Annotated in this window: 55 protein-coding genes (2 of these 55 cut by a window edge); 29 read left to right on the top strand and 26 right to left on the bottom strand. The window is 59.1% G+C overall.

Annotated elements, in window-relative coordinates; genetic code table 11:
* On the top strand, positions 1-711 hold the 3' portion of the coding sequence (locus ACR3FB_RS07240) for an efflux transporter outer membrane subunit (RefSeq protein ID WP_480524430.1). The gene continues 852 nt to the left of window position 1, outside the view; only the last 711 of its 1,563 coding nucleotides appear in the window; the start codon falls outside the window, past its left edge; its stop codon occupies positions 709-711.
* Positions 712-714: 3 nt separating this feature from the next.
* Here ACR3FB_RS07240 and mprF read toward each other — a convergent pair whose 3' ends face one another.
* Entirely contained in the window at positions 715-3,318 is a 2,604-nt protein-coding gene (mprF, locus tag ACR3FB_RS07235; RefSeq protein WP_480565418.1) for a bifunctional lysylphosphatidylglycerol flippase/synthetase MprF, read from the bottom strand.
* 87 nt (positions 3,319-3,405) lie between these two features.
* On the bottom strand, positions 3,406-3,834 hold the full coding sequence (locus ACR3FB_RS07230; protein WP_170469819.1) for an Lrp/AsnC family transcriptional regulator: 429 nt from the start codon (positions 3,832-3,834) through the stop codon (positions 3,406-3,408).
* 87 nt (positions 3,835-3,921) lie between these two features.
* On the opposite strand from ACR3FB_RS07230, the gene rocF reads away from it, so the two are divergent.
* Both rocF and ACR3FB_RS07220 read left to right on the top strand, forming a co-directional pair.
* Positions 3,922-4,842: an arginase gene (gene rocF / locus ACR3FB_RS07225; RefSeq protein ID WP_480565416.1), complete on the top strand. Its 921-nt coding sequence runs from the start codon at positions 3,922-3,924 to the stop codon at positions 4,840-4,842.
* On the top strand, positions 4,842-5,885 hold the full coding sequence (locus ACR3FB_RS07220) for an ornithine cyclodeaminase (RefSeq protein ID WP_480565414.1): 1,044 nt from the start codon (positions 4,842-4,844) through the stop codon (positions 5,883-5,885). The genes rocF and ACR3FB_RS07220 overlap by 1 nt, the downstream gene beginning before the upstream one ends.
* A gap of 262 nt (positions 5,886-6,147) precedes the next feature.
* Here ACR3FB_RS07220 and ACR3FB_RS07215 read toward each other — a convergent pair whose 3' ends face one another.
* From ACR3FB_RS07215 to dctP, 3 genes are read right to left on the bottom strand one after another with little or no spacing between them, the layout of a single operon-like run.
* Entirely contained in the window at positions 6,148-7,551 is a 1,404-nt protein-coding gene (locus tag ACR3FB_RS07215; protein ID WP_480565412.1) for a TRAP transporter large permease, read from the bottom strand.
* Positions 7,552-7,554: 3 nt separating this feature from the next.
* Entirely contained in the window at positions 7,555-8,184 is a 630-nt protein-coding gene (locus tag ACR3FB_RS07210) for a TRAP transporter small permease subunit (RefSeq protein ID WP_170376651.1), read from the bottom strand.
* 58 nt (positions 8,185-8,242) lie between these two features.
* Positions 8,243-9,259 (bottom strand): TRAP transporter substrate-binding protein DctP, encoded by a 1,017-nt coding sequence (dctP, locus tag ACR3FB_RS07205; protein ID WP_480539717.1) that lies wholly within the window; start codon positions 9,257-9,259, stop codon positions 8,243-8,245.
* A gap of 415 nt (positions 9,260-9,674) precedes the next feature.
* On the opposite strand from dctP, the gene acs reads away from it, so the two are divergent.
* From acs to ACR3FB_RS07165, 8 genes are all read left to right on the top strand, one after another.
* Entirely contained in the window at positions 9,675-11,639 is a 1,965-nt protein-coding gene (gene acs, locus ACR3FB_RS07200; protein WP_480565411.1) for an acetate--CoA ligase, read from the top strand.
* A gap of 7 nt (positions 11,640-11,646) precedes the next feature.
* Positions 11,647-12,330: an adenylate kinase gene (locus tag ACR3FB_RS07195; protein ID WP_480565927.1), complete on the top strand. Its 684-nt coding sequence runs from the start codon at positions 11,647-11,649 to the stop codon at positions 12,328-12,330.
* Positions 12,331-12,511: 181 nt separating this feature from the next.
* A complete protein-coding gene (locus ACR3FB_RS07190; RefSeq protein ID WP_170376639.1) occupies positions 12,512-12,796 on the top strand; it encodes a DUF4212 domain-containing protein in 285 nt (94 codons plus the stop codon).
* A 15-nt stretch (positions 12,797-12,811) separates the two neighbouring features.
* Positions 12,812-14,596, top strand: a complete 1,785-nt coding sequence (locus ACR3FB_RS07185; RefSeq protein WP_170551306.1) for a sodium:solute symporter family protein — start codon at positions 12,812-12,814, stop codon at positions 14,594-14,596.
* 102 nt (positions 14,597-14,698) lie between these two features.
* The gene (locus ACR3FB_RS07180) at positions 14,699-16,522 is read left to right on the top strand and encodes a DUF294 nucleotidyltransferase-like domain-containing protein (protein WP_480565409.1); all 1,824 of its coding nucleotides are present in this window, start codon (positions 14,699-14,701) and stop codon (positions 16,520-16,522) included.
* 84 nt (positions 16,523-16,606) lie between these two features.
* A complete protein-coding gene (locus ACR3FB_RS07175) occupies positions 16,607-17,125 on the top strand; it encodes a hypothetical protein (RefSeq protein WP_170677713.1) in 519 nt (172 codons plus the stop codon).
* A gap of 2 nt (positions 17,126-17,127) precedes the next feature.
* Positions 17,128-18,540, top strand: a complete 1,413-nt coding sequence (locus ACR3FB_RS07170) for a 3'-5' exonuclease (protein WP_480565407.1) — start codon at positions 17,128-17,130, stop codon at positions 18,538-18,540.
* Between the two features lie 89 nt (positions 18,541-18,629).
* The gene (locus ACR3FB_RS07165; protein WP_170376612.1) at positions 18,630-19,130 is read left to right on the top strand and encodes a flavin reductase family protein; all 501 of its coding nucleotides are present in this window, start codon (positions 18,630-18,632) and stop codon (positions 19,128-19,130) included.
* Positions 19,131-19,136: 6 nt separating this feature from the next.
* Here the strand turns inward: ACR3FB_RS07165 and ACR3FB_RS07160 are convergent, their stop codons facing one another.
* Genes ACR3FB_RS07160 through ACR3FB_RS07150 form a run of 3 tightly spaced genes read right to left on the bottom strand, consistent with a single transcriptional unit; the run spans position 19,137 to position 21,369 of the window.
* Positions 19,137-19,616 carry a DUF6505 family protein gene (locus tag ACR3FB_RS07160; RefSeq protein WP_170376609.1) on the bottom strand — a complete coding sequence of 160 codons (480 nt, stop codon included), beginning with the start codon at positions 19,614-19,616 and terminating at the stop codon, positions 19,137-19,139.
* A complete protein-coding gene (locus ACR3FB_RS07155; RefSeq protein ID WP_480524449.1) occupies positions 19,616-20,311 on the bottom strand; it encodes a biotin/lipoate--protein ligase family protein in 696 nt (231 codons plus the stop codon). The genes ACR3FB_RS07160 and ACR3FB_RS07155 overlap by 1 nt, the downstream gene beginning before the upstream one ends.
* A complete protein-coding gene (locus ACR3FB_RS07150) occupies positions 20,308-21,369 on the bottom strand; it encodes an Mrp/NBP35 family ATP-binding protein (protein ID WP_480565405.1) in 1,062 nt (353 codons plus the stop codon). The genes ACR3FB_RS07155 and ACR3FB_RS07150 overlap by 4 nt, the downstream gene beginning before the upstream one ends.
* Positions 21,370-21,477: 108 nt before the next feature.
* On the opposite strand from ACR3FB_RS07150, the gene ACR3FB_RS07145 reads away from it, so the two are divergent.
* Positions 21,478-22,206: a c-type cytochrome gene (locus ACR3FB_RS07145; protein ID WP_480565403.1), complete on the top strand. Its 729-nt coding sequence runs from the start codon at positions 21,478-21,480 to the stop codon at positions 22,204-22,206.
* Here ACR3FB_RS07145 and ACR3FB_RS07140 read toward each other — a convergent pair.
* Positions 22,200-24,155, bottom strand: coding sequence for a 4Fe-4S binding protein (locus ACR3FB_RS07140; protein ID WP_480565401.1), 1,956 nt, complete (start codon positions 24,153-24,155; stop codon positions 22,200-22,202). The genes ACR3FB_RS07145 and ACR3FB_RS07140 overlap by 7 nt on opposite strands.
* A 261-nt stretch (positions 24,156-24,416) precedes the next feature.
* Here ACR3FB_RS07140 and ACR3FB_RS07135 point away from each other — a divergent pair, with 261 nt between their 5' ends.
* The 10 genes from ACR3FB_RS07135 to ACR3FB_RS07090 all read left to right on the top strand — a co-directional run bounded on the left by ACR3FB_RS07135 (position 24,417) and on the right by ACR3FB_RS07090 (position 33,594).
* Complete coding sequence (locus ACR3FB_RS07135) at positions 24,417-24,971, top strand: DUF3305 domain-containing protein (protein ID WP_480565399.1); 555 nt, start codon at positions 24,417-24,419, stop codon at positions 24,969-24,971.
* Positions 24,968-25,540 carry a DUF3306 domain-containing protein gene (locus ACR3FB_RS07130; protein WP_480565397.1) on the top strand — a complete coding sequence of 191 codons (573 nt, stop codon included), beginning with the start codon at positions 24,968-24,970 and terminating at the stop codon, positions 25,538-25,540. The genes ACR3FB_RS07135 and ACR3FB_RS07130 overlap by 4 nt, the downstream gene beginning before the upstream one ends.
* Before the next feature lie 3 nt (positions 25,541-25,543).
* Positions 25,544-26,155: a TorD/DmsD family molecular chaperone gene (locus ACR3FB_RS07125; RefSeq protein ID WP_480565395.1), complete on the top strand. Its 612-nt coding sequence runs from the start codon at positions 25,544-25,546 to the stop codon at positions 26,153-26,155.
* Between the two features lie 58 nt (positions 26,156-26,213).
* Entirely contained in the window at positions 26,214-26,402 is a 189-nt protein-coding gene (locus ACR3FB_RS07120; RefSeq protein ID WP_170376587.1) for a ubiquinol-cytochrome c reductase iron-sulfur subunit N-terminal domain-containing protein, read from the top strand.
* 133 nt (positions 26,403-26,535) lie between these two features.
* Positions 26,536-29,430 carry a formate dehydrogenase subunit alpha gene (locus ACR3FB_RS07115; RefSeq protein WP_170376584.1) on the top strand — a complete coding sequence of 965 codons (2,895 nt, stop codon included), beginning with the start codon at positions 26,536-26,538 and terminating at the stop codon, positions 29,428-29,430.
* A 16-nt stretch (positions 29,431-29,446) separates the two neighbouring features.
* The gene (gene fdh3B, locus ACR3FB_RS07110; RefSeq protein ID WP_170376582.1) at positions 29,447-30,043 is read left to right on the top strand and encodes a formate dehydrogenase FDH3 subunit beta; all 597 of its coding nucleotides are present in this window, start codon (positions 29,447-29,449) and stop codon (positions 30,041-30,043) included.
* Between the two features lie 70 nt (positions 30,044-30,113).
* Positions 30,114-31,319, top strand: coding sequence for a formate dehydrogenase subunit gamma (locus ACR3FB_RS07105; protein WP_480565393.1), 1,206 nt, complete (start codon positions 30,114-30,116; stop codon positions 31,317-31,319).
* Positions 31,320-32,582, top strand: a complete 1,263-nt coding sequence (locus ACR3FB_RS07100; protein ID WP_480565391.1) for a c-type cytochrome — start codon at positions 31,320-31,322, stop codon at positions 32,580-32,582.
* Positions 32,583-32,595: 13 nt separating this feature from the next.
* Positions 32,596-32,721: a hypothetical protein gene (locus ACR3FB_RS07095; protein ID WP_256439764.1), complete on the top strand. Its 126-nt coding sequence runs from the start codon at positions 32,596-32,598 to the stop codon at positions 32,719-32,721.
* Positions 32,722-33,594: a substrate-binding domain-containing protein gene (locus ACR3FB_RS07090; RefSeq protein ID WP_480565389.1), complete on the top strand. Its 873-nt coding sequence runs from the start codon at positions 32,722-32,724 to the stop codon at positions 33,592-33,594.
* A 39-nt stretch (positions 33,595-33,633) separates the two neighbouring features.
* Here the strand turns inward: ACR3FB_RS07090 and ACR3FB_RS07085 are convergent, their stop codons facing one another.
* From ACR3FB_RS07085 to ACR3FB_RS07040, 10 genes are all read right to left on the bottom strand, one after another.
* Positions 33,634-34,449: an ABC transporter substrate-binding protein gene (locus ACR3FB_RS07085; RefSeq protein ID WP_480565387.1), complete on the bottom strand. Its 816-nt coding sequence runs from the start codon at positions 34,447-34,449 to the stop codon at positions 33,634-33,636.
* 20 nt (positions 34,450-34,469) lie between these two features.
* The gene (locus ACR3FB_RS07080) at positions 34,470-35,204 is read right to left on the bottom strand and encodes an ATP-binding cassette domain-containing protein (protein WP_480565385.1); all 735 of its coding nucleotides are present in this window, start codon (positions 35,202-35,204) and stop codon (positions 34,470-34,472) included.
* On the bottom strand, positions 35,197-35,910 hold the full coding sequence (locus tag ACR3FB_RS07075; RefSeq protein WP_480565384.1) for an ABC transporter permease: 714 nt from the start codon (positions 35,908-35,910) through the stop codon (positions 35,197-35,199). Before ACR3FB_RS07075 ends, ACR3FB_RS07080 begins: the two co-directional genes overlap by 8 nt.
* 159 nt (positions 35,911-36,069) lie before the next feature.
* Positions 36,070-37,059 (bottom strand): ABC transporter substrate-binding protein, encoded by a 990-nt coding sequence (locus ACR3FB_RS07070; RefSeq protein WP_170376562.1) that lies wholly within the window; start codon positions 37,057-37,059, stop codon positions 36,070-36,072.
* A 56-nt stretch (positions 37,060-37,115) separates the two neighbouring features.
* Positions 37,116-37,961 (bottom strand): ABC transporter permease, encoded by an 846-nt coding sequence (locus ACR3FB_RS07065; RefSeq protein ID WP_170660395.1) that lies wholly within the window; start codon positions 37,959-37,961, stop codon positions 37,116-37,118.
* Positions 37,958-38,890 carry an ABC transporter permease gene (locus tag ACR3FB_RS07060; protein ID WP_480565382.1) on the bottom strand — a complete coding sequence of 311 codons (933 nt, stop codon included), beginning with the start codon at positions 38,888-38,890 and terminating at the stop codon, positions 37,958-37,960. The genes ACR3FB_RS07065 and ACR3FB_RS07060 overlap by 4 nt, the downstream gene beginning before the upstream one ends.
* Entirely contained in the window at positions 38,887-39,330 is a 444-nt protein-coding gene (locus ACR3FB_RS07055) for an N-acetyltransferase family protein (RefSeq protein ID WP_480565380.1), read from the bottom strand. The genes ACR3FB_RS07060 and ACR3FB_RS07055 overlap by 4 nt, the downstream gene beginning before the upstream one ends.
* On the bottom strand, positions 39,320-40,117 hold the full coding sequence (locus ACR3FB_RS07050) for an ABC transporter ATP-binding protein (protein ID WP_170376555.1): 798 nt from the start codon (positions 40,115-40,117) through the stop codon (positions 39,320-39,322). The genes ACR3FB_RS07055 and ACR3FB_RS07050 overlap by 11 nt, the downstream gene beginning before the upstream one ends.
* A gap of 54 nt (positions 40,118-40,171) precedes the next feature.
* A complete protein-coding gene (hydA, locus tag ACR3FB_RS07045; RefSeq protein WP_480565378.1) occupies positions 40,172-41,626 on the bottom strand; it encodes a dihydropyrimidinase in 1,455 nt (484 codons plus the stop codon).
* Positions 41,627-41,717: 91 nt separating this feature from the next.
* On the bottom strand, positions 41,718-42,968 hold the full coding sequence (locus tag ACR3FB_RS07040; protein ID WP_170551380.1) for a Zn-dependent hydrolase: 1,251 nt from the start codon (positions 42,966-42,968) through the stop codon (positions 41,718-41,720).
* A gap of 171 nt (positions 42,969-43,139) precedes the next feature.
* On the opposite strand from ACR3FB_RS07040, the gene ACR3FB_RS07035 reads away from it, so the two are divergent.
* The gene (locus ACR3FB_RS07035; RefSeq protein ID WP_170551383.1) at positions 43,140-43,754 is read left to right on the top strand and encodes a TetR family transcriptional regulator C-terminal domain-containing protein; all 615 of its coding nucleotides are present in this window, start codon (positions 43,140-43,142) and stop codon (positions 43,752-43,754) included.
* A gap of 3 nt (positions 43,755-43,757) precedes the next feature.
* Here the strand turns inward: ACR3FB_RS07035 and ACR3FB_RS07030 are convergent, their stop codons facing one another.
* The 5 genes from ACR3FB_RS07030 to ACR3FB_RS07010 all read right to left on the bottom strand — a co-directional run bounded on the left by ACR3FB_RS07030 (position 43,758) and on the right by ACR3FB_RS07010 (position 48,641).
* Complete coding sequence (locus tag ACR3FB_RS07030) at positions 43,758-44,237, bottom strand: hypothetical protein (protein ID WP_170376543.1); 480 nt, start codon at positions 44,235-44,237, stop codon at positions 43,758-43,760.
* A gap of 73 nt (positions 44,238-44,310) precedes the next feature.
* Complete coding sequence (preA, locus tag ACR3FB_RS07025) at positions 44,311-45,615, bottom strand: NAD-dependent dihydropyrimidine dehydrogenase subunit PreA (RefSeq protein ID WP_170551389.1); 1,305 nt, start codon at positions 45,613-45,615, stop codon at positions 44,311-44,313.
* Positions 45,616-45,633: 18 nt separating this feature from the next.
* Entirely contained in the window at positions 45,634-46,470 is an 837-nt protein-coding gene (locus ACR3FB_RS07020) for a class I SAM-dependent methyltransferase (protein ID WP_480565375.1), read from the bottom strand.
* Between the two features lie 46 nt (positions 46,471-46,516).
* Positions 46,517-47,851, bottom strand: coding sequence for an NAD(P)-dependent oxidoreductase (locus ACR3FB_RS07015; protein WP_480565374.1), 1,335 nt, complete (start codon positions 47,849-47,851; stop codon positions 46,517-46,519).
* A gap of 157 nt (positions 47,852-48,008) precedes the next feature.
* Positions 48,009-48,641, bottom strand: coding sequence for a cupin domain-containing protein (locus ACR3FB_RS07010; protein WP_480565371.1), 633 nt, complete (start codon positions 48,639-48,641; stop codon positions 48,009-48,011).
* A gap of 127 nt (positions 48,642-48,768) precedes the next feature.
* Between ACR3FB_RS07010 and ACR3FB_RS07005 the strand changes: the two genes are divergently transcribed.
* The 3 genes from ACR3FB_RS07005 to ACR3FB_RS06995 all read left to right on the top strand — a co-directional run bounded on the left by ACR3FB_RS07005 (position 48,769) and on the right by ACR3FB_RS06995 (position 51,862).
* Positions 48,769-49,758: a hypothetical protein gene (locus ACR3FB_RS07005; RefSeq protein ID WP_480565368.1), complete on the top strand. Its 990-nt coding sequence runs from the start codon at positions 48,769-48,771 to the stop codon at positions 49,756-49,758.
* Between the two features lie 96 nt (positions 49,759-49,854).
* The gene (locus ACR3FB_RS07000; RefSeq protein ID WP_480565365.1) at positions 49,855-51,147 is read left to right on the top strand and encodes an O-acetylhomoserine aminocarboxypropyltransferase/cysteine synthase family protein; all 1,293 of its coding nucleotides are present in this window, start codon (positions 49,855-49,857) and stop codon (positions 51,145-51,147) included.
* A 4-nt stretch (positions 51,148-51,151) separates the two neighbouring features.
* Entirely contained in the window at positions 51,152-51,862 is a 711-nt protein-coding gene (locus ACR3FB_RS06995) for a GNAT family N-acetyltransferase (protein ID WP_480565362.1), read from the top strand.
* A gap of 2 nt (positions 51,863-51,864) precedes the next feature.
* On the opposite strand, the gene ACR3FB_RS06990 is transcribed toward ACR3FB_RS06995, so the two are convergent.
* A complete protein-coding gene (locus ACR3FB_RS06990) occupies positions 51,865-52,560 on the bottom strand; it encodes an SIMPL domain-containing protein (RefSeq protein ID WP_480565359.1) in 696 nt (231 codons plus the stop codon).
* A gap of 164 nt (positions 52,561-52,724) precedes the next feature.
* Here ACR3FB_RS06990 and ACR3FB_RS06985 point away from each other — a divergent pair, with 164 nt between their 5' ends.
* Together ACR3FB_RS06985 and ACR3FB_RS06980 are read left to right on the top strand one after the other, a co-directional pair.
* On the top strand, positions 52,725-54,596 hold the full coding sequence (locus ACR3FB_RS06985; protein ID WP_480565356.1) for a hypothetical protein: 1,872 nt from the start codon (positions 52,725-52,727) through the stop codon (positions 54,594-54,596).
* Positions 54,589-55,227, top strand: a complete 639-nt coding sequence (locus ACR3FB_RS06980) for a class I SAM-dependent methyltransferase (RefSeq protein ID WP_425083304.1) — start codon at positions 54,589-54,591, stop codon at positions 55,225-55,227. Before ACR3FB_RS06985 ends, ACR3FB_RS06980 begins: the two co-directional genes overlap by 8 nt.
* Before the next feature lie 85 nt (positions 55,228-55,312).
* Here ACR3FB_RS06980 and hppD read toward each other — a convergent pair whose 3' ends face one another.
* Positions 55,313-56,410: a 4-hydroxyphenylpyruvate dioxygenase gene (gene hppD, locus ACR3FB_RS06975; RefSeq protein ID WP_480565352.1), complete on the bottom strand. Its 1,098-nt coding sequence runs from the start codon at positions 56,408-56,410 to the stop codon at positions 55,313-55,315.
* Positions 56,411-56,557: 147 nt separating this feature from the next.
* Between hppD and ACR3FB_RS06970 the strand changes: the two genes are divergently transcribed.
* Positions 56,558-56,563: the start of an Lrp/AsnC family transcriptional regulator gene (locus tag ACR3FB_RS06970; protein WP_480565929.1), read on the top strand. 450 nt of this gene lie beyond the right edge of the window; 6 of the gene's 456 nt are visible here — the first part of the coding sequence; its start codon is at positions 56,558-56,560; its stop codon lies off the right edge, out of view.

The raw sequence follows: 56,563 nt of genomic DNA, 5'->3' as shown, positions 1-56,563 counted from the left end.
CGCATCCCCTCGGCCCGGTCCAACGTCGCGGTTGGTGTCCCGGCTGAGCTGCTGCGTCGTCGACCGGACGTGAGAGCCGCCGAGCTGGCCGCAGCTACGCAATCGGCCGAGGTCGGCATTGCCATGGCAGATCTCTACCCGCAGTTCATTCTGTCCGGATCGGTCGGGTTGCAGGCCTCAGGCGGGCGAAACCTGTTCAGTTCGAACAGCACTACAGGCCTTGCCAGCGCGGGCGTCGTTTGGAACGTACTGAACTATGGCCGCATCAAGAACAACGTCCGGGCGCAGGATGCTGCCTATCAGGCGCTGATCGCCAATTATCAGAACACCGTTCTGACTGCTTATTCCGAGGTGGAAAGCGCCATGGTTGCCTATGCACAAGCGCGCAAGCAGGTCGGGTTCTATCAGCAGAGCGTCGATGCCTCGCGTAAGGCGGCAGAGATCGCCGTCAATCAGTACACCGACGGGATCGCCGACTACTCCCGCATTTTGAACACGCAGACAGCCCTGCTGCGGTCTCAGGCCAATCTGATCGAGGCGCGCCAACAGGTCTCCAGCAATCTGGTCGCTGTTTACAAAGGCCTTGGAGGCGGCTGGCAGATTCGCGAGAACAGAGAGTTCCTGCCCGACACCGTTCTGGCCGAGATGGCCTACCGCACCGATTGGGGCGACCTGCTGCAGGAAACACCAACCCGCGCTAGCTTGAACTAGGCGCTATTTGGTCAGCCCCCGCAGGCCGCCCGAGATCAGGATGTTCACCTCATACAGGATGCGCGGCGCGGCAAGCCCTCCTGGGCTGGCGAGATAGTTCGGGCTCCATTCCGGATCGAACTTCTGTTTAAACGCGCGCAGCCCTTCGAAGTGATAGAATTGCTCACCATGTTCGTAGACGAACCCTCCGATCCGGTTCCAAAGAGAGGCGAGCTGACGGTTCTCGATCCCTGAGAACGGCGCTGCGCCAAGTGAGAACCAGTGGAACCCTTGTTCGGCCCCCCAGGACATCATCTCGGCAAACAAGGCATCCATGACGAAGCTGGGGCTGTCCGGCTCGTACCGCATCAGATCCAGCGAAAGCTCGGATTTATGGCCACCTTGAAACAGGTTGGCGAAAGCCATGATCTGACCGGTTTCTCCGTTCCGCAACACGGCGTGGTCGAAGTAGGACAGGTAGTCATCGTCAAACCCACCTAAGGCGAACCCTTTCTCGGCCCCGGCTTTTTGCTCCAGCCAGTGATCGGAAATCGCCCTTAGTTCCGGCAGAAAGGGCGCAAGGTCTTCCTTTGGAATGATCTCGAACACGTACCCTTCCCGCTCGGCCCGGTTCTTGGCCTGACGGAAGCGTTTGCGGGATTTGCCGTCCAGCGAGAAGTCTTTCAACGGTACCCGCGCGACTTCTCCGATCTTCAGGATCGACAGGCCGAGGTCCAGAAACGTCGGCAGGTACTTGGTCGAGACGCTGTAGAAGGCGCAAAGCTTACCCTCTCGATCGGCCATTTCGCGCAGTTGCCAGACCAGTTGCTTGCCAGCCGCTTCATCGCCCACAGGCTCACCTTTTGAGATGATGGCATTGCCGGTGTCGGCATAGGCGATGAACGCAGACTCATCAGGCGCGATCAGGAATTGCTTGTCGCCGGTCAGGGAAATCTGGGCCTCGGTATCTTCGCTCTCCATGACCAAACGTTCGACGCATTCTGGGATTTCCGTCCGCACAGGCGCAGGAATCTCGCGCCCGAACAAGGACGTGACGGCCACAATTCCAAGGATCACCGCCACCACGAGGCTGGAGCGCAGGAAACGGGAGGCATCGCCGTTCCACGCGAACTCCCACCACAAGGCATTCTGGTATTGCACGTGGGAATAGGCAAAGAGGCCGATCCAGAAAATGACAGCGAGCAGCGCCATAACGCTGACCAGCCAAGGGATGTTCAACCGGAAGATCGACGCGCCGCTGACGCGGTAGAACGCACCACGGAACAGCGCCAAAACGGCGATCGTGGCCAACATGCCCAACGCCTCATGCGTATCCAAACCCTTGGCCAGAGACGCCGCAAAGCCCGCGACCATCAGCAACATCGCGACCACCCACGCGCGATAGAGCTTGCGGAACAACCCGCGCGACACGAGCAGCAGCAGCACACCGACGGCACTGCCTGCCAGATGCGAGGCCTCGACAAAGGACAACGGCAATACCTCGCGCAACGCGCCAAGGCTTTTACTGTCGGTTGGCAACGCACCCGAGACCAGCAGGATGATGCCAGCAACCGCAGTCACCCCAGCCGCCACCATCGGCACGATAGGACGAATGGCCCGGTACATCCATGTCCCCGCCCCGATGATCCTGTGGCGCTGCGTCAGCGCCGAGGCAACGGCGATGGACAGGCTGGCTATGGCGAAAGGAAGGAACGTGTATACGACACGGTAAAGCAGCAGCGCCGCAATGACATCCGATCGACCCGAGGCGCCCAGCCCTGCGATCAGCGTCGCTTCAAACACCCCGATACCACCAGGCGCATGGCTGACGATCCCAACGGCAATCGCGGCGATGAAGATGGTGAAGAAATACGGATACCCAACCCCAAGGTCGTCCGGCATCAGTACGTAAAGGACCATGGAGGCCCCGACCAGATCGCCAATCGCCGCCAGCGTCAGGCATGAGGCCAGCTTGCCACCCGGCAGTTGGAAGCCGATCCCCAGAACCTCTAACCGACGCCCACCGGTGGAGAGCCAGACAAAAACCGCGATCAACGCGCCTAGCAGACCCAACCCGATGGCGGTCTCAACCGTCGCGCTGATCGGCAGCGCGTTAGAAATACCGTCGGGGTGAAAGGTCAAAAGCAAGCCGAGGACCAAAACCAGCCCCGTCCAGAACGCCACCCAGGACGTGGCGATGACCCCGGCAACGCGGCTTAGATCAAGGCCCAGAGACGCATATATCCGATATCGGATGGCCGTTCCGGTGATGTAGGAAAAGCCCAAACAGTTGGACACCGCATAGCCACTGGCTCCGGCCATTCCTGCAACCGGCAGAGGGACCTCTCCGTCTGCCACGCTTTGAACTGCGAAGACATCGTATAGAGACAGCGAAAAGAAACTGACCGCCGTCCAACACAGAGCATAAAACATCACGCGCCAAGACGTTTCCGAGATATCCGCCTGAACGTCTGCCCATTTCACATGAGAAGACAACTCATGCAGAACCGTCAATGCAATCAGGGTGACAAAGATCGGGATGGCGATGCGGACCCACGGCTTCTCAAGGAATGCGGTGATCTTTTCGGCCAATTGCACGGCCCGTGGTTCGTGCTGCTGAGTGGTCATCTTCGATAAATCCCGCCTGTATCCCCGCCGACTGTCGCACAATTTCCGTGGCCGACAAAGCGTAACGGGCCGTTTCACGCAGCGTTTTCAGAACCTTCCCTTGCGCGTGGACAGAAGAAGGTTCGTCTCAGACCGGGTGATCCCTTCCATACGGCGGATCTGGAACAAGACCTCATCGAGTTCGGCCAGCGTGTCCGTACCTATTTCAGCGATCAGGTCCCAGCTTCCATTTGTCGAATGCACGGCGCGCACCTGTCGTAGCGCTCCGATCCGGGCCATTGTGCGTTCTGTCCCGCGCCCCTCGATCTCAAGCATCATCAGGCCCCGAACCGGGCTTTGCGCCACATCGCGCTTGGTCTGAACGGTAAAGCCCACGATCTCGCCCGATTGTTTGAGGCGCTGCAGCCGGCTGCGCACGGTGGTACGTGTGACGCCAAGCGTCTCGGCCAGCTCAGACAGCGACGCCCTTGCGTCCCGATGTAGCGCGCTGAGCAGCCTGTTATCCAAATCGTCCATGAATCGCTTCCTTTTCGGATACTCATCTTTCTTATTGAGCAATTTGTTCTCTTCACGCAAGACAGACTGTCACGTTACATGAAGCATATGGATACGAAGAACATAGTTTTGGTTGGCGCCCCCATGGACGCGGGCAAGCGTCGGCAGGGTTGCCGAATGGGGCCGGATGCCTACCGTGTGGCCGGGCTGGATCGCGCGCTTGCGGATCTTGGTCATACGGTGATCGACTACGGAGATGCCGCCCCGGATACGGTCGAGACCCCGGACCACTCCCACCTTTTCGCCCTGCCCGAGTGCATCGGGTGGACGCAGGCTTTGGCCCGAGTCGCTGCCGAAGTCTCGCCCCGAGGTGTGCCAATCTTCATGGGCGGCGATCATGCCTTGTCGATGGGAACCGTGACCGGAATGGCGGATCATGCACAGCGCGTCGACCGGCCTCTGTTCGTTCTGTGGCTGGACGCCCATAGCGATTTTCACACCCCCGGCAGTACAGACAGCGGCAACCTGCATGGAACACCTGTCGCCTACTTCACTGGCCAGTCCGGCTTCGAAGATTTTCCACCCTTGCCTGCCGTGGTTCCAACCAATCGCGTTGGAATGATCGGGTTGCGTTCGGTCGATCCCGCTGAACGCGCCTCGCTTGAGAAGAACCACGCCATGCTGGCCGATATGCGCAGCATTGACGAACATGGGATCAAAGCCCCGCTCATGGCCTTTCTGAACCGCGTGAGGGCTGAGAACGGCATCCTTCACGTGTCGCTGGATGTCGACTTCCTCGACCCCGCGATCGCGCCGGCTGTCGGAACCACTGTGCCCGGAGGCGCCACAGAACGCGAAGCCCATCTTGTCATGGAGCTTCTGCACGAAAGCGGGCTGGTCTGTTCCCTCGATCTGGTCGAGTTGAACCCCTTTCTGGATGAACGCGGACGCACCGCAAAACTCATGGTCGACCTGGCTGCATCCCTGATGGGACGCCGTATCTTTGACCGCCCCACTCGGAGTTTCTGATGACTGTACCTTCTGACAAAGCCCTGGTGCCCTTTGTTTCCGTCGACAACATGATGCGGCTGGTTCACCATGTCGGCGTCGAAAAGATGATCATAAGGATCGCCGAGCAGATTGAAGCCGATTTCAAACGCTGGGAAAGCTTTGACAAGACCCCGCGAATTCCTGCGCATTCACCGCATGGGGTGATCGAACTCATGCCAACATCGGATGGTGAGGCCTACGGGTTCAAATACGTCAATGGCCATCCAAAGAACACGTCCGAAGGGCTGCAAACAGTAACGGCCTTTGGACTGCTCGCGGATGTCTACACGGGCTACCCGACACTTCTGACCGAGATGACCATCCTGACCGCCCTGCGGACGGCGGCGACATCGGCTTTGGTCGGTCGATATCTGGCCCCCAAGGGTGCCACCACCATGGCCATGATCGGCAATGGCGCGCAGTCTGAATTCCAATGCCTGGCCTTCAAAGCCATGTGCGGCATCGACACCGTGCGGCTTTATGATACGGACCCGAACGCCACCGCCAAATGCGCTGCCAACCTGCAAGGCAAAGGCCTGAACGTAGTGCCTTGCAAAACCGCGGAAGATGCGATTGAGGGCGCGCAGATCATCACCACCTGCACCGCGGACAAGAAATATGCCACGATCCTGACCGACAACATGGTCGGCCCCGGCGTCCACATCAACGCGATTGGCGGCGACTGCCCCGGCAAGACTGAACTGCATCGCGACATCCTTCTGCGCTCTGAGATATTCGTGGAATACCCCGAGCAAACCCGGATCGAAGGCGAAATTCAGGCTTTGGAAGATGACCATCCTGTCACGGAACTTTGGCAGGTCATGACCGGTCAAGCACGCGGTCGGACAGACGACAAGCAGATCACGCTTTTCGACAGTGTTGGGTTCGCCATCGAGGACTTCTCGGCTCTGCGTGTCATCAAGAGTGCGGTCGCGGAGACCGAATTCTTCGAACCGCTGGATATGTTGGCCGACCCTGACGATCCCCGCGATCTGTTTGGGATGCTCATGCGCGCGGGCTAACTTCCTTCCGATCCCGCACCGAGCCAATGTCGAATTGGGGGCTCTGCCCCCGCCGCCCGTTCCGGGCGACTCCCCCGGGATATTTTTAGCCAAATGAAGAAACGGATCGTTAACCTAGGCTCGGTACTCTTGTTTTTGCGGTACAGGCGGGGACGCCGATGACCGCGCAAGGTGAAGCTCTCCAACGTTGATATTGGAGAGCGGATCCCTACTTCATCTGGCTAAAAACATCCCGGAGCGCGAGGCAGAGCCTCGCAAACTCCTAGCCTGCCAAAGACGGCAAGTAGAGAACGATGCCCGGAAATGCCACAAGCAGCGCAATAGTGGCCGCGTCCGCCAGGAAGAACGGGGTGACCCCCTTAAAGACATCCTGAACGCTCAGGTCTGGCCGAACCCCTGCAACTACAAAGCAGTTCAGACCAATGGGTGGCGTGATCAGACAGAATTCGGCCATTTTCACCACCAATATCCCAAACCAGATCGCACACATCGGGCCAGACATGCCAAAAGCGCTGTCTGCGGCGCTGACGGTTTCCCCTCCGTTCAGGGCCATAACAGCGGGATAGACGACGGGTAATGTCAGCAGCAACATCCCGATGGCATCCATGAACATCCCCAACACGGCATAGGCCAGAAGGATGCAGATCAGGATCAGCATCGGCGACATCTCAAGCGAAGTGATCCAATCCGAGAATGCACCCGGAAGGTCTGCAAAGCCCAGGAACCGCACGTAGATCAGCACGCCCCAGATGATCGAGAAAATCATGGCCGTTAGCTTCGCTGTCTCTAAAAGAGCCGATTTGAATTCGGGCCAGCGCATGCCATGAACCAGTGCGAAACAGAAGACGATGAACGCGCCTATGGCCCCGCCTTCAGTTGGGGTGCCCCAAGCCTGTTCGCCGAATGGGTTGTAGACGAAACAGATGATGATCAGGATAACGGCAACGATCGGGATCGCCCCAGGAAGCGCTTGTAACCGTTGTTTCCAAGTGAAACCGGTAACCGGAGGGCCAACGGATTTGAACACAACCGCGATTCCAACAATGAGCAATCCGTAAATCACAGCAGAAAACGCTCCGGGAATGAAACCGGCCAGTAGCAGCTTGCCGACGTCCTGTTCAACGATGATGGCATAGATCACAAGGATGGCTGACGGCGGGATCAGCGAGGCCAGCGTCCCCCCAGCAGCGACGACGCCTGCGGCGAAGCGCTTGTTGTAGCCAACGCTCAGCATTTCGGGAATTGCGATGCGGGCAAACACGGCCGACGTGGCAACTGAGGCGCCAGAGACGGCAGCAAACCCTGCCGTGGCGAATATGGTGGAGACCGCGAGGCCTCCAGGCACCCAGGCGATCCAGCGTTTGGCCGCTTCGAACAGCGCGCGCGTCAGGCCCGCATAGTAGGCAAGGTAGCCGATCAGGATGAAGGTTGGGATCAGGCTGAGCGTATGGGCGGCAACCTTAGAATGCGGCACCTGGCCCGCCGTTTTGACGGCGATGGTGAGAGCCTTGCCAAAACTGTCGGGATCGTAACCGAACTTGGCCCAGAAAATCCAAACCAAGCCGAACAACCCGGCCAGACCTGCCGCAAAAGCCACTCGCATGCCTGTGACCACAAGGACCAGCAGGCCAGCCGTTACCCAAAGGCCGATGTCTATCGTGTCCATCTGTTAGTCCTGCCCTTCGAACTGCTCTGCCTCTGCGGCAGCCTGTGCGGCGGCGTCTTGGATCAAGGGCACCGCCACAGGTGCCTCAAGCCCCAGGACGAACGCGCGGCCATAGCCCCAGATCTGCAACACCAGCCGGAGCGACAAGACAGAGAACGCCACCGGGGCCAGCAGTTTCGCGGGCCAAAGCGGAATACCGATGTCGATTGAGCTGTCGCGGCTCCACATCGGCGCGCCGAAGTCAAAGGACCGGTCGAAATGGGACCAGCTGCCCCAGACCAATGCCAGCATCAGGACAAGGATCAGGATTACCGAGATTAGCTCGAACAACCACAGCGCCCGTCCGTGCAGACGCGAGATCACAATGTCCATCCGGATATGGCCGCCATCGCGCTGCACGTAAGAGATGCCGAGAAAGGCGATCAGTGGCATCGCCTGTTCGATCCAGTCAACATAGCCCGGCAACGGCGCGTTTATCGCGTTGCGGCCGCTGACCGAGACGACGGCCAGGACCATCAGTCCAAAGACGGCTATTCCGCTGATCAAGGCGAGAGCCCGCTCTAACTTCAGCAAGTGCTGATCGATCTGGCTGAGGCGACTGCCATCCTCCAGCACCGTGGCCTGTCCCGCCATTCCGGTGATCCCCTTTGTCAAGAAAGGCCGGGCACTAGGACGCGCCCAGCGAATGCGATCAGTTGCCGCCGCGCTGTTGCGTCAGCGTGGTCTGAACCAGATCGTAGAGGTCCTGCGCTGGCAGGCCCTGCGCGCTCATATCTGCAATCCACTGTTCGCGGATCGGATCGGCGGCCTTGGCGCGGAACTCTTCAATGACCGCGTCGTCGATCATTACCTTCTGCACACCCTTTTCTTCCAGGACGCTGTCCCATTGCTCCAGAAGTCCGGCATAGTTGGCCAGATAATGCTCAATGGCCTCATCAATTGAGCTATCAAGCGCTTCGCGGTGCTCAGGCGACAGCGCTTCATACGCGTCGATATTCGCAACCACCGGGCAATTCACGGTGCCGGGGTTAAGGTTTGCAGTCCACCAATCCGCTTCATTGATCGTGCCAAAGGACAGGTGCGCGTGCTGCGCGAAGGCGACCGTATCGACCACACCGGATTCCATGGCGTTAAACGCCTCAGTCGCAGGGACAGAGGTTGGGACACCGCCCACGGCCTCAAACGCCTTGCCCAGACCACCTGTCGCGCGGACACGCATGCCTTCGAACGCGGCCAGATTGTCGCGTGGATCGCCGGTGCCGACCAGATTGTACTGCGGCATGGGCGAGGTCATCAGAATGCGCGCATTCCATTGCGCCATCTCATCAGCCACCGCTGGGTGATCATAGACCGCATGGCTGACGGCAACTTCCTCTTCCAGATTGTTCACGCCCAGAAACGGCAGCTCCAGCACCGTAATCGCACGGTTCTTGTCGCGGTGGTAGCCGGCACAGAACTGTGCAATCTCGAATGCGCCAATCTCGATGCCATCCAGGTTCTCGCGCGGCTTCGACAGGCCGCCATAGCTGACATTGATCGTGAACTCTCCACCGGTTTTTTCCGAGACCAGCTCGGCCAGTTTTTCGACATGTTCGGTAAAGGCGCGGCGCTTGCCCCAGACCGAGGCGTTCCATTCGGTGGCTGCGGCCTCGGACACGAACGCAACGCCAAGGGCGGCGACGGCGGCACCGCTCAGCATCTTTTTCATAATATCTTCTCCCTTTGATGCGCCCCCTCCCGAGGCGCTTGGAAAGATGCTAGCGCCAACATGTATATGTGCCAACCCCTGCTTCCTGATAGGTGATTTTCAGACTGATCTTTTAAGTTTTCATGCTTAACGACATACGCGCGAAAAAACCGGTCTTCGCGTTTAACGGTCGAGCTAGCAACGTTACAAACTTAACATTGTTATTAAGGGATTTTTCACATTTTTTCGAGTTTTGTTGACTCTTTCACCCCCTTTGGAAAAATTTCTTTACAAACAAATCCAAAGAATACGGCAATTTATTTCATTATTTTCTGAACCCGGCCATACTTCGATCAGGGAGGAACGGGATCGACTATGCCCAAATAACAGGCAAGATATGTCCCAACGTTACTAGCCTAGAGGGAGGAGCCTCAACATGACCACCGCTGCCCAGGCAGATGCCAAGACCTATCCGCCAACTGCAGAAACCGTCGCGCACGCGCATGTCGACGCTGCGAAATACGACGAGATGTATTCTGCATCAGTAAATGACCCAGACGCGTTCTGGGGCGAACACGGCAAGCGGATCGACTGGATCAAGCCCTTTACGCAGGTCAAGGATGTCAATTACGACTTCGGCTCGGTCAAGATCAACTGGTATGCCGATGGTACTCTGAACGTCTCGGCCAACTGCCTGGATCGCCATCTGAAAACGCGCGGCGATCAGACCGCAATCATCTGGGAACCGGATGATCCAAATGATGCTGCCCAGCACATCACCTATGCCGAGTTGCACCGCCGCACCTGTCGCATGGCCAATATTCTGGAATCCATGGGCGTGCGCAAAGGTGATCGCGTCATTATCTATCTGCCGATGATCCCCGAGGCCGCCTATGCCATGCTGGCCTGTGCGCGCATCGGTGCGATTCACTCGATCGTTTTTGCAGGCTTCTCGCCAGACGCTTTGGCGGCCCGTGTCAACGGTTGCGACGCCAAAGTCGTCATCACAGCAGATGAAGCCCCGCGCGGCGGCCGCAAAACGCCGCTGAAATCGAACGCTGACGCGGCATTGCTGCACTGCAAGGACAGCGTAAAATGCCTGGTCGTCAAACGAACGGGTGGTCAGACCACTTGGATCGATGGGCGTGACTACGACTACAACGAAATGGCGCTTGAGGCCGATGACTATTGCGCCCCAGCCGAGATGAGCGCGGAAGACCCGCTGTTCATTCTGTACACATCGGGTTCGACCGGCCAGCCCAAAGGTGTAGTTCACACTACCGGCGGCTATCTGGTCTATGCCGCGATGACCCATGAGATCACCTTCGACTATCATGAAGGCGATGTGTACTGGTGTACGGCAGACGTGGGTTGGGTCACTGGCCACAGCTATATCGTCTATGGTCCGCTGGCCAATGGTGCCACAACCCTTATGTTCGAAGGTGTGCCGACCTACCCGGATGCAGGCCGCTTCTGGGAAGTTTGCGCCAAGCACAAGGTGAACCAGTTCTACACGGCCCCAACCGCGATCCGCGCCCTTATGGGACAAGGAAGTGAGTGGGTCGAAAAGCACGATCTCACCGACCTCAAAGTTCTGGGCACCGTGGGTGAGCCAATCAATCCCGAAGCCTGGAACTGGTACAACGAGGTTGTCGGTAAGGGCAAATGCCCGATCGTCGATACGTGGTGGCAGACTGAAACCGGTGGTCACCTGATGACCCCCCTGCCCGGCGCGCATGCGATGAAGCCCGGCTCGGCGATGAAGCCGTTCTTTGGCATCGAACCAGTGGTTTTGGACCCGCAATCCGGCGTCGAGATAGAAGGGAACGGTGTCGAAGGTGTACTGTGCATCAAGGACAGCTGGCCGGGTCAAATGCGCACCGTCTGGGGCGATCATGAGCGGTTCGAGAAGACCTATTTCTCGGACTACAAAGGCTACTACTTCACCGGTGACGGCTGCCGCCGCGACGAAGGGGGTGACTACTGGATCACCGGCCGCGTCGATGACGTGATCAACGTCTCGGGTCACCGTATGGGTACTGCCGAGGTCGAAAGCGCGCTGGTGGCACATGCCGCAGTGGCCGAGGCCGCCGTGGTGGGCTATCCCCATGAAATCAAGGGACAAGGCATCTATTGCTATGTGACTCTGATGAACGACCGTGAGCCTTCGGATGAGCTGCTCAAAGAGCTGCGCACCTGGGTCCGGACCGAGATTGGCCCGATCGCCAGCCCGGACGTCATTCAGTGGGCCCCCGGCCTGCCCAAGACACGCTCGGGCAAGATCATGCGCCGTATCCTGCGCAAGATCGCCGAAAACGACTTTGGCTCGCTGGGCGATACGTCCACACTGGCCGATCCGTCGGTTGTTGATGATCTGATCGCAAACCGGGCGAATAAGTGAGGGCATGATGGACGCTGCGACCATGACAACGCCTGCGGTTCTCATCCTTCTCGGCCCTCCGGGCGCCGGGAAGGGCACTCAGGCGCGCATGCTGGAAGACAAGTTCGGGCTGGTGCAGCTCAGCACCGGTGACCTTCTGCGTGCGGCCGTTGCCGCAGGCACCGATGCCGGAAAGGCCGCGAAAGCGGTGATGGAGGCAGGCGAGCTGGTCAGCGACCAGATCGTCATCGACATCCTGCGTGACCGCATGGCGGAAGCCGACTGTGCCAAAGGGGTCATCCTTGATGGCTTCCCCCGCACCACCGTTCAGGCCGAGGCGTTGGATGGCCTTCTGGCTGAAAAAGACCAGAAGATAAGCGCCGCGATCAGCCTTGAGGTTGAGGATGCGGAAATGGTGATCCGGATCTCGGGCCGCTACACCTGCGCCGGTTGCGGTGAAGGCTACCATGACACGTTCAAGAAACCGTCGGTCGACGGCACTTGCGACAATTGCGGCGGGGCTGAGTTCAAGCGCCGGGCCGATGACAACGCGGAAACCGTTGCCTCACGCCTCAGCGCCTATCACGCACAAACAGCCCCACTGATCACCTATTACGACGGTCAGAGCGTTCTGAAGCGGACGAACGCCATGGGCAAGATTGAAGACATCGCGCGCGACCTGGAGGACATCGTCGCCAGCGCGGTGAATTAAGGGCGGGAGACAGGCCGTAAGACCTTGATCCTTAAACAGAATACTTCGATGCACCGCCTTGGCGGAACAGAGGAGTTTTGTCAGATGCCACGGGGTATCTGTCACATTCGAGAAGCGGTCCGGCGCGCTGGAGGAACGAAGCAAAGGACCGCCCAACGAGGAAGCGAAGGAGGAACCCGCAATGGCGGATCAATCTACCAACTCCGCGCAGACTGCCGAAGCCGATAAGGGCTATTGGCAGGCCAACCTGCGCCTCATCTACATCAGCCTCGCGATCTGGGCGCTGGTGTCGTTTGGATTCGGCATCCTGCTGCGTCCGCTGCTGTCCGGCATTTCTGTTGGCGGTACCGATCTGGGCTTTTGGTTCGCTCAGCAGGGATCAATCTTGGTCTTTCTGGTGCTGATCTTCAACTACGCCTGGCGCATGAACAAGCTAGACGCCGAACACGGCGTAGACGAAGAGTAAGGGAGAGCGGGGACAATGGATCAGTTTACCATCAACCTGCTGTTTGTTGGCGCATCCTTCGCGCTATACATCGGCATCGCGATCTGGGCCCGTGCGGGTTCCACATCTGAATTCTACGCTGCCGGTCGCGGCGTTCACCCGGTCACCAACGGTATGGCGACAGCGGCGGACTGGATGTCTGCGGCCTCGTTCATCTCGATGGCGGGCCTCATCGCCTTTACCGGCTATGACAACTCGACCTTCCTGATGGGTTGGACCGGTGGCTACGTGCTGCTGGCTCTGCTGCTTGCTCCTTACCTGCGTAAGTTCGGCAAATACACCGTCTCGGAATTCATCGGCGACCGTTTCTACAGCCAGACTGCACGCGTCGTTGCCGTGATCTGTCTGATCGTTGCATCGGTGACCTACGTTATCGGTCAGATGACCGGCGTTGGTGTGGCCTTTGGCCGCTTCCTTGAGGTTTCGAACACTTCCGGTCTGCTGATCGGTGCCTGTGTCGTGTTTGCATACGCGGTGTTTGGCGGGATGAAGGGTGTGACCTACACCCAGGTTGCTCAGTACTGCGTGCTGATCACAGCCTACACCATCCCGGCGATCTTCATCTCGCTGCAGCTGACCGGCACTCCGATCCCTGCACTGGGTCTGTTCGGCGACACCGCAAGCGGTGAGCCTCTGCTGACCAAGCTGGACGCCATCGTGACCGAGCTGGGCTTCAACGAATACACGGCTCACCACTCGAACACGCTGAACATGGTTCTGTTCACGCTGTCGCTGATGATCGGTACTGCGGGTCTGCCGCACGTCATCATGCGCTTCTTCACCGTTCCCAAAGTGTCTGACGCACGTTGGTCGGCTGGTTGGACACTGGTCTTCATCGCGCTGCTGTACCTGACCGCCCCCGCGGTTGGCGCAATGGCCCGTCTGAACATCACCGACATGATGTGGCCCAACGGTGGCATCGAAGGTGGCGCTGTCTCAGTCGAGGAAATTGACAACGATCCGCGCTATGACTGGATGCAGACGTGGCAGAAAACCGGTCTTCTGGATTGGGAAGACAAGAACGGCGACGGCAAGATCCAGTACTACAACGACAAGTCCGAAGCGATGACTGCTATCGCGGAAGAAAAAGGCTGGGTCGGAAACGAGCTGACCAAGTTCAACCGTGACATCCTGGTTCTGGCCAACCCCGAAATCGCCAACCTGCCGGGTTGGGTGATCGGTCTGGTCGCTGCAGGTGGTCTTGCGGCTGCTCTGTCGACCGCTGCGGGCCTGTTGCTGGCGATCTCGTCGGCGGTGTCCCACGACCTTGTCAAAGGTGCGATCAATCCGCAGATCTCGGAAAAAGGTGAACTGCTGGCCGCGCGTATCGCAATGGCCGTAGCCATCCTGGTTGCAACCTATCTGGGTCTGAACCCACCGGGCTTTGCGGCACAAACTGTGGCCTTGGCCTTCGGTCTGGCGGCTGCCTCGATCTTCCCGGCGCTGATGATGGGGATCTTCTCGACCCGCATCAACAACACCGGCGCGGTTGCTGGTATGCTGGCTGGTCTGGTTGTCACTCTGGTCTATATCTTCCTGCACAAGGGCTGGTTGTTCATTCCAGGCACCAACTCGTTCACCGATGCTGATCCGCTTCTGGGTCCGATCAAGTCGACCTCGTTCGGCGCCATCGGTGCAATGATCAACTTCGCAGTTGCGTATGTTGTTGCCGGCATGACCAAAGAGACTCCGCAGGAGATCAAAGATCTGGTCGAAAGCGTACGCATTCCCCGTGGTGCGGGCGCAGCTCAGAACAAATGAGCTTGATGCGGCCTGAGGTTCTTGCCATTGGCCGCGTCTTTCGATCCACTACTCCCGTCCGGCACACCACCGGGCGGGATTTTTGTTCCACGGAGTATTTAGATGCCCCTGTCCCATGACCAGATCACCCGGTTTCTGGAATCCGTACATCCCTATGACGCCCTGCCCGCCGACGTGCTGGATGAGGTCGCCAAGCAGATCGAGGTCTGGGAGGTAGATGAGGATTACCCTGTTTACGATCTGGGCCACAAACTGCCCGGCGTATTCGTGATCTATGAAGGACAGGTTGAAATCACGGATGAGAACGACGAGGTCGTTTCGCATCTGGGATTGCGCAATTCCTTTGGAGAACGCGGACTGCTTAAAGACGGCAAAGCCGCGACCAAGGCACGCGCCCATACCCCATCTGTGCTGATCGTACTTCCACCTGAACTGGTACGAGAGTTGATCGACAACCATGATGTGGTCTCGAAATTCTTCGATCGCTCTCGCGGAGGCCGCAGCGGTCCGCAGAGTTTGGCGACCAGTGCCATTGACGTCCTGATGGCACACAATCCGGCCACCTGCCCTCCGGCCACGACTGTGCGCGACGCCGCGCGCCTGATGCGCGAAAAAGGGATTTCATCGCTATGCGTAACAGAGGCCGACGATCTGGTAGGCATCGCCACCTTGCGTGACATCTCAGGCAAGTTTGTTGCCGATGCGATGCCCACGGATACTCCAATCTCACAGATTATGACGCCGAACCCAACCACCCTATCGCCATCTGACATCGGGTCCGATGTGCTGCACGTCATGATGGAGCGCGGGATCGGCCACATCCCGATTTGCGAGGGCGGACGTCTAGTCGGGGTCGTCACTCAGACAGACCTGACCCATTATCAGGCCGTGAACTCGGCAGAGCTTGTTCGCCGAATTGCCCATGCCGACACTGCCGAGGAAATGGCCAAGTTCACGGCAGAAATCCCACAGCTGCTGGTGCAGCTGGTTGCGGGTGGCAACCGGCATGAAATCGTAACACGGCTGATCACGGATATCGCCGACACTGCCACGCGTCGGCTGCTGAGTCTTGCTGAAGCCAAACTGGGGCCGCCGCCGGTGCCATACCTGTGGCTGGCCTGCGGATCGCAAGGACGACAGGAGCAGACAGGTGTGTCCGATCAGGACAACTGCCTGATACTGGACGATGCGGTGACCGAAGATGACATGGCCTATTTCACGCAACTGGCCAAACATGTCTCGGACGGGCTGGATACCTGCGGCTATTTCTACTGCCCCGGTGACATGATGGCGACCAATCCGCGCTGGTGTCAGCCGCTGCATGTCTGGCGCGACTATTTCAAGGGGTGGATCGCAAAACCAAATCCCGAAGCGCAGATGTTGGCCTCGGTTATGTTTGACCTGCGTCCTATCGGCGGCTCGTTCGAGCTGTTTGCCGATCTTCAGGCCGACACGCTGAACGCAGCCAATGCGAATTCGATTTTCGTCGCGCATATGATCTCGAATTCGCTGAAACACACCCCGCCTTTGGGGCTGTTGCGTGGGTTTGCCACCATCCGCTCGGCCGAGCATCGCAATACGCTGGATCTGAAACATAACGGCGTGGTTCCGGTTGTTGATCTGGCGCGGATTTACAGCCTGCAGGGCAAACTGCCCGAGGCCAATACCCGCGCCCGCCTGAAAGCCGCCGAGGCCGCAGGAGTCCTAAGCCCGTCAGGTGCGCGTGATTTGCTGGATGCCTATGATCTGATTGCGGAAACCCGGCTGGAACATCAGGTCGCACTGGTCAAATCCGGGGAAAAACCCGACAATTACCTGCCACCTACAAACCTGTCGGACTTTGAGCGCAGCCACCTGAGGGACGCGTTTGTGGTTGTGAAAACCATGCAATCCGCTGTTGGTCATGGCAAGGGAATGCTGGGTTAGAAACGAGAGAACAGGATCGCCCTCGGCGACCGTATTTGAATTGAAAAGACTGGGCAAGGAACGCCCGAAGGGTGGAGAAGACCAATGTTTCTGGAATTGATCGGTACGATATTTGCGGGCTTTGCCTTTGCCGGGATCGTGCTGGTGCTAAACAAGCTGACCGGCGGACGGTTGCCCCGGTGGGCCACGCCGGTTGCAGCAGGGCTGGGTATGATCGGGATGACGATCGCCAGCGAATACTCGTGGTACGACCGCACTCGTGAAACGCTGCCCGACACTGTCAGCATCATCCAAGAGGTCGAAAGCCGCGCGATTTACCGCCCTTGGACCTATGCCGTGCCTTTCGTGGACAGATTCGCGGCCATCGACACCGACTCGGTGCGCAAGAACGAACAAGTGCCGGATGAACGGCTGGTCGAGCTCTATTTCTTTGGCCGCTGGGCACCGGTCTCGAAGGTCCCTGTGGTCGTAAACTGCGCCGAAAACCTGCGGGCCAATCTGGCCGACGGGGCCGAGTTTGGCGACGATGGCCGCGTTCTGAATGCCGACTGGATCAAAGCCGGGACCGGCGATCCGATCATCGAGGCCACCTGCGGAGTCTGATCATGCTGACCAAGTTGAGTCTGCGTCTGAGAATCTTTCTGTTCTTCTGCCTGTTAGCGGCTGGTGGGCTGGCGGTCAGCGCTCTGGCGCTTTGGTTCAGCTATGCCCGCGAGGGCAACCCCGCCCTTTTCGACCCGTTCCTTTTTGCCGGGATCGTGATTGCCTTTGGGCTGTTGGCCCTGATCGCCGGGGTCTGGTTGCTGTTTGACGACAACGTGGCAAAACCGATTGAGCGTCTGTCAGCCGAATTGCGCGCGCGCGCGCATGCCGGGGTCAGCAGCAACATGGATGTCCAAACGGCGAAATACTTGGGCGACCTTGCCCCGGCCGCGGCTGGGCTAGCGGATCAGCTATCGCACAAGACGCTCAGCGTAGCCGAGGCTGTCGCATCCGAGACCGCCCAACTGGCCGCCGAAAAGAACAGGCTCACCGCCCTGTTGACCGAGATTCCAGTTGCGATGTTGCTCGCCAGCCCCAACCACAAAATCGTCCTCTATGATGCGCAAGCGGCCGAGGTTCTGGCCCAGATCGCACATCCGCGCCTGAACGCCGCGCTTGAGGACTATCTACAACCAGACGCGCTGTATGCCGCCTATTCGAAACTGGTCAAAACCGGTCAGGACGTCACCTGCACGTTGACCAGCATCGACGGAGCGCAGACTTACGCCGCGCGCGTAAAACCACTGGGAGATGCGCCCGGATACATGCTGATCTTCGACGACAGCGCGGCGCAGATCGCCCCGGACGCGGCGCGCCCACTAGTCTATGATTTCGATCTGTTGAACATGTCGGCTTCGGGTAGCTTCGAGGCCCAAACGATTGAAGATCTGTGCTTTGTGGTCTTCGACACCGAAACCACCGGCCTGTTGCCGCACAAGGATGAGATCGTCCAGATCGGCGCTGTCCGGGTCGTGAAAGGTCGCATCGTCGAGGGCGAGCGGATCGACATGTTGGTCAATCCCGGTATCCCAATCCCAGCGGCCTCAACCAAGGTTCACAAGGTCAGCGACCAGATGGTACAAGGCGCGCCCGACATTGGCGAGGCTGGCCGCATCTTTCACCAATTCGCTCGGGACGCGGTGATTGTTGCCCACAATGCGCCATTCGACATGGCATTCCTGCGCCGTCACGCCAAGCGGATGGGTGTTGAATGGGACCACCCAATTCTGGACACTGTGCTTCTGTCTGCTGTCCTGTTTGGCGCCAGCGAGACGCATACACTGGACGCGCTATGTGACCGTCTAGACGTAGAAATTCCCGAAGCGCTCCGTCACACGGCGCTAGGGGATGCGGTGGCCACGGCTGAGGCGCTTGTGCGGATGCTACCCATGCTGAAAGCGCGGGATATCACCACCTTCGGCGCAATCATCACCGAGACCCGCAAACATGGTCGCTTGTTGAAGGACCTGAACTGACCTAGTTTTTCAACGTGATGAACCAAAGTTACCATGGACAATACGGAACGGTCATGGCACCTGACGATCGGGCAGAGAACAGATGTGCAATGACCGAGAAGACTTTTATCCCAACCCCTGATCAAAGCACCGCGTTTCGTGAAGCGCTGGGGTGTTTCGGGACTGGTGTAACGGTCGTCACAACACAGACGGCACTTGGGCCGCGCGCGATCACCGTGAACTCCTTCACCTCGGTTTCACTGGACCCACCGCTGGTCCTGTGGTGTTTGGCCAAGGAATCCAACCGGTTCGGGGCGTTTTCGGACTGCCAGCACTATTCCATCCATGTCATGGCACAAGAGCAGCAGGACCAAAGCCTGCGGTTTGCGCGCGACGGAGAAGACTTCTCTCACGCAGACTGGAGCGCAGATGATATGGGCCGGCCGCAACTGGCCGATTGCCTCGCGCGGTTTGACTGCCATCTGCATGCCTGCCACGAAGCGGGCGACCACCTGATCATGGTTGGCCATGTGGATCAGGTCATGTACCGCACGGGTCAGGGCCTGATCTTCAAACGCGGTCAGTTCGGCGGATTCGTCGACCTTATCTGACGATCCTCAGTCGTCAAGCGAGCCATGAACCGCCAGCGCCTCGAGCTGCGTTTCTTGCGGGGTGATCACGCGGAACGCTTCGTGCACGCCGCTTTCGGTCAATTCACGCGCAACGGTCAATAGCGTATTGGCAGGGTGTTCGTCGCATAGCTCGGACATATGATCTATCTCCGCTTGCGCCACGCCCATCGCGGCCTCGACCGATGGTGCACCGTAGAATTTCACGAAATGCTCAGCCAGATATTCAACGATCTGCTCCTTTTCAGCCGGTTCGATCTGGGTGACGGCCACAAAGGTCACACGCCCGAAGGTCTCTAACCCCAGCCAGCCATTGGCAAAGGCCTGACGGGCCTTGCCTTCCAAGTCTCCCTGCCCCCAGTTCGAAAACTCAAACCCGCCCGAGATACACCATTCCCCCGTGCGCGCGGGCGAGTGGAACACGTTCATGTCGCTTTCGTCGAAATGTATCGCGCGGGCCAGTTTCATCAGGTCGCCTCCAATAGGTTTGTGAGCGGTCGCAGGTGGGTCTCATCCTTGTCGCGGATCAACATGCCGAACCGCTCATCCGTGCCAAGGAACACGCCCTGCCCCGCGATCGGTTCTCCGACGCCGCGCAGAAGACCCAACCATTCGCCGTGTAGCGGCGCGTTGCCGTCCTCGGACCAGCGGTTGAGCCATGTCAGCATATGACGCGACCAGCTTTCCACCAGTTGGGTTGCCGAAACCTCGGCGCAGCCCTCATCATAAAGCGCGGTGACGTCCGGCGTATGGCCGGGCGCGTCGCTGGTTTGCAGGAGTACCAACTCCCACCCGACGACCAGCCAGTCGGGTAACTGATCGGGATCGCTGGTCGACGCGGCAACATGGAACTGCCCGCATTTCGCACCGTTCACGCAGATCAGGCCATCCCAACCCAGATGCACCGCCACTTCTGGCGGTGCCAAGGCGCCTAGTGCGTTCTGAAACCCGACAGCACAGAGCGGCAGCATCGCCATGGCGTCCTGCAAGGCGACCTCGGGTGCAAATACGATGGCCGCACGCAGGCGATCGGCCTGAATATTGTACACGACCGAACCGGAATCGCAGCCCAGCGCCGCCATGGCCTGGGCCTTTTCGAACGGGTCTTCCCCACCCTTGGCGGGGTGACCTGTTAGCAAGGGGGGAAAGACCGGCTCGCTCATGCGTTGCCTTTGGCGATCAGGTCGCGCGCGATCTTGCGGAACGCGTCGGCCTGTGGGCTGTCGGGCTTGCTGACCACGATGGGCGCACCCCCGTCCGCGGCCAACCGGATATCCAAATGCAGCGGGATTTCACCCAAGAGCGGCACATCTAGAGCCTCGGCCTCGGAGGCGACACCGCCATGACCAAAGATATGCTCCTCATGCCCGCAGTTGGAACAGATATGGGTCGACATGTTTTCGATCATACCGAAGATCGGCGTCTTGAGCTGGTTGAACATGTCGATCCCCTTGCGGGCATCGATCAGCGCCACGTCCTGCGGGGTTGAGACAACGATAGCCCCATCCACCTGGAACTTCTGGCTGAGCGTCAGTTGCACGTCACCAGTGCCAGGCGGCAGGTCAACGATAAGCACATCCAACGCGCCCCATTGGACCTGGTTCATCATCTGCTGCAACGCACCCATCAGCATCGGGCCACGCCAAACGACCGCCTGCCCTTCGTTGGTCATCAGGCCCATCGACATCATGGTCACGCCGTGATTGCGCAGAGGCAGGATCGTCTTGCCATCCGGGCTCGCCGGACGTCCCGAGACACCGAGCATCCGAGGCTGTGACGGCCCGTAGACATCCGCGTCCAACAGCCCGACACGTCGCCCCTCGGCAGCCAAGGCACAGGCGAGGTTTGCGGATACGGTCGATTTGCCGACCCCACCCTTACCCGAAGCAACGGCAATAATCCGATCAACGCCGGGCACAGCCTGCGGACCGGTCTGAGAGGGCTTTGGTTTCGGCTTCAGATCCGGCGGAGCCTTATCGGAATGCGCGGTCAACATAGCCGACACTTTCGAAACACCCTCGACCATCTGCGCGGCCTGCTCAGCGGCGGCGCGCACCGGCTCCATCCGCTCGGCCTGTTTGGGGTCGATCTCGAGCACGAAGCGCACGGTATCGCCTTCGACATTCAGGGCGCGAACAACGCCCGCGCTGACGATATCCTGTCCGGAAACCGGGTCAGTGATCTTTTTCAAGTTTGCAAGAACCGCATCACGGACACTCATGCCATCATCCTCATAACCTGCCCCATCGCATGGTTGCTTTTCATTGCATGTGTCTCCGTCTCTTTTCGTTCATTTGACGCATTTGCCCTTTGGCGATTAGGCTTGGGCATGCGCTTTTTCCTTTTGTGCCTCAGCCTGACGCTCTCCGCCACCCCTTCCGGGGCGCAAGACGCGATTGGCTTGGCCAGCCCGACCGAAGTTTCGAACTCGGGCCTTTTGCAACATATTCTTCCGCGCTTTTCACTCAAGACCGGGATACGGGTCGTCAGCGATGCTGAGGGCGTTATGTCGTTGAATAGCGGTGCCGAGGGCGATCCGGTCTTTGCACGCGGCGAGATCGTCTATCACTTGCGCATTCAAGACGACCCGAAACAGGAGCGGTTTCGTGACTGGCTGCTGTCGGATATCGGCAAGCGCACGATCGAAAGCTTTGCCCCGGATCAAGGCCCGCCCTTTAGTGCCAGTTTTGAGGTTGCCAGTACCGAGGCCTCCGAAGTCATCGACGGCAATACCGCATTGGGTGCGGAGCTTTCGATGACCCATTGTGGCCGCTGCCACGTGATCGGCCCGCAGAACCGCATGAATGGGCTTGGTTCGACCCCCTCTTTCGCCGTGTTGCGCACATTGCCCGATTGGGACGAGAGGTTTCAGGCCTTCTTCGCGCTGAACCCCCACCCGGCCTTTACTCAGATCGAAGGCTTGACGCCCCCCTTCGATCCCTCGCGTCCGTCGCCGATACACCCTGTTGAGATGACGCTGGACGATCTGGACGCCATTCTGGCCTTTGTCTCGGTCATCAGCGCAGCGGATCTCGGCGCGCCGCTGCAGCATCAATGATCCTTCCGTTTTGAGAAATAGTCATCCGTCGTCACAACCTTGGGCCGTGGCTTGGACTGGAACGGATTGTCCTGCATGTTGAACTGCGCGCCCACCCGGCAATTGTCGCACATCTGGATCATCCGCGCCTGCTCGGACGAGGTAAACATCGGGTGTGTCCCCGACAGCTTCTCCATGACCCGCTCGACCGTTGACTTCACACCGAACGGGGCACCGCATTCGACACAGGCAAAGGGCTCTTCCTCATTCAACACTTGCTGAGACAACGCGGCATCGCTCAGGTCCAGTTGTGGGACCAGCGCAATGGCATCCTCGGGGCAGATGTTTCGGCACAGACCGCATTGAAGGCAGGCGTCCTGCTGGAAGTTCAGCTGAGGTTTGTCCGGATTGTCGATCAAGGCCCCTGATGGGCAGAGCGACACACAGCTGAGGCACAACGTACACGCATCCGTATCCACAGCGACGGCCCCATAGGGTGCGCCTTGGGGCAAAGCCAGAGGCTCCTCGGCCTTAGGGTTCAGAGCCTGCGCTGCCAACCGGGCGATTTGCCTGCGGTTGCCCAACGGCAGAACCGGTTCGGTCAGTGCCGCCGGTACCTCTTGCGCATAGAGCAGATCGCTCATCGCATCCGGGTCGGCCTCATAAATCAGTCCAAGCCCTGCGTCCGGCGCGATCGCCTTTGCAAGCTCCAGCTCGCGGTCCAGCGCATCCCGCTCCGTCGTGGGGGCCAGAAGGATGTCGACCCGTGCAAAGCCGTGGGCCAAAGCGGCCAGCATTTCGGCATGGCCAAAGCCTGAAATGACACTCAACTCCATCGGAATGACATCGGCAGGAAGACCAAGTCCGAACCGCGCGGCAAGGCGGATCATCTCGGCGCCGTGTGCGTCATGCACCAGCAGACGCGGTGCGGAGCCTCCGGCCCGGCGATAAGTCCGGGCAAGGACATGCATCCGCGACAGCACCGCCGACACGGGCGGGTCTTCATAGGTGATCGCGGTCGAAGGGCACAGCGCAGCGCAAGCCCCACAGCCTGCGCAGATCATAGGGTCAATGGCGACATGCTCTCCGGCGGGTGTGATGGCTCCGGTCGGGCATATATCGAGGCAATTGGTACAGGCCACCTGTTCGGCCCGCGAATGGGCGCACAGAGTTTCCTCAAGACGCACATAGAGGGGTTTTTCAAACGTCCCAACCAGCTGTGCTGCATCAAACGCCAGTTTGGAGACAGCCAGAGGGTCGCGCGGGTCAGCCCGCAGATAACCCTCTCGCTTGGCCGGGGCTTGAACCAGCGGCGTGTCTCCGGTCACATCAATCAGGATGTCGCAGGCCGACTGCGCTCCGTCGCGCGGATCGGTCCATCCGAACGCCCCACGACCACCCGGGGCAATTTGCTGCAACCTGTCAATCCGCAGGGCAAACCCACCCAATGCACCCGAAACCGAGCGAACTTGCCCACGTACAACATCAAAGCTGCGGCTAGTGGGCGAAGTCTCATCACCCGTCACAACGGTCACCGCCAGCGTGGTCGACAAACGCTCGGCCAGATCGAAGGCGACCTCGGCCGGGCCGACGATGCAAGAGGTCCCCTCGCTGACTACATCAACACTGGGCGAGATGGGCATGGGCACCAACGCTTCAGCCGCCAGGGCTGCCATCTTCGGGGCCGCGTCACCGGATTGGTCAGACCAGCCTGCGCGGTCCCTCAGATCGACAAAGGCAGGTGATTTAACCTCAAGATCTTCGGCCAGATCGCGGAACACTTCCTGCTCTTGCCCGCAGGCAATCAGTAGTTGGTCTTCCCCCTTCATAAAGTCAGCAACAACACCCAGCTCTCGCGTGCAAAGGGCGGTGTGCGTTTTGCTGCACTCCAGCTCGGCGGCCGTGCCGATACGGTCGGCATCCACCCGTTGCGAGCCTTCGCAGTTACATAGAATAAGTTTGGTGGCCATGTCCCTCCCCCGGACAGCTTTCTGACTTGTTACCTTAGATGGTATCGCTCGGCTGGCAATCCAGTCTTTATCAAACACCAAGGATCGCACATAAATTCTTTGGGAGCGCCTGTTTTTCCTGATACAAACGCTCGGAATTTCACTTGTTAAACTTTAGTCGTACAAGAGGTTTTTCACGCGATTGAGACTTGGCAGAGCCGCCCTATGTGTACCATAGTAGACTTAGGGTAAGGCAGGGGAGAGCCTTACGGGGAGGAGCCAGTGGCCAAGGCCGCAAGCCGTATTGAAATGCCTGTTGGCGTCATCGTGCGCAAGACACCCGGGGTAACTCGCTGGGCGAAGTGGAACTGGCGCGCGGTTGCCTTGCTGCCCGGTGCAGGCCCTGCTGATTGGGTCGAGCTTCGGCGCGAAGGTGATGCGGTGGAATACCACGCCGCCACCCTGCCCCTGACCCTCTGGGCCGATGAGACCGAAGCTTACATGGTCAACCTCTCCGATGGTCGGCCATCCGTCTATCTGGTTCTGCGCAACGATCTGGACGGCAACCGCCCGATGGAAGCGGCGCTGATCACCGCCTCTCCGTTCGAGGGGCAGGATTACGCGGATACTGGCGAAGAGATTGTTGAGAAAATCCCGATGACCGAAGGCCTGATCGCTTGGGTTCGGGATTTCACCTTGGAACACCACCGCGATGAGGTTTTCATCAAACGCCGTCGTGACAAGAAACGGACGGACCTTGTGGAGGACGGCAAGGGGGATGCGCGTATTCGGCAGACCTCGGACGTCTACCGCGCACCGAGGAAGGTGCTGCAATGACCCAACCCCGCGATTTCTGGTCCCGCCGCAAGGCAGCCGTTCAGGCCGAAACCGAGGCCGAAGCGATCGCGGCGGAACAACAAACCATTGCGGTGCAACAGGCCGAGTTGGAAGAAAAGAGTGACGCCGAAATTCTGGCCGAGTTCAATCTGCCCGACCCCGATCAGTTGCAAGCTGGCGATGATGTGTCGGGCTTCATGGCCAAGGCAGTCCCCGACCGCTTACGCCGCCGCGCCTTGCGTCGGCTGTGGCGGCTGAACCCGGTTTTGGCCAACGTGGACGGGCTGGTCGACTACGGCGAAGACTACACAGATGCTGCCTGCGTGATCGAAAACCTCCAGACCGCTTATCAGGTCGGCAAAGGGATGTTGGCGCATATCGAGGCTTTGGCAGCCGAAGAGGATGAGCCTGAAATCGACGCCCCCGAGCCTGTCGAGGAAGAAGAACCCGCCGCGCTCGCCGAACCTGAACCAGCCCCGGAACCGATGGCTCTGGCAGCAGCGGAAGAGCCTGAGGACGAGCCATATACCCCGGCCCCGCGCCGCATGAGATTTGAATTTGAAGGATAACGGATGACCGCAAGCAACGCGCAACACATGGATATCTCGGCCGAGGATCGGCTGCGCGCGGATTTCTACAACTTCCTGGGCCTGCTGCTGGCTGGCCCGCCGGATCAATTGCTGTTGGATCAGATGGCCGGACTAAGCGGCGATGACACCGATCTGGGCCAAGCCATTCAAGCTATGGCACGGGTGGCCAAGGTGACCAAACCCGCCGCAGCAGAACGCGAGTTCAACGCGCTGTTCATCGGGTTGGGCCGTGGCGAGCTGTTGCCCTATGCCAGCTTTTACCTGACCGGGTTCCTGAACGAAAAACCGCTGGCTCAGTTGCGCAATGATATGGCCGTACGCGGCATCACACGCGCCACGAACGTGTTCGAGCCCGAAGATAACATCGCCTCGCTGATGGAGATTATGGCGGGTATGATCGTGGGCCGGTTTGGAACCGCGGCCTCGCTCGACGATCAAAAAGCGTTCTGGAACAAACATATCGGCCCTTGGGCCGCACATTTCTATTCGGATTTGGAAGCTGCCGAAGCTTCGGTTCTCTATGCCTCGGTCGGGACGGCCGGCCGGGTGTTCATGGAGATCGAGCGTGAGGCCTTCCGAATGACGGCGGCATAACCCGCCACTCACCAGCGCCCGAGTTGGCGCTAGATCGCAAATGGGAGAGGAGACACCCATGAGCAAGACCAAGGAAGAAGGCGCAACCCGCCGCGACTTCCTCAAACTGGCCGGAACCGCAGCGCCCGCTGCCGTCGCCGCCGCCAGCCTGAGCGGTCAAGCCGAAGCAGCCGAGCTGCCGACGGACGAGACCCGCATGCAGGACACCGCGCATACCCGCGCGTATTTGGAAAGCGCGCGCTTCTAAGCCGCCTCGACTGCGCCCGGCCTAGCCGCCGGACGATGTCATCTACCCGACGGACGGTTGCGATTGGCCCTGATGTCGGTTCGCGAAGTACCAAGCCAGCCGTGACTGACACGGCGCGCAAGGGAGGAAAACAATGCTTAGGAAAAAGACCAACGGGGTTGCGAGACGCCCCCAGCGGACAAGTATCCTGTCCCAGGTCGGCGAGAAAACCGTCGATCGCCGCGCGTTCCTGCGTGGCTCGGGCCTGACGATCGGCGGCCTTGCCGCGATCAGCGCCACGGGTGGAACCGTGACGCAAGCCAGTGCCCAGACAGCGGCAAACCAAGCCGTTGAGAATATCAAATCCGTCTGCACTCACTGCTCGGTCGGCTGTACAGTTGTTGCCGAAGTGCAAAACGGTGTCTGGGTCGGTCAGGAACCAGGCTGGGACAGCCCGTTCAACCTAGGTGCACACTGCGCCAAGGGGGCCGCTGTCCGCGAACACGCCCATGGCGAACGCCGCCTGAAATATCCGATGAAAAAAGAAGGCGGAGAGTGGAAGCGCATCAGCTGGGATGAGGCGATCAACGAGATCGGCGACGGCATGATGAACATCCGTCAAGAATCCGGGCCGGACAGTGTGTACTGGCTGGGTTCTGCGAAGCACAACAACGAACAGGCCTATCTGTTCCGCAAGTTCGCCGCCTACTGGGGCACGAACAACGTGGACCATCAGGCCCGTATCTGCCACTCGACCACTGTTGCTGGCGTTGCGAACACATGGGGCTACGGCGCCATGACCAACTCGTATAACGACATGCACAACAGCCGGGCCATCTTTATCATCGGTGGTAACCCGGCCGAGGCGCACCCCGTCTCGCTGCTGCATATCCTGCGTGCGAAAGAGCAGAACAACGCGCCTCTGATCGTCTGCGACCCGCGCTTTACGCGCACCGCGGCGCATGCGGATGAATATGTCCGCTTCCGTCCCGGCACCGACGTCGCATTGGTCTGGGGTATCCTGTGGCACATCTTCGACAACGGTTGGGAAGACAAAGAGTTCATCCGCACCCGTGTCTGGGGTATGGACCAGATCAAGGAAGAGGTTGCCAAGTGGACCCCGGATGAGGTCGAGCGCGTCACCGGTACACCCGGCTCGCAGCTGCGCCGCGTCGCCCGGACTATGGTGAACAACCGTCCCGGCACCGTTGTATGGTGCATGGGTGGCACTCAGCACACCAATGGCAACAACAACACACGCGCCTACTGTGTGCTTCAGCTGGCGCTTGGCAACATGGGCACAACGGGTGGTGGCACCAACATCTTCCGCGGCCATGACAACGTGCAAGGTGCGACGGACCTTGGCGTTCTGTCCCACACCCTGCCCGGCTACTATGGCCTGTCGAAAGGGGCGTGGGGTCACTGGGCCCGTGTCTGGGGTGAAGATCCCGAATGGCTGGCCGGCCAGTTCGCCACGATCAAGGACAAGGAAGGCAAGGATAAACCGCTCCAGAACGAGCGCGGCATCCCGGTCTCCCGCTGGATCGACGGTGTTCTGGAAGACCCTGCCAACATGGATCAGGACAACAACGTCCGCGCCATGGTCCTGTGGGGCCACGCGCCCAACTCGCAGACCCGGATGACGGAAATGAAGACGGCGATGGAGAAGCTGGACATGCTGGTCGTGATCGACCCGTACCCCACCGTCTCGGCCGTTCTGCAGGACCGCACTGATGGCGTATACCTGTTGCCAGCCTGTACCCAGTTCGAAACCCGTGGCTCGGTCACGGCCTCGAACCGCTCGCTTCAGTGGCGCGACAAGGTGGTGGATCCCCTGTTCGAAAGCTTGCCGGACGAGGTCATCATGGCCAAGTTCGCCAACAAGTTCGGCTGGGCGGATCGTCTGTTCCGCAACATCGAGATGGACGACCCGGAAACCCCGAATGTTGAAAGCATCACGCGTGAGTTCAACTCGGGCCTCTGGACCATCGGCTATACCGGTCAGTCGCCGGAACGTCTCAAAAGCCACATGGCCAACCAGCACACGTTCGACAGAACCACGCTGCAAGCCATTGGTGGACCCAACGACGGTGAGTATTATGGTCTGCCCTGGCCTTGCTGGGGAACGCCTGAGATGGGTCATACGGGGACTCCAAACCTCTATGACATGTCCAAACCGGTGGCCGAAGGCGGCCTGACCTTCCGCGCCCGTTTCGGGGTGGAACGCGATGGTGACAACCTGCTGGCCGAAGGGGTCTATAGCGTCGGATCAGAAATTCAGGACGGTTATCCCGAATTCACGATGCAGATGCTGATGGACCTTGGCTGGGATGGAGACCTAACGGCTGAGGAACGCGCGGCAATCGACGCCGTTGCGGGGCCAGAGACCAACTGGAAGACCGACCTTAGCGGCGGCATCCAGCGGGTCGCGATCGCTCATGGCTGTGCGCCCTTCGGGAACGCCAAAGCCCGCGCGGTCGTCTGGACCTTCCCGGATCCGATCCCACTTCACCGCGAGCCGCTCTACACGAACCGGCGCGATCTCGTGGAGGACTATCCAACCTACGAGGACCGTCAGGCCTATCGTCTGCCCACCCTTTATGCTTCGATCCAAAAGAACGACTTTTCAAAGGATTACCCGATAATCCTCACGTCAGGTCGTCTGGTCGAATATGAAGGCGGTGGCGATGAGACACGGTCTAACCCGTGGCTGGCCGAGCTCCAGCAGGACATGTTCGTCGAGATCAATCCGCGCGATGCCAACAACCTTGGTATTCGGGACGGATCGCAGGTCTGGGTCGAAGGTCCTGAGGGCGGCAAGGTCAAGGTGATGGCGATGCTGACCAACAGGGTCGGTGCCGGCGTGGCCTTCATGCCATTCCACTTTGGCGGCCATTTCCAGGGCGAGGACCTTAGGGAGAAATATCCCAAAGGAGCCGATCCCTATGTGCTGGGTGAAAGTACCAACACTGCCCAGACCTATGGCTATGATTCAGTGACCCAGATGCAGGAGACCAAAGCGACTCTCTGCAAGATCTGGTCAGCGTAAGGAGGAGAAGAGAAAAATGGCAGCAAGAGCAAAATTTCTCTGCGACGCTGAACGCTGTATCGAGTGCAACGCCTGTGTCACCGCGTGTAAGAACGAACACGAGGTGCCATGGGGCATCAACCGCCGCAGGGTGGTAACGATCAATGACGGCAACCCGGGCGAACGCTCGATCTCGGTGGCCTGTATGCATTGTTCGGATGCGCCTTGCATGGCGGTGTGCCCGGTCGACTGCTTCTATCAGAACGAAGAAGGCGTCGTCCTGCACTCCAAGGACCTGTGCATTGGCTGCGGCTATTGCTTCTACGCGTGCCCCTTCGGCGCGCCGCAATACCCGCAGGCGGGCAACTTCGGATCGCGTGGCAAGATGGACAAATGTACCTTCTGCGCCGGTGGTCCCGAAGAAACGCACTCGACTGCAGAGTTCGCCAAATATGGTCGCAACCGGATCGCCGAGGGCAAACTGCCCATCTGCGCCGAGATGTGCTCCACCAAGGCCCTGCTCGCCGGTGACGGCGACGTCGTCTCGGCCATCTACCGCGAGCGTGTCGTCGCGCGCGGGTTTGGCTCGGGCGCGTGGGGTTGGGGCACCGCCTACGACCAGAAAGACGGATAATCCGTCTAAATAAGAAACAGGTGACCCGCAAATGTGGGTCACCTGCATTGGAATTTTGACCGAGGTCCAGATGTTCCGTCTCATTTTCGCCCTTCTGTTCACAATTGGGCTGACGCAGTTCGCCCTTGCCCAAAGCACCAATACCGAGGCCCCCGTCGCGGATGAACGCGCGTCGACCGGCGGTGCCACGACGCTCGAAGATATTCTGGCGCGACAGCGGGGCGAGAAAGTGGACAACGCCTATCGCTCGGAAAACACCGGTCAGGGTAACGTCGAGGGACTGCTGGGCCAATTCGGAACAAGCGGCGTTGCCTCGGATAGCGACGTATATCGGGCTATTCGTTTCGGCTCGGCCGATACAACGGTGTCGTCTCAAGGGCCTGCAGCTGGTGTCCTGATTCAGGATGGCGGCATGTGGTGGTGGAACTTCCGAACGGGTCCACTGCGTGAATACGGCAGCTACATCATTGCTGGAATGGCAGCCGTCATCCTGCTGTTCTTCCTGATCCGCGGGAAAATCCGCATTGATGGGGAAAAGACAGGCCGCACGGTTCTACGCTTCAACAGTTTCGAACGGTTCGGGCACTGGCTGTTTGCCGGCTCGTTCCTGATCCTCGGTATCACCGGCCTGCTGACGCTTTATGGCCGCGACTTCCTGATCCCGATCTTCGGCAAGGAAGGATTCGCCACCATTGCACAGGGCTGCAAATGGCTGCACAACAACCTCGCCTGGGCCTTCATGCTGGGCTTGATCATCGTCACCGTGAACTGGATCGCCCATAACGTCCCCAACAAAACCGACCTGAAATGGCTGGCCGCCGGAGGGGGATTGTTCACAAAAGGAAGCCACCCGCCCGCCAAGAAATTCAACGCAGGTCAGAAAATCATCTTCTGGGCCTGTATTCTGCTGGGTATCTCGATCAGCCTGTCCGGCCTGTCGCTGCTGTTCCCGTTCGAACTGCCGATGTTTGCCAAGACCTTCTCGATCGCCAACTCCACCGGCATTCCACAAGCACTTGGCCTGAGCCTGCCCGTCCAGATGTCGCCGCAGGAGGAAATGCAATACGCACAGGTCTGGCACGTCATGGTGGCCTATGTCTTCATCGCCATCATCATCGCCCATATTTACCTCGGCTCGGTCGGGATGGAGGGCGCGTTTGACGCCATGGGTACCGGCGAGGTTGAAGAGCAGTGGGCGCGTGAGCATCACTCGCTGTGGCTGGAAGAGGTGCAGGAAAAAGAGGCGGGCAAAGCAGCGGCCTCTCCCGCTGAATAGATGCGCTGGCTCGCCGTCGCGCTGGCCCTGATCCCCCTGCCCGCATGGTCCGAGTTCTTTACGCTCAAGGGCCATGGCGGGCCAATCATGGGCATCGCAACGGCACCTGACGGGCGGATCGCCACGGCCAGTTTTGACAACTCGGTTGGCCTGTGGTCGGATCAAATGCCCGAATGGTTGGAGGGCCATGAAGCCGCCGTCAACTCCGTCGTCTTCAACGGTACTGCCATCTACTCCGCCGGAGACGACTTCACCCTACGCCGCTGGCCGGGCGGCGAGGTCGTGGGCCAGCACAAAGGTAAAATCGTGGGTCTTGCGGCCTCAAAAACCCATGTCGCCACAGCCAGTTGGGACGGCACGATAGGGTTGTGGCCGGTGGACGGCTGGGCGCCACAAATGCTGGGCCCGACTGGTGGCGGTGTGAACGCGGTGGTGTTTTCACAGGATGGAACCCGGCTGTTCTCGGCGGGTGTAGATGGCAGCCTACGCGAATGGGACGTGGCCAGCGGTCAGGAAACCCGGCGCGTGGTTGAACATGGCTTTGGCATCAATGAGCTTGCCCTGAACGAACAAGACGGCTGGATCGCCTATGGCGCTGTGGATGGCGGGACCCGTATCCGCGACCTCAGCACGGATGAAGAGAGGGATTTCACCCTGGACCGACGCCCCATTCTGGCGCTGGCCCTCAGCCCCGATCGCAGTCTGTTGGCCGTTGGCGATGGTGAAGGTTATATCATGGTGATCGACACGGTGGACTGGCGCATCGCCCAAGATTTTCGCGCCACGCTGCGGGGGCCAGTCTGGGCGCTGGCGTTCTCGGCTGACGGCCAGAACATCCACGCGGGTGGAATTGATGAGGCCATGTATAGCTGGCCCGTCGCCGCACTGCGGGATCAGGAGCAGATGGCTGCGTCTGAGCCCAGCTTTTTGAAAGACCCCGACCAGATGAGCAACGGCGAACGGCAATTCGCCCGAAAATGCTCGATCTGTCACAGCCTGACACCGGACGGGCAACGCCGCGCTGGACCAACGCTTTATGAAGTGTTCGGGCGGCAAGCTGGAACCCTGCCTGGTTATTTCTACTCGGAAACGCTGCAAGACTCTGATATCATTTGGAATGACGAGACGATAAATGCCCTTTTCGATGAGGGGCCGGATCACTACATTCCAGGATCAAAGATGCCGATGCAGCGGATCACGCAAGAACAGGACCGGGACGACCTGATCACCTTTTTGCGCCGCGCAACGGTCGATCCGAACTGAACCGGAGGAAACGATGAAAGCCTTTCTTGCCGCCGCAACTGCAATGGTCGTCATCACTGTTGCCGCCCCTTTTGCCCTGAATCAGATCGGCTTTAGCGCGGAACAGGCGACCTCTGGCCCTGCTGTGCGCCTCGACTGAATGTCCGAATACCTGACGACGAAAGAGCTGGCCTACCTGTTGCGGATCGGCGAGCGGAAAGCTTACGACCTCGCCTCCTCGGGTGAGGTGCCCTGTGTCCGCGCCATGGGCAAGCTGCTGTTCCCCCGGTCCGAGGTGATTGCATGGCTCAACGCCTCGCGTTCGGGCCCGCAGGTGGCGGAACCGCCCCTACCTCCGATCGTTGCCGGTAGCCATGATCCACTGCTGGACTGGGCACTGCGGGAGAGCGGATCTGGCCTTGCGACGTATTACGACGGCTCATTCGATGGGTTGAACCGCCTTGGCAGTCGCAGCGCGCAGGCAGCGGCGCTGCATATCCATGAGGACGGTGGCTTCAACACCAAATCCCTGCGCGATGCTTTGGGCGAGGCCTCTGTGGTCCTGATCGAGATTGCGCAGCGACAACGCGGGCTTTTGCTGTCTCCGGAGACATCAGACATTGCAGGTTTTTCCGACCTAAGAGGTCGCCGCGTCGTCCTGCGCCAAAACAGCGCCGCCAGCCAACGTCTGTTCGATGCCGAGCTCACAACCCACGGCCTGACCCGAGACGACCTGACCCCTCTGCCTACCTGCGCCCGCACCGAGGAAGAACTGGCCATAACCCTACACGACAACAAAGCCGAGGCCGGGTTTGGTCTGGGCGCGTTGGCCAGCCTCTACAACCTGCACTTCGTGCCAACCCACTCAGAGCGGCTGGATCTGGCAATCTGGCGGCGGGCCTATTTCGACGAACCGATGCAGAAACTGCTGCGCTTCATACGCTCGGATCAGTTCCAAACCCGCGCGTCAGAGTTTGGAGGGTACGACCTGACCGGCTTGGGCCAGGTCCACCACAACGGCGCCAGTGGTTAACCCTCCCCCTTTTCAAGAATACGTTTACCGCAGAACGATCTACTGCGCATTTGGGAAAAACACCTGCTGCCCTTCCAGCCGGAAATCCGCAATCGCCGCCTGACCGTCCGGCCCTGTCAGCCAATCAATGAACCTCTGCCCCGCATTGGCGCGCGTTTTCGGATGCCGCTCGGGATTCACCAGGATCACACCATATTGGTTGAACAATCGCGGATCGCCCTCGACCAGAATCTCAAGATCCCCTCTATTTCCAAAGGAAAGCCATGTCGCCCGGTCGGTCAGCGTATAAGCCCCCATGCCGCTGGCGATGTTCAACGTGGCCCCCATGCCGGAACCGGTCTCGCGATACCATTCGCCCGACGCGCTTGTCGGATCCAAACCGGCATCCGCCCAGTGGCTCATCTCGGCCTTATGAGTTCCGCTGTCATCCCCGCGCGAGGCGAAAACGGCCTCTGCCGCCTCGATGGCAGAAAGCGCGGAGAGAATATCCGCCCCTCCTTTGACGCTCGCCGGGTCCGATTTTGGCCCGACCAGAACGAAGTCATTATACATCAGGTCCAAACGCTCAACGCCCCAACCATCCGCAACAAACTTCTCTTCCGCAGGCTTGGAGTGAACCAGAAGCACATCCCCATCGCCATTCACCGCATTGCGAATGGCCTGACCGGTGCCAACGGCCACGACGCGGACATCAATACCACTTTCCGCCTCAAAGCCCGGCAACAGATAGTCCAGCAACCCCGAATTCTGGGTCGAGGTGGTGGATTGCACCACGATAAACGGCTCTTCCGCTGTGGCTATGCCAGCCATCATCCCAAGCCCAAGCGCCGCCGCGCGCAAAATTGCCCGTCTCATCACATGCTCCAATGTTTTTGTTATGTAACCAATGCACCCGAGAGATAGCGACGTGAAGCCTCGCTTTCAGGGGCATCCAGAACCTGTTTGGCAGGTCCGTGTTCCACCACACGCCCGCCCTGCATCATCACAATATCCGCAGCCAATCGCCGCGCTTGTCCGATATCATGTGTCACCATGACGAGCCGCACTCCACGCGCCGAGGCTCGCAGGATCATGCGCTCAATCATCTGCACAGCGCTTGGGTCCAGTGCGCTGGTCGGCTCATCCAGAAACAGGGTCTCAGGAGTCATCGCCAAAGCCCGCAGGATCGCCAGCCGTTGCGCCTCCCCGCCCGACAAAAACCGCGCGGGCTGCCGGGCTTTGCCCTCTAGGCCACCTTCGGCCAACAGCTCGGCAATCCGAAGTTTGCGCGCGCGACGCGCGAGCCCCTGCTGTTTTAGCACGAAATCCAGATTGGCGGACACCGATCGGCGCAGAAGAACGGGCTGCTGGAACACCATCGCCTGCCGCGTTGTATGAGAGGTATTCAGCGGAGTGCCATCTTGAACAACCTGACCCTGATCGGGTGAGATTAACCCGTGCAGACACCGCAAGAGCAGGCTTTTGCCCGCGCCGTTTGGCCCCAGCAACAGTGTTGGCCCCGGCCCGTCCAGCGTTAGATCAGCCACATCCAACAAGGCCTGCCCATTGCGCCGGATGACCAAGTCACGGACCTGCAGGGACTGTGTCATCTCAAAAGTCAGATCACGCATGGCGCAACCCCTCTCGTTCGGCGCGGAGGCTGGCGGCGCTGACCATGGCGTTCACAGCCACCGCGATCCCGATCAGGATCGCCCCCAGCGCCAGCGCTAAAGCCAGATTCCCTTTCGAGGTCTCGAGCGCAATTGTCGTCGTCATGACCCGCGTGACGTGATTGATGTTGCCGCCCACGATGATCACGGCGCCCACCTCGGCAATGGCCCGTCCAAACCCGGCCAAAAGCGCAGTAATCAAAGCCAAGCGCGCATCCCACAACAACACCGGAACCGAGGCCAGACGCGACACCCCAAGTGAACGGAGTTGTTCCGAGTATTCCTCGGCCAACATCTCAACTACTTGCCGGGTCAGCGCGGCGACGATGGGCGTGACCAAAACCACCTGCGCGATGATCATGGCGGTGGGCGTATAGAGCAGCTCCAACACTCCCAAAGGTCCCGAACGGGACAGCATCAGATAAACCAGCAGGCCGACCACCACCGGCGGAAACCCCATCAGCGCATTCATCAGCACGATCACCGCTCGGCGACCGGGAAAGCGCGCCACGGCCAGCGCTGCCCCAACGGGCATCCCGATCAGCGCCGAGATCAGCACCGCGAAAACGGATACTTTCAGAGACAGGAAGACAATCGCCCACAGCTCTGCATCCCCATTGAGGATGAGAGAGAGAGCGTGACTGAATTCTTCTGCAAATCCTTGCATTTTATCCTCTTGAACGCGACCATATGAATGATTTGCGTTAATTTACAAGGAAATACTACTATAGATTCACCAAGAGTACATACAAGAAACCGACAGTCAGAATAGAAAACGCGGCCCCGTTTTGGGACCGCGCCTTTGCGTCAGAAATGTCTGACTGGTTTAGTTCAGCGCTGCGTCGGTCACCTGATGTGTCCATGCCCCTTCCGGCTTTGCTGTGATGACCGGATCGGACCCACCTGCAAGCAGTGTGCTCACCGTCCGCTCAAAATCAGCCGGGTCCAGCGCCCCGTTCGATCCTGCGGTCAGCTTTGCAATCTCACCCATCATGCGTTTCTGATGCTCTTCGGTCTGCGCGCCGGTGGCGTCATTGTCGAGAACGATCAGAGCGGCCTCATCCGGGTTCTCTTCAGCGTATTTCCAGCCCTTCATCGAGGCCCGCACAAAGCGCTGCATTTTCTCAACAAAGGCCTCATCGCTCAGGTTCTCTTCCAGCACATACAGACCGTCTTCCAGCGTCGCGACACCCTGATCTTCGTACTTGAAGGTCACCAGCTCATCCGGATTCACACCTGCATCAATGACCTGCCAGTATTCATTGTAGGTCATGGTGCTGATGCAATCGGCCTGACGCTGCAGCAGAGGATCGACGTTAAAGCCCTGCTTCAGCACCTCAACACCGTTTTCAGCTTTTCCGCCTGTGTCGATTCCCAGCTGGCTCATCCAGCTCATGAACGGGAATTCGTTGCCAAAGAACCAAACGCCGAGGGTGCGGTTCTTCAGATCCTCGGGTGAAGAAATCCCCGCGTCCTTCCAGCAGGTCAGCATCATGCCTGAGCTTTTGAAAGGCTGCGCGATATTGACCAGCGGCAAGCCCTTTTCCCGCGCAGCCAATGCGGCCGGCATCCATTCGACAGTCACATCTGCACCGCCACCCGCGATCACCTGAGTAGGCGCGATATCGGGACCGCCCGGCAGGATGGTAACGTCCAGATCTTCTTCCTCGTAGAACCCCTTGTCCTTCGCGACGTAGTAGCCTGCAAACTGCGCCTGCGTGACCCATTTGAGCTGCAACGTCACCTCATCCGCGGCCAGTGATGCACTGGCGGCCAGGCTAAAGGCGGCAACCGCCCCGCTGAGTAGCTTTTTCATCTTCATCTTCTCCTTGTTACGAATTGTGCCCCATTTTCGGGGTCTGGTTGGTCTTGTTATCTGCGTTGTGAGGGGTGCCAAAAGGTTACCATTTTTTCGAGCCCTGCCACCAAAGCATAGAACACTGTTCCGGCGACTGCCGCCACTGCGATTTCTGCCCAGACGAGGTCGATCGACAGGCTGCCCACCCCGGTTGAAATCCGAAAGCCCATGCCGCGTGTGGGGGAGCCGAAATATTCGGCGACAATCGCCCCGATCAGCGCAAGTGTGGTGGCGATTTTGAGGCCATTGAATATGAACGGCATGGCCGCAGGCAGGCGTAGCTTGATCAGCGTTTGCGTATAGCTGGCGGCATAGGTCCGCATCAGGTCGCGCTGCATCGCGTCCGCCTCACGCAGGCCTTGCACTGTATTTACGAGGATCGGGAAGAACACCATCACCACAACCACCGCCGCCTTGGAGTGCCAGTCGAACCCGAACCAACTGACCAGAATTGGGGCGATCCCAACGATAGGCAGCGCGGCCACGAAGTTACCGATGGGCAGCAACCCTCGGGTCAGAAAGACGGACCGGTCGATCAGAACAGCCGTCAGAAAGGCAGCAGAGGCACCGATTGCAAACCCGGTAAATGCCCCTTTGAACACGGTCTGTTTGAAGTCCTGCCACAGAATGTCGGTCGAGTTCACAAAGGTCTGCGCCACCATCGACGGAGGCGGCAGGATTACGGGCGAGACGCCCAGCCCTTGCACCAGCCCCTCCCACAGGATCAGTAGTGTGACACCAAAGAGCACGGGCACAAAGACGCGCACGCCTTTGGAGTCCCGGTAGATCGACCGCGCTAGCCACGCATTCAGCCACCAGGCACCGGCCCAGAAGACGAGGGAAAAGATCAACCAACTCATGCGCTCATCCCCATACGTTTCAGGGTCACTCGCTGCAGTATGTCCAGCAAGGTCACCAGAATGCCCGCCAGAATGGCAGCTGCGAACAAGGCCGCCCAAATGGCCAGAGGCGTGCCGAACTGATCGCCGATCAGGATGCGCGCGCCGAGGCCTGAGATCGCTCCGGTGGGAAGTTCACCCACAATTGTCCCAACCAGAGCAGCTGCAATCCCCACCTTCAGCGATGTAAACAGATAAGGCACCGAAGACGGCAGGCGCAGTTTCAGGAACGCCTGCAACCCAGTCGCGTTGTAAGTCTGAAGCAAATCCAGCTGCGAAACGGCTGGCGAGCGCAGCCCTTTAACCATCCCGACCAGCACAGGGAAATAACATAGGTAAGCCGAGATAATCGCCTTGGGCACCCCGCGCCCTTCGATCCCCAACTGGGAACTCAGAACGATGATCATCGGGGCAAGTGCCACGATCGGCACGGTTTGGCTGATGATGGCCCATGGCATCAGGCTCATATCCACAACGCGCGAATAGACGATGGCCACGGCCCCCAGGATACCAACGGCCGTGCCCAGCACAAAACCCCAGAGCGTCGACTGCAGCGTAATCCAGCCGTGATAGATCAACGAGCGTTTCGACATCGCCCGCCCTCGCATCACCATTTCGCCGGTGGTTTTCCAAAGCTCCTGCCCGATTTGAACGGGCGTTGGTAGGCGCGGCCGGTCCAGCTCGTAACCACCTGCGATATGCGACGGGTTCTGCACCATCAGAACCCAAACCGAGACCTGCTGACGGTCCCTCGACGTCTCGGGCGTCACAGTTTCCCCTGCGCGTTCCGCCTGATCGAGCGAGACACGAACATTCATTGGCGCGACCGCCAGATACCACAGGACCGCAATGGCCAGCAGCACAGTCAGTACAGATAAGACTTGCTTCATGCGTGCCACTCCATCCGGTAGACCGGTACGGTGTCCGGGGGCACGGGCGGCTCTTCGCTTGTTACCTCGAACCCTTCGCGCTGATAGAACCGTTGCGCCGCCGTGTTCGGTGTGTGTGTCGTCAGCCAAAGAAACGCGCGACCCTCTTTGGCCTTGTCGACAAAGCGCTTGCCAATGCCTTGCCCGGTCCGTCTGCAATAAAGCGCACCGATCTTCTGCTCATTCGGATCTACGGACATATAGCAATCGACCGGGTTACCGGTGACCCAGATCTCACGATGATCGAACGCCTCTTCAATCAACGCCGTCAGTTGTTCAACTGGCAGTTCTTCCGGCATCCAATCCGTCTGGCAGGCCCAATCATGGATAACCTGGGCACAGGCAGGCACGTCTTGCAACGTGGCGCGCCTGATCATATCCGAGGCCCCATCAGTCATCATAAGAATGCCCCGCTCGCAGACCGTCCCGCACCCGGTGTGCAACCTCTATAAACTCTGGCGTATCGCGGATATCCAAGGGCCGCTCTTTGGGCAGAGGGCTGTCGATCACATCCGTAATCCGCCCGGGCCGAGGGCTCATGACCACGATCTTGGTGCTGAGATACACCGCCTCGGGGATCGAGTGCGTCACAAAGCCAATCGTCTTCTCCGTACGCGCCCAAAGCGCGAGAAGCTGCTCGTTGAGGTGATCGCGCACGATCTCGTCCAACGCACCAAACGGCTCATCCATGAGTAGGATATCCGCGTCAAAAGCCAAAGCCCGCGCGATACTGGCCCGCTGCTGCATACCACCCGACAGCTGCCACGGGAATTTCCCACCAAATCCAGCAAGATCAACAAGTTCGAGAACTTTGTTCACACGCTCTTCTTGCTCGGACGCGGAATAACCCATGATCTCAAGCGGCAGCTTGATGTTCTTGGAGATGGTCCGCCACGGATACAGACCCGCCGCCTGAAACACATACCCATAGGCGCGCTTGCGCCGCGCCTCATCCGGTGTCATGCCGTTGACGGTCAGAGTGCCGCCGGTCGGGGTTTCCAAAGCCGCGATGCAGCGCAGAAAGGTGGTCTTGCCACAGCCCGAGGGGCCGATAAAGCTGACAAAGTCGCCTTTGTCGATCGTCAGGTTCACATCTTTCAGCGCGTGAACCGGGCCGTCATTCGTCTGGAAGGTGAGATCCAGCTGCCTTGCCTCGATCACAGGCTGGGTCGTAGAGTCAGTGTTCATTCCATAGCCTTGAAAAATTTGATTGCGGGCCGCCCATAGAGCGGCCCGAATGCGTCAGACACCTGTCGCCGGAATACCCGTCCGCTCCACCGGGCGCGGGGCCGTCAGTTCTTTCCAGGTGCTCAGCGCCTTGTTCACATGGGTGTTGGCCTCGCGCGCCACGAATTTCCCGTGCCCTTCCTGTGTCTGGATCTCGCCATCATGCACAGCAACGGCACCACGGGTCAGCGTGAATCGCGGCAACCCGCGCACTTCTTTACCCTCGAACACGTTGTAGTCGATCGAAGACTGCTGCGTTTCGGCCGAAATCACCTTGGCCTTGTCCGGATCCCACACCACCAGGTCAGCATCTGCGCCAACCAAAACCGCGCCCTTTTTCGGATAGCAATTCAATATCTTGGCGATGTTTGTTGAAGTAACAGCTACGAACTCATTCGGCGTTAAACGCCCTGTATTCACCCCATAGGTCCAGAGCATCGGCATCCGATCCTCCAACCCTCCGGTCCCGTTCGGGATCTTGGTGAAATCACCCACGCCATAGCGTTTCTGTTCGGTCGTAAAGGCGCAATGGTCGGTCGCGACAACGCTCAAAGTGCCAGATTGCAGACCGTTCCACAGGCTATCCTGATGCTGCTTGTTCCGGAACGGAGGGCTCATGACACGCCGCGCCGCATGTTCCCAATCGTTGTGGAAATACTCGCTCTCATCCAAGGTCAGGTGCTGGATCAAAGGTTCTCCCCACACTCGCTTGCCCTGCATCTTCGCGCGCCGAATGGCCTCATGCGCCTCTTCGCAGGAGGTATGCACCACGTACAGAGGCACACCGGCCATGTCCGCAATCATGATCGCTCGGTTGGTCGCTTCACCTTCGACCTGCGGCGGACGGGAATAGGCGTGTGCCTCGGGGCCGGTATTGCCCTCGGCCAGCAGCTTGGCGCTTAGCTCGGCCACGACGTCACCGTTCTCGGCATGCACCATCGCGGTGCCACCCAATTCGGCCAGACGTTTGAACGAGGCAAACAACTCATCGTCATTCACCATCAAAGCGCCCTTATAGGCCATGAAATGCTTGAACGTGTTGATGCCACGCGTCTCGATGACAGTCTTAATGTCGTCGAACACCTGCTCACCCCACCAGGTCACCGCCATGTGGAACGAGTAGTCACAATTCGCCCGCGTCGATTTGTTGTCCCAACGCTTGAGCGCATCCAGCAAGCTCTCGCCCGGATTGGGCAGCGCGAAATCCACCACCATCGTAGTGCCACCGGCCAGGGCCGCGCGCGTTCCACTTTCGAAATCGTCGCTGGAATAGGTCCCCATGAACGGCATCTCAAGATGCGTGTGCGGGTCGATGCCACCGGGCATCACGTAGCACCCAGAGGCGTCCAGCTCCTTGTCGCCGCGCAAGTCCGGCCCAATCTCGGTGATCACGCCGCCCTCAACTTTCACGTCCGCCTTATAGGTCAGATCGGCGGTTACGATGGTCCCGTTCTTGATGACAGTACTCATTTCAAACTCCCTGTTGCGGTCTGCGCCGCTTGCTTCATCTGGCTAAAAATATCCTGGGGGAGTCGCCCGTGGGCGACGGGGGCAGCGCCCCCTATTCCACGATCTCCGCCGTCTCAACGACCGCATGCAGCAAAACATCCGCCCCGGCAGCCGCCCAATCCTTGCTGATCTCTTCAGCCTCGTTGTGGCTCAGGCCGTCTACACAAGGGCACATCACCATCGCAGTCGGCGCGACCCGGTTGATCCAGCAGGCATCATGCCCGGCCCCCGAGATGATGTCCGTATGGGAATACCCCAGCCGCTCCGCCGCGTCGCGCACGGCGGCCACACAGCCCTCATCGAATTTGACCGGATCGAAACCACCGACCTTTTCGAATTCAATCTGCAGGCCCATTTCGTTCACGATATCCTCGGCCGCCACACGCAGGCGATTTTCCATATCAGTGATCACATCCAACTCGGGCGAGCGGAAATCGACCGTGAACACCACCTTGCCCGGAATCACATTGCGGGAGTTCGGGTACACATCAATATGCCCCGCAGCCCCAACCGCATGCGGCGCATGTGACCAGGCAATCTCATCGACTTTTTCAAGAATGCGCGCCATCGCCAGACCCGCATTCTTGCGCATCGGCATCGGGGTCGATCCGGTATGGGCATCCTTGCCAGTCACTGTGATCTGGGTCCAACTTAGCCCCTGACCGTGGGTGACGACGCCGATATCCTTGTCCTCGGCCTCCAGAATCGGCCCTTGTTCGATATGCAGCTCAAAGAACGCATGCATCTTGCGCGCGCCGACCTCTTCCTCGCCGCGCCAGCCAATACGCTGCAATTCATCGCCGAATTTTTTGCCCTCGGCATCCTCGCGGTCATAGGCCCAATCCTGCGTGTGCATCCCGGCAAACACGCCCGAGGACAGCATCGCTGGGGCGTAGCGCGTGCCCTCTTCATTCGTCCAGTTGGTCGCCACGATCGGATGTTTGGTTTTGATTCCCAGATCGTTCAGCGTGCGGATGATCTCCAAACCGCCAAGCACCCCTAGAACCCCGTCGTATTTCCCGCCGGTCGGCTGTGTATCCAGATGAGAGCCAACATAGACAGGCAGCGCCTCCGGGTCCGTGCCCTCTCGCCGTGCGAACATGTTGCCCATCTGATCCAAGCCCATGGAACAGCCCGCGTCCTCACACCAGCTTTGGAACAGCGCGCGCCCTTCGGCGTCTTCATCGGTCAGCGTCTGGCGGTTGTTGCCGCCCGCAACGCCGGGGCCGATCTTGGCCATCTCCATCAGGCTGTCCCACAACCTGTCGCCATTGATCCTGAGATTCTGCGCCGGAGCTGCCATAGTCTTCTTCCCTGTTGCTTGCGAGTTTGCTCGCTTTTGGTGTCTTGATTTGACCAACTGGTCAAACTCACGCTATCACGGGTTCGACATCAGTCAAGAAATTGCGCGCCATCGCTGGAGTTTTCAGCAAAATCCCCTATGAACTGGCGCAAAAACAGACACGTTGGATACATGCCGAAAGACCGCGCACCCACCAGAATACAAAAGAAAAATCGCGCTGCGATTCTGGAAGCCGCGCTCGAGGTCTTTTCGACCCACGGGTTTCGCGGGGCAACCGTGGATCAGATTGCATCCGCTGCCGGGCTGAGCAAACCAAACCTGCTCTATTACTACCGCAGCAAAGACGCGATTTATGCCGCCCTGCTCGAGCGTCTTCTGGACACTTGGCTAGACCCGATGCGTGCTATCGATCCCGATGGCGATCCTCTGAGCGAGCTGTTGGGATATATCCACCGCAAACTGGAAATGAGCCGCGACTACCCGCGTGAAAGCCGCCTGTTTGCCAATGAAATCATTCGCGGCGCTCCACATATCTATGACGTGCTGTCCACAGATCTGAAAGCGCTGGTCGATGAAACCTCGACCCTGATCCGCCGCTGGATGGCCGAGGGGCATATCGCCGAAGTGAACCCCTATCACCTGATCTTCTCGATCTGGTCTTTGACCCAGCACTACGCAGATTTCGACGTCCAGATCCGCGCCGTTCTTGGCTCGGATGAAGCCGATCCCTACCCCGACGCGAAAATCTACCTTGATCAGGTGTTCACGCGCCTTCTGACGAGGTAACCGCTATTTCGCAGGTTTCAGCGCCAGAATACGACGCAAAAGCACGATCACCATGGCGATCAGAATGGTCAGGTCGCCCATGGTTTTGACCGTATTGATCTTGGGCACCTTGCCGGCATCCTTGACGATCGCGGTATACATTTTCGGCTGCTGCACCCCAGCCATGTGATCCTTGGCCGAGGCCTTAACGTAGGCGTCAAAATTCTGTAGCGCCTTAACTTTTTTGACCACCTGCCCAAGGAAGCGTTGGTCCAGCTGACGCTCTTCCTTCAACTTGGCCATCATCTCTTCGAGAGAGCGTTTCAGTTTCTCAAGACTGTCAACGTCACGTTTGATCTGCTTCTGATGCTGAAGAAAATTCTTGGCGGCCATCGCGTCACGTTGCTTGGCCTTGGAGAGGGCGACGTTCTTTTTGGACGTATCACGGTCAAGCTTGGTGACCTTGTTGCCGCCCTTGTTCCGGCCCGGTGGTGCCGCTGGCATGACATTCTCCTTTGATCCTGTCTGTCAGCGGCAGTGTAGCACCGAACCGGCTTTTTAGGGATGAAGGTTTCCCTTACTCCGCCGCTTTCGCCATCGGATTGTTCGGATGCGAGGTCCAATTGGCATAGTCCGGCTGCACAGTTTTGCCTGTGCGCGGATCGACCTCACCTGCTGCCATCGGCTCCATCGTGATGCAGCCTTCGATCGGGCAGACATCGACGCAGAGGTTACAGGCGACGCATTCGTCATCCATCACCTCGAACACCCGATCATCAGACATCGAGATCGCCTGATGGCTGGTATCTTCACAAGCCGCATAGCACCGACCGCATTTGATGCACTGATCCTGGTCAATCTTGGCCTTGGCTACATAGTTCAGGTTCAGATACTGCCAGTCGGTGACATTGGGCACCGCACGACCAATGACTTGATCGACGCTGGTATAGCCCTTCTCATCCATCCATTCGGACAGACCCGCCGTCAGTTCATCAATGATCTTGAACCCGTAGGTCATCGCAGCGGTACACACCTGCACATTGCCACAACCCAGCGAGATAAACTCGGCCGCGTCACGCCAGGTGGTCACGCCACCAATGCCGGAGATGGGCATACCATGAGTGGCCTCAGCCCGCGCGATTTCGGACACCATCGACAGCGCAATCGGCTTGACCGCCGGGCCGCAATAGCCGCCATGGCTGCCTTTGCCATCAATCGAGGGCTCGGGGCTGAACGTATCCAGATTGACGCTGGTGATCGAGTTGATCGTGTTGATCAGCGACACCGCATCTGCGCCACCATTCCGCGCTGCCGCCGCAGGTTTGCGGATATCGGTGATATTCGGCGTCAGCTTCACGATGACCGGGCGGTCATAGTATTTCTTGCACCAACGGGTCACCATTTCGATATATTCCGGCACCTGCCCCACGGCAGACCCCATGCCCCTCTCGCTCATGCCATGCGGGCAGCCGAAGTTCAGCTCAATCCCGTCCGCGCCTGTCTCGGCGACGCGCGGCAGGATGGCTTTCCACGCCTCCTCCTCGCAGGGCACCATGATAGAGGCGATCAGCGCGCGATCCGGGTAGTCCGCCTTGACCCGCGCCATTTCCTCAAGGTTCACCTCCAGCGGGCGGTCGGTGATCAGCTCGATGTTGTTCAGACCCAGCAGCCGCCGATCCGCACCATAGATCGCGCCGTAGCGCGGCCCGTTCACATTCACGACCGGAGGGCCCTCGGCACCCAGCGTTTTCCAGACAACGCCGCCCCATCCGGCCTCGAACGCGCGGCGAACGTTGTATTCCTTGTCCGTCGGCGGCGCAGAGGCCAGCCAATAGGGGTTGGGGCTGGAAATGCCCAGAAAGTTTGTCGTCAGATCGGCCATGGCTTCTCCCTTCCCGGCTCAGCCGGTTTTTTTGAATATCATTTCAGTCGGGCGAATGCGCCCGGCCTTTAGGTTTGTTACGTAGTTTTGGAACTTCTCAGGTGCCGTCTCGCCCATCATCAGGTGTATCCCCAACGCGGGCGGTCCGCTTTCGGCCATGCGCGCAAAGGCTTCCTCGAAGAACGCAAGTGCGAACTCGGTACGGTCTGTCTCAGTCACCAGTTCCAGGCCCGCAGCACTTGCGGCATCGCGGTAGACATCGGGCGTGTGGACGAAGGACGTTTCGGCCACGGTGGACCATGGCAGAGGAAACGCCAACGGCTCAGTCGCCTCACCGCCCATCACGTCGAACAAGGCAAAAGTACCGCCTGTCGCCAGAGCCCGAGAGACTTCGGCGAACAATCCCGCCTTGTCTTCGATGTTCATGCCAACATGGAACATCACGGCCAGATCGAACCCCGCATCGGGAACCGGCATGTCGAGGGCGCTGCCAACCAGAAACTCTGACTTGTCGGAATGGCCGACAAGATCACTAAGCGTCTTGGCCGTCTCGACAAACTCAGGCGTCAGGTCGACCCCTGTGACCGTCGAGTCGTACCGATCCACAATATAGCGCGATGTCCCGCCGATACCGCAGCCAACGTCCAGCACACGCGTTGCTTGGGTCGGCGAGAGCTGCGCGAACAAGTTGTCGGTCGCCTTCACACCACCCGTATGAAACTCGTCCCCGGCCTTGAGGTCGGCAACGGTGGCTGCATCCGGGTCAATACCACTGGCCTCAAGCGCCGCGCGGACGCGTTCGGTCAGGGCACCGGTTGTGTAGTGTTGGGCAACAGCTTGTTCGATCTGGGACATGACGATACCTCAGCAGCAATAAAAATGGGGTGAATACCCCATCTTATCACGAAACGAGCGTTGCGTGGATGTCCATCGCAGCGTCCCGGCCCTCGGCCACGGCTGCCACGGTCAGATCCTCGCCGCCTGCCGCGCAGTCACCACCGGCCCAGACACCGTCCAGAGAGGTTCGCCCTGCCCCGGTGACAGCGATCTTGTTGCCATCTAGCGCCAGCCCTTCAGGCGCGCCTTCCAGGGTTTGACCGATAGCCTTGAGGACCTGATCAGCCGGAAGCCGGATCATCTCACCCGTCCCTTCTAGCCTGCCGTCCCGAGTGGTCGTGTATTCCAGCTCGATATCGACCGCAGAGCCATTGCCGTAGACGGCGACCGGCTGCACATTGGTCAGGATCCTCACCCCATGCGAGGCTGCGAGGTCCTGTTCGTACCGGCTGGCCCCCATCGCATCGCGACCACGGCGATAGGCAATCGTGACATGCTCGGCGCCCAGCAGTTTTGACTTCACGGCCGCGTCCACCGCTGTCATGCCTCCGCCGATCACGACCACATTCCGCCCGACCGGCAAGTGGGCCAAATCTTCGGCCTGACGCACATCCGAAATGAAATCCACAGCAGCCCGCACACCGTCCTTTTCGGTGCCTTGCGCACGCAACGCATTCACACCCGCCAGACCGATCGACAGGAACACGGCATCATAGTTCTCGACCAACCCGTCCAGCGAAATCGTATCTCCCAGAACCGAGCCCGTCTCGATCGCAATGCCACCGATTTTCAGAAGCCAGTCCACTTCGGCCTGAGCAAAGTCATTGGTCGATTTGTAGGCTGCAATCCCGTATTCGTTCAGACCGCCGGGTTTCGGCTTGGACTCGTGAATAACCACGTCATGCCCCAGCATCGCCAGCCGATGGGCACAGGCAAGACCAGCTGGCCCTGCCCCAATCACGGCAACCGTTTTGCCCGTAGGCGCGGCGCGTTCGAAGGGGTGATCGCCCGCTTCCATAACGGTGTCAGTCGAATAGCGCTGCAAGCGACCGATCTCGACCGGTTTGCCTTCGGCGGCTTCGCGAACGCAAGCTTCCTCGCACAAAGTCTCGGTCGGACAAACGCGGGCGCACATGCCACCTAGAATGTTTTGCTCGAGAATCGTGCGACCGGCTGCTTGCGGCTGACCGGCCTGAATCTGGCGAATGAACAACGGAATATCGATATCCGTCGGACAAGCCGTCACGCATGGCGCGTCATAGCAGAAATAACAGCGATCTGCCGCTACGGCGGCCTCGTGCGGGGCCAAAGGCGGATGCAGATCGGTGAAATTCGAGGTCAGCTCATCGCTGGAAAGCCGCCCTGGGACAATCCCGGGTGCCATCTGGCCCTGTGCCATCACTCTACTCCCTGTAGATATGTTTGTTGTGAGGCTCAGCTTGCCACAATCTGATTTTTTATCAATTGGTAAATTTTATCATTCGGTCAAAAAATGAAAAATCCGGGCTTTTGACCCGGATTTCCGTGATTTTGCTCAAAATTGATGCGGGATCGGGTCAGATCATGCCCGTCAAATGCCCGGATTTCATCCAAACCCGCGCACCATCCGGCCCCGCAACGGCCTTTGACTGCGATCCGGGCGGCAGGCGTAGCCAGTCCCACGCGGCGAATGATTCACCGCCTTCATCAAAGCTGCCGGTGATGACAAACACCTCAAGCCCATCTTCTGCGCTCAGATCAATAGACTCTCCGGCGGCCCATTGCACGATGCGCACATCCTCATGCTCATCCTTGAACAGGCGCAGATCGCCCTGACCGTTGATCGAGCGTTTGACCTCGGTCCGGTCGGAGGGGTCGAATTGATGCAGCTTGACCAGAATGGTCGCCCCATCCGCCGCCGATGGGGTATGGGATGAGGTCGGAGGGTTGCGGACATAGCTGCCCACCGGAAAATCTCCGGTTTCGTCCTGAAAGACGCCATCCAGAACTAGATACTCCTCACCGCCGTCATGGGTGTGGGCCGCGAAGGCGCTGCCGGGGGCAAAACGCACGATCGTGGTGGCGCGGGCGACTTCCTCACCGATCCGGTCCAGCATCTTGCGCTCGACCCCTGCCGCTGGCGATTGCACCCACTCGGTCTGATCAAAATGCACCGCGGCGCGTTTGGTGAAATCCGCGTTGATCCTCATGGCGGCCTCCTGCTTTGAGTCTCATGCTCGAAATGGGATGAAGAACGCGAAAATCAATCCAACAGTTTTGACGCCCTCTGCGGCTTGCTGTAATCCCAAAGCAAACGGGCGACAGGAACAGGCACGAATGGCTTCGCAGAAATTCAACATCGTAGTCATAGGGCAGAACAACCGCCTGCAATATGAGGCCCTTCTGTTCGCCGCCTCGCTGCGCCACTGTTCTCCCGGTTTTGACGGCAAGTTATATGTCGCCACCCCAAATCCCGGACCCCGTTGGAGCCAGAACCCAAGCATCCAAAACGAGGACGTGCGCAAGGCGCTGTCTCAGCTAGATGCCGAGATCCTGCCCTTCGACAGCCTTGTCTTCGGTGAGAGCTATCCGCATGGCAACAAGATCGAGGCCCTGCTGGCCCTGCCCGAGGGGGAACCGTTTGTCTTCTTCGACAGCGATACGCTGATCACCGGCGACCTGACCACGGTCCCGTTTGATTTCGACCGTCCGGGCGCATCGCTCAAGGTTGACGGGACTTGGCCGAAACCCACTCTCTATGGGCCCGGGTTCGAGGGAATTTGGAGCGCGCTCTATCGCCGCTTTGGTCTGGATTTCGCCAGCTCGATTGATGATAGCCAGCCCAAGGAACACTGGAAGCGGTTTCTGTACTTCAACGCAGGATATTTCTTCTACAAATGCCCGCGCCAATTCGGCGAGCGGTTTTTGGACTACGCGAAAACCATCCGCGACGAGGAGATTTCCGAACTCACCGGCCAGAACCTTGATCCCTGGCTGGATCAGGCCGCCTTGCCGCTGGCAATCCACTCTTTCGGTGGCGGGCGCGATGCCTTGCCGAACGGGCTTCTCGATGGGTCGGTCAGTTGTCATTACCGGCTCTTCCCTCTGCTCTACGCCCGTGAGAGTGACCGCGTGATCGAAGTTCTCGAGACCGTCTCGGCCCCCAACAAGGTCAAGAAGGTGCTCAAGGCCTATGACCCGATGAAGAAGCTGATTTTCCAAGGCAAAGGCCACAAAATCCGCGAGATGTTCGACCAGAACGCCCTGCCCGGGCGCGAGCAGGCCATCCGCAAAGCGATCAAGGCCAAAGGTCTCTGGCTGCGCTGACAGGATCGCCCAAAGGATCACCCAGAGGATCGTTGTACACGGGCCTGCAATAGCCTACAGATTCGCCAACACACATTCCAACAGGAGATTTTCACGATGTCTGACGGCCCTACCTACGGTTTCGACACTCTGCAGATACACGCGGGCGCACGCCCCGATCCCGCAACCGGCGCGCGCCAGACTCCCATCTATCAAACGACGGCTTATGTCTTTCGCGATGCGGACCACGCGGCGGCGCTGTTTAACCTACAGGAAGTGGGCTTCATTTATTCGCGCCTGACCAACCCGACCGTCGCCGTTCTGCAGGAACGTGTCGCGACACTTGAGGGTGGCGTTGGTGCAGTGTGCTGTTCCTCGGGCCACGCGGCGCAGATCATGGCGCTGTTCCCGCTTATGGGACCGGGCTGTAACGTGGTGGCCTCGACCCGTCTGTATGGCGGCACGGTCACGCAGTTCAGCCAGACCATCAAGCGCTTCGGCTGGTCGGCCAAGTTTGTCGACACCGACGACTTGGACGCCGTAAAAGCCGCCATCGACGAAAACACCCGCGCGGTATTCTGTGAATCCATTGCCAACCCTGGCGGCTATGTCACCGATATCCGCTCTTTGGCCGATGTTGCGGACGGCGCAGGCATTCCACTGATCGTCGACAACACTTCGGCAACGCCCTACCTGTGCCGCCCGATTGAACACGGCGCGACTCTGGTCGTGCACTCGACCACCAAATACATGACCGGCAATGGCACGGTCACCGGCGGCTGCATCGTGGATTCGGGTAAGTTCGACTGGTCGGCGAATGACAAGTTCCCCTCGCTCAGCCAGCCCGAACAGGCCTATCACGGGCTGAAATTCCATGAGACCTTCGGCCCGCTGGCCTTCACCTTCCACGGCATCGCCATTGGCCTGCGCGATCTGGGTATGACCATGAACCCGCAGGCGGCACATTACACGTTGATGGGGATCGAGACGCTGTCGCTGCGGATGGAGCGCCACGTCGAAAACGCCCAGAAGATCGCCGCCTGGCTCGAGGCGGACGACCGGGTCGACTACGTGACCTATGCGGGCCTGCCTTCGTCGCCGTATCACGACAGGGTCAAGGCGCAGTATCCGCGCGGTGCCGGAGCCCTATTCACCTTTGCGGTCAAGGGTGGTTATGACGCCTGCATCAAACTGGTGAACGCATTGGAGATCTTCAGCCACGTCGCCAACCTCGGCGATGCGCGCTCGCTGATCATCCACTCAGCCTCGACCACGCACCGGCAGTTGACCCCCGAACAGCAAGAGGCCGCAGGCGCGGGCCCCAACGTTGTGCGAGTCTCGATCGGGATCGAGGATGCCAACGACCTGATCGCCGATCTGGATCAGGCTCTGGCCAAAGCCAGCGCATGAAGCCATGAGCGGACACGACACCAACGCACTGGGTCAACCCATCGGACGGCCGGTCACGGGCGAGTTCCCGCGCCCGGCGCCGCCTTATACCCCGATGGAGGGCCAGTATTGCTCGGTTGTGCCGCTTGATGTGAACAGGCATGCGCCCGGATTGTTCCGGGCGTTTGCCAATGATGCCGATCACCGCAATTGGACCTACCTGCCCTACGGGCCGTTTGGCTCTGAGCAGGAGTTTGAAACTTGGGCACGCGCAAACTGCATGGACGCCGACCCGATGTTTCACACGGTTCTGGATGCCAACGACGTACCCGTTGGCATGGCATCATACCTCAGGATCGAACCGGCCGCCGGTGTGATCGAGGTCGGACACATCCACTTCTCGCCTCTGCTGCAGCGCAAGCCGCAATCGACCGAGGTCATGTATCTGATGATGCGCCGTGTGTTCGCTGAGTTGGGCTATCGCCGCTACGAATGGAAATGCGACGCGCTGAATGCGCCCTCTTGCAGTGCGGCCCAAAGGCTGGGCTTCACCTATGAGGGCACGTTCCGCCAAGCGACCCACTACAAGGGGCGCAATCGCGATACGGCATGGTATTCGATCCTCGACAGCGAATGGCCACGTATTCGAGAGGCGTTTGAGGACTGGTTGTCCCAGGATAATTTTGACGAAACGGGCCAGCAACGAAAACCGCTGATGGCCCGCGCGAGTGCGTGAACTTATTCTGAAATCTCAAACTCCATCGAGACACTGACAGAAACCGAGATCTCTCCGCCAGCAACCGGCACTCCGCCCGTGTCGGCCATGGCCATGGTTCGCATCTCGGCCATCGGGCGCACACCGCCCCCACGTTCCGAGATCGTCTGAACCGGCCCCAATGTGACATTGGCGGCTTGGGCAAGTTGTTCGGCCTTTGCGGTTGCTTCGCTCACGGCTTTTGCACGGGCCTGAACCTCAATCGGCTCAGGGTCTTGCAGACCAAAGCTCAACCCGCTGAAATCGTTGGCCCCGTCCTGAATGACCGCGTCCATGACCTCACCCAGTTGGGTCAGATCGCGCACCCGCACGAACACCCGGTTCGAAGCGACAAATCCGGTGATCTCAGGTGGTTCCCCGTTTTGCTGGTTCCGATTCGACCAGATTGGCGATAAAGACAGGTCGCGGGTCTGCAAATCCCGCTCATCGATGCCCATGTCACCCAACCGCGCAAGTACCTGTGCCACAGCGTCCGAGGTGGCTTTCATGGCTTCTGAGGCCTCGGGGTTCTGATGTGTCACACCTAGGGTGATCGTCGCCATATCGGGGGCAACCTGAACGGTTCCGGTAGCATCCACGTTGATGCGACGTTCTTCCGCATGTGCCAGCCCAGCGGTGGTTGCGGCCATCATCGCGGCCAGAAAAGCGAATGTCTTCAAGGTGATCCCTCCAACTTACTCTGTCTCAACATGGGTCCGAGGGGCATACACGCACAAGGGGAAGTCCCGGCTTTTTCTTTCCCTCGGCGGGTTCCTGCTTTAGTATCACCCTGCGAATACAAAGGTATTTGCGTTGATATGGTTAACTGTGGTTCCTCCGGATTATGAAACCCGCTTTTGCGCTGACCTTTTCTGCGACCGGAATTTCCCTTCAACACCATTCGGATGGTGAATGGTACGACATTGGCGAAGTGCCTTTGTCGGCCCCGGATCTGAGTGACCAGATCAAAGCCCTGCACGACAAGGCGTTTGCACTGGAAAACGACCTGAGCTGCAAACTGGTGCTGCCTGCAGATCAGGTACGGTATCTTGCCCTGCCCACGGAAGGCCAAAGCGAAGATCAGATCGCGTCCGAGGTTCAAGCCGCAGTCGCTGAGGCAACGCCGTATAAATTGGTCGACCTGTCCTATGACAGCGCAACCGAGGGGCCGACCACCTTTGTTGCCGCCGTCGCACACGAGACGCTGGATGAAGCGGAGGGTTTTGCAGCGCAGCACGGGTTCCTGCCGATCACCTATAGTGCAGCGACAACTGAGGCCGAATTTCCGCGCGAGCCTGTATTTGACCTGACCAGCGAGCCGCAGGTCGCTGCGCCTTCGCCCGAACCCGAGCTAGAAAGCCCCCCGGTTCATGCCATAGCGGATGACGCGGCGCCCACAGAGTTCCGCTCTCCCGAACCTGCTACGACCGCAATCACTTTGTCTCCCACAACGAACAAAGGGCAACGTTGGGCGATTCCCGCGATTGCCGCGCTGATCTGCGTCGGGGTTGGTGTTTGGGCGTGGTCTCTGATCGGCGCAGACCCAGACAACGACACGTCTACCGAAAACGATACGGCCGAACTGTCTGCACCGCAGACTCATGACACTTCACCGCCTGAGACGGATCCACAGCCTGAAACCGAAATCGCGGCGGCACCGGCAGCGGAAGAAGCGCCAGAACCTGAAGCCCAGCCAGAATTATCCCCGACAGATGCCGCTATCCTCGAAGCGCTGAAAGTTGCGCCGACACCTGTCGAACAGATTGCACAGGACCCCGAAGCACAAAGCGACATCGAAGAGGTCGCGGGCACCCTAGTGGAGGCCCCCGAAGCGCCGATTACCCCGGCATTGATTTCCGAGGATGACCTCTACCTCGCATCCATTCACAACCCGGATCTGTCCAGCGACGCGATTGCCCTGCCCGATCAAGGCAGTTTCGACACGGATGCCGCCTTTGAACGCATCCCCGGCCCCGCAATCGCAGGCGCGCAATACGAACTGGACGAACGCGGTTTGGTCGTACCGACTTCAGAAGGCGCGCTGTCGCCCGAAGGTATCGTAGTCTATTTGGGTCGCCCATCCAAGGTCCCGCCTGAAGTACCGGTGCGGTTCGAAAAAGAACCCGTGGTCGATGAGGTCAACCAAAGGTTGGCCGAACTCCGACCCCGGCCCCGCCCTGGCAATCTGGTCGAGAATTTCGAACGCACGCAATTGGGTGGGCGCAGCCTTGAAGAGCTTGCGGTCGTGCGACCCAAATTGCGGCCCGAAAGCCTACAGGTACAGCCCGAGGTCGACGACACACCCACTGCATTGGCGGTTGTTCGCGTTCCTCGCCCCAAACTACGGCCCGCACGAGCTGTGGCCTCGGCCAGCACTAGCGGATCAAATCTGGGATCAACCGCAGCAGTCGCGTCCAGCAATGACGAGGCCGGGTCCTTCCAGCCGAAATCCGTGGCCCCCAAAATCCCGACAACGGCCTCGGTCGCACGACAGGCCACAATCGACAATGCTCTGAACCTGCGCAAGCTGAACCTGATCGGCGTTTATGGCACACCTGCAAATCGCCGTGCCCTCGTCCGGCTTCCGAGTGGTCGGTACAAAAAGCTCAAGATCGGAGACCGGATTGACGGCGGCAAGGTCATCGCCATCAGCGACAGCGAATTGCGGTATGAGAAGAAGGGCCGCAACCTGACTTTGAAAATGCCGCGTGGCTGAGGACGACCCGTATTTTCAAACTGTCAAAGCTGGGTACGAGCACGCTGCCCAACAGTTGATCCCGGCCTATGACAGCCTTTCTCCTACCGATGTCCTGCGCCCCGTTTTGGATCACTTGCCGGATACCGGGGCGAGCGTTCTGGACGTAGGCGCGGGCACTGGAAGGGTGGCGCGATGGCTGGCCAAACGAAGCTGCGACGTGACGGCGATCGAGCCAGTCGATGCATTTCGAAACTACGCAATGCGCGGTAACGGCGCGCAATCCATTAAATGGCTTGATGCTTGTCTGCCTAGACTAAGCGCTCTGCCAGATGGCGTCGCGTTCGACACCATTTTGGTCATGGGAGTCCTGCATCACCTGCCCCCGCGCGACCAACACATGGCGATCCGCGTCCTGGCTAAACGGCTGCGGCCGCAAGGGCGGATGATTTTGTCGCTCAGACATGGCCCCTGCCCGCCTGACCGACCCGGACATGTGATTTCGGACAACGCCATTATTGATCAAGCGGTAAGTTCGGGCCTGCAGGTGCACCACAGGTCCCGAACCGACTCGATACAACCGGCCAACCAGCGCGCCGGTGTGATCTGGACGTGGCTAGTCTTTGGCGCAGCTTATAGCGTTTCGGTTTAAACCTGCGACACGAATACCCTGCCACGCTTTCAGCGTTCGGGGGCACATTCGTGCCACTTGGCGCTTCAGGTAAAATCAAAACGCTTTAGGCCGCCGAAATCTCACCGCTTTCGATCTGTTCGCGTTCGATGGATTCGAACAGGGCCTGGAAGTTACCCTCACCGAACCCGTCATCCCCCTTGCGCTGGATGAATTCGAAAAAGATCGGGCCGATCACGGTTTTTGAGAAGATCTGCAGCAGAATCCGCGTTTCTCCCCCATCCACAACGCCTTCACCGTCGATCAGAATGCCGTGCTTCATCATCCGATCCAGCGGCTCATCGTGGTCCGTTACACGGTCTTTGGACATGTCATAATAGGATTGGTTCGGACCCGGCATGAACTTCAACCCGTTTTCGGCAATGGCGTCGGTCGAGGCGTAGATGTCCTCGCTGCCCACTGCGATGTGCTGAATGCCTTCGCCCTTGTACTTTTTCAGGTAAGAGACGATCTGACCCGTGTCGCCCCGATCCTCGTTGATCGGGATGCGGATGCGGCCACAGGGCGAAGTCAGCGCGCGGCTATAAAGGCCGGTAAACTTGCCCTGAATGTCAAAGAACCGGATTTCACGGAAGTTGAACAGGTCGCCATAGAACTTGAACCACTTGTCCATATTGCCCCGGTAGACATTGTGGGTGAGGTGATCGAGATAGTAGAACCCCTCGCCGCGCGGTTTCGATTCTTTGATCCACGCGAATTCCTCATTGTAGGGCGAGGTATCGTAATACTGGTCAATGAAGTAGATCAGCGATCCCCCAATCCCCTTGATGGCCGGGACATTCATCGTCTTGTCCGCACCGTCATACGGCTCCGCCCCTTTTGCGACGGCATGCTCGTAAGCTTTCTGCGCATCCACAACGCGCCAGCCCATCGAAGGTGCACAAGGGCCGTGTTCCGCGACGAACTTGTCGGCATGGCTTTCGGGGTCCGCGTTCAGGATATAGGTGACATCACCCTGCTGCCACAGCTCGACCAGAGGTTTGGTTTTGTGGCGCGCAACCAGATCGAAGCCCATTTTGGCGAACAGATCACGCAGCTCCTGCGGTTCGGGATGAGCGAACTCGACAAACTCAAACCCGTCGGTACCTGCGGGGTTTTCGGGACTGATGACAGATTTCGGGGCGTTGTGCGGGAAAGGACCCATGGCGCGTCTCCTTCGAAAACAGGAATTTCTTTGCTGATTCCAAAATACGCCTTAAGCAGTGCTATTTCCGCGCATTGTTTTCATGTAAACTTTCGAAGTGTGCGCAAACTGCGCATGAATGACCTAAAATTTGAGATCTTGCCGCATATGCTT

Source organism: Ruegeria sp. AO1, assembly GCF_056535985.1.
Note: the sequence above shows the minus strand (reverse complement) of the source record. Positions and strands in the feature narration are given on the sequence as shown.

Coding starts and splice junctions, on each gene's coding strand:
- ACR3FB_RS07120 (WP_170376587.1), top strand. CDS start 26,214: ATGAGCAAGACCAAGGAAGAAGGCGCAACCCGCCGCGACTTCCTCAAA.
- ACR3FB_RS07145 (WP_480565403.1), top strand. CDS start 21,478: ATGCGCTTTTTCCTTTTGTGCCTCAGCCTGACGCTCTCCGCCACCCCT.
- ACR3FB_RS07115 (WP_170376584.1), top strand. CDS start 26,536: ATGCTTAGGAAAAAGACCAACGGGGTTGCGAGACGCCCCCAGCGGACA.
- ACR3FB_RS07215 (WP_480565412.1), bottom strand. CDS start 7,551: ATGGACACGATAGACATCGGCCTTTGGGTAACGGCTGGCCTGCTGGTC.
- ACR3FB_RS07015 (WP_480565374.1), bottom strand. CDS start 47,851: ATGGCACAGGGCCAGATGGCACCCGGGATTGTCCCAGGGCGGCTTTCC.
- ACR3FB_RS07040 (WP_170551380.1), bottom strand. CDS start 42,968: ATGGCAGCTCCGGCGCAGAATCTCAGGATCAATGGCGACAGGTTGTGG.
- hppD (WP_480565352.1), bottom strand. CDS start 56,410: ATGGGTCCTTTCCCGCACAACGCCCCGAAATCTGTCATCAGTCCCGAA.
- ACR3FB_RS07095 (WP_256439764.1), top strand. CDS start 32,596: ATGAAAGCCTTTCTTGCCGCCGCAACTGCAATGGTCGTCATCACTGTT.
- ACR3FB_RS07125 (WP_480565395.1), top strand. CDS start 25,544: ATGACCGCAAGCAACGCGCAACACATGGATATCTCGGCCGAGGATCGG.
- ACR3FB_RS07130 (WP_480565397.1), top strand. CDS start 24,968: ATGACCCAACCCCGCGATTTCTGGTCCCGCCGCAAGGCAGCCGTTCAG.
- hydA (WP_480565378.1), bottom strand. CDS start 41,626: ATGAGTACTGTCATCAAGAACGGGACCATCGTAACCGCCGATCTGACC.
- ACR3FB_RS07000 (WP_480565365.1), top strand. CDS start 49,855: ATGTCTGACGGCCCTACCTACGGTTTCGACACTCTGCAGATACACGCG.
- ACR3FB_RS07030 (WP_170376543.1), bottom strand. CDS start 44,237: ATGCCAGCGGCACCACCGGGCCGGAACAAGGGCGGCAACAAGGTCACC.
- ACR3FB_RS07220 (WP_480565414.1), top strand. CDS start 4,842: ATGACTGTACCTTCTGACAAAGCCCTGGTGCCCTTTGTTTCCGTCGAC.
- ACR3FB_RS07070 (WP_170376562.1), bottom strand. CDS start 37,059: ATGAAAAAGCTACTCAGCGGGGCGGTTGCCGCCTTTAGCCTGGCCGCC.
- mprF (WP_480565418.1), bottom strand. CDS start 3,318: ATGACCACTCAGCAGCACGAACCACGGGCCGTGCAATTGGCCGAAAAG.
- fdh3B (WP_170376582.1), top strand. CDS start 29,447: ATGGCAGCAAGAGCAAAATTTCTCTGCGACGCTGAACGCTGTATCGAG.
- ACR3FB_RS07035 (WP_170551383.1), top strand. CDS start 43,140: ATGCCGAAAGACCGCGCACCCACCAGAATACAAAAGAAAAATCGCGCT.
- ACR3FB_RS07175 (WP_170677713.1), top strand. CDS start 16,607: ATGTTTCTGGAATTGATCGGTACGATATTTGCGGGCTTTGCCTTTGCC.
- ACR3FB_RS07190 (WP_170376639.1), top strand. CDS start 12,512: ATGGCGGATCAATCTACCAACTCCGCGCAGACTGCCGAAGCCGATAAG.
- ACR3FB_RS07170 (WP_480565407.1), top strand. CDS start 17,128: ATGCTGACCAAGTTGAGTCTGCGTCTGAGAATCTTTCTGTTCTTCTGC.
- ACR3FB_RS07105 (WP_480565393.1), top strand. CDS start 30,114: ATGTTCCGTCTCATTTTCGCCCTTCTGTTCACAATTGGGCTGACGCAG.
- ACR3FB_RS07100 (WP_480565391.1), top strand. CDS start 31,320: ATGCGCTGGCTCGCCGTCGCGCTGGCCCTGATCCCCCTGCCCGCATGG.
- acs (WP_480565411.1), top strand. CDS start 9,675: ATGACCACCGCTGCCCAGGCAGATGCCAAGACCTATCCGCCAACTGCA.
- ACR3FB_RS07155 (WP_480524449.1), bottom strand. CDS start 20,311: ATGAGCGAGCCGGTCTTTCCCCCCTTGCTAACAGGTCACCCCGCCAAG.
- ACR3FB_RS07210 (WP_170376651.1), bottom strand. CDS start 8,184: ATGGCGGGACAGGCCACGGTGCTGGAGGATGGCAGTCGCCTCAGCCAG.
- ACR3FB_RS07090 (WP_480565389.1), top strand. CDS start 32,722: ATGTCCGAATACCTGACGACGAAAGAGCTGGCCTACCTGTTGCGGATC.
- ACR3FB_RS07150 (WP_480565405.1), bottom strand. CDS start 21,369: ATGAGTGTCCGTGATGCGGTTCTTGCAAACTTGAAAAAGATCACTGAC.
- rocF (WP_480565416.1), top strand. CDS start 3,922: ATGGATACGAAGAACATAGTTTTGGTTGGCGCCCCCATGGACGCGGGC.
- ACR3FB_RS07195 (WP_480565927.1), top strand. CDS start 11,647: ATGGACGCTGCGACCATGACAACGCCTGCGGTTCTCATCCTTCTCGGC.
- ACR3FB_RS07055 (WP_480565380.1), bottom strand. CDS start 39,330: ATGATGACTGATGGGGCCTCGGATATGATCAGGCGCGCCACGTTGCAA.
- ACR3FB_RS06995 (WP_480565362.1), top strand. CDS start 51,152: ATGAGCGGACACGACACCAACGCACTGGGTCAACCCATCGGACGGCCG.
- ACR3FB_RS07160 (WP_170376609.1), bottom strand. CDS start 19,616: ATGAAACTGGCCCGCGCGATACATTTCGACGAAAGCGACATGAACGTG.
- ACR3FB_RS07020 (WP_480565375.1), bottom strand. CDS start 46,470: ATGTCCCAGATCGAACAAGCTGTTGCCCAACACTACACAACCGGTGCC.
- ACR3FB_RS07230 (WP_170469819.1), bottom strand. CDS start 3,834: ATGGACGATTTGGATAACAGGCTGCTCAGCGCGCTACATCGGGACGCA.
- ACR3FB_RS07075 (WP_480565384.1), bottom strand. CDS start 35,910: ATGCAAGGATTTGCAGAAGAATTCAGTCACGCTCTCTCTCTCATCCTC.
- ACR3FB_RS07180 (WP_480565409.1), top strand. CDS start 14,699: ATGCCCCTGTCCCATGACCAGATCACCCGGTTTCTGGAATCCGTACAT.
- preA (WP_170551389.1), bottom strand. CDS start 45,615: ATGGCCGATCTGACGACAAACTTTCTGGGCATTTCCAGCCCCAACCCC.
- ACR3FB_RS07085 (WP_480565387.1), bottom strand. CDS start 34,449: ATGAGACGGGCAATTTTGCGCGCGGCGGCGCTTGGGCTTGGGATGATG.
- ACR3FB_RS07005 (WP_480565368.1), top strand. CDS start 48,769: ATGGCTTCGCAGAAATTCAACATCGTAGTCATAGGGCAGAACAACCGC.
- ACR3FB_RS07050 (WP_170376555.1), bottom strand. CDS start 40,117: ATGAACACTGACTCTACGACCCAGCCTGTGATCGAGGCAAGGCAGCTG.
- ACR3FB_RS07080 (WP_480565385.1), bottom strand. CDS start 35,204: ATGCGTGATCTGACTTTTGAGATGACACAGTCCCTGCAGGTCCGTGAC.
- ACR3FB_RS07185 (WP_170551306.1), top strand. CDS start 12,812: ATGGATCAGTTTACCATCAACCTGCTGTTTGTTGGCGCATCCTTCGCG.
- dctP (WP_480539717.1), bottom strand. CDS start 9,259: ATGAAAAAGATGCTGAGCGGTGCCGCCGTCGCCGCCCTTGGCGTTGCG.
- ACR3FB_RS07065 (WP_170660395.1), bottom strand. CDS start 37,961: ATGAGTTGGTTGATCTTTTCCCTCGTCTTCTGGGCCGGTGCCTGGTGG.
- ACR3FB_RS07060 (WP_480565382.1), bottom strand. CDS start 38,890: ATGAAGCAAGTCTTATCTGTACTGACTGTGCTGCTGGCCATTGCGGTC.
- ACR3FB_RS07140 (WP_480565401.1), bottom strand. CDS start 24,155: ATGGCCACCAAACTTATTCTATGTAACTGCGAAGGCTCGCAACGGGTG.
- ACR3FB_RS07165 (WP_170376612.1), top strand. CDS start 18,630: ATGACCGAGAAGACTTTTATCCCAACCCCTGATCAAAGCACCGCGTTT.
- ACR3FB_RS07010 (WP_480565371.1), bottom strand. CDS start 48,641: ATGAGGATCAACGCGGATTTCACCAAACGCGCCGCGGTGCATTTTGAT.
- ACR3FB_RS06985 (WP_480565356.1), top strand. CDS start 52,725: ATGAAACCCGCTTTTGCGCTGACCTTTTCTGCGACCGGAATTTCCCTT.